This window comes from Lysinibacillus sp. OF-1 (assembly GCF_028356935.1).
Lineage (GTDB): Bacteria > Bacillota > Bacilli > Bacillales_A > Planococcaceae > Lysinibacillus > Lysinibacillus fusiformis_D.
Genome location: NZ_CP102798.1, coordinates 3056387 through 3113832, shown reverse-complemented (window position 1 = coordinate 3113832; position 57446 = coordinate 3056387). Strand labels below are relative to the sequence as shown.

The following is a 57446-nucleotide window of genomic DNA, read 5'->3' as shown; positions in this document are numbered from 1 at the left end:
ACAGATGAAGGAGATCCATATTGTTTGGATTTATCAAGAGGGGATACGGCAATTTTTTCTGCTCTTCATGGGACAGGCTGTTGGGATTTCACAATGGCCTATGACAATCTAATCATGTTTCTTGAGAGTGTGCTAATTCCGCCTGGTTTAGAGGAGATGTTGCCTGAAGACAACTCTACTACTTACTATGAACTGACTATAACAGGAGATGGGGAAAATAAGCTAAAGACATTATTGTTACTTAAGAAAATATTCTCTTGTGATTATTCGCGAGCAAGAGAGATGTTAGAACAGCCTCCACTATTAATTTATAGAGGAGTTGAAGCGGGTGCTTTAAGGTTAGAAGACGAGCTCCAGCATATTCGTGCAAACTATCAAAAAAAGAAAATTAGCTTAGCTGAATTTATCGAATGAACCATTACATGATTTTTGTAAATAATAGGGATAACGAATTACTTAAAATGGACCGAAGGGAACTTCATTCTTTTGCATGACGCCATATCATATATTTGCTTGTATAGTGGGGAGTAGCAAAGGGGTGCTTGAAGATGAAAATTACGAAGGTTCAACTATTTGTTCACGATTTACAAAAGATGCAGAAATTTTATAGCGACCAGCTAGGCTTTGCCTTATTAGAAAGTACAGGTGACTATTTTACAATAGCAGTTGGTGAAAGTAAGATGACTTTTGAAAAAGTGCCCACTACGATTCAAAAGCAATATCATATTGCATTAAATATTCCAAGAAATTTATTTTATCAGGCAAAAATTTGGGCCAAAGAACGTGTTGGCTTGCTTACTTCAGAGGGGCAGGATGAAGTGTATTTTGATTTTTTAAAAGCTTACTCTTGTTATTTTTACGATCCTGAAGGCAATATACTAGAATTTATTGCGAGGCAGGAAGTAAATCCAGAACAGGATACAGCCTATTTTTCTATGGAGCAAGTGCTACAGATTGGTGAAATCAATGTAACGACCGACGACATTCTAGCAGCCGCTAGAAAATTAAATGAATATGCTATTAAACCTATTAATGATCAGAAAATCCAACCAGATGCTCTTCATTTTTTAGGTAACTACGAAGATGGAGCCAATATTCTATTAGGACCAAGTGAACGACTTTGGTATTTCTCTGATAAGAAAGCAGTAATCAGTCCAATCTGTATCGAAATAAACGATATGTTACAATTATTTGTAGATGAAAAAGGTCAATTGACCATCAGTCAAAAAAGATAAGATGGGCATACCTAAGTGGAGCGAGTATCAGAACGATTATACAGAGCTAGAATTAATCAGAAAAAGGAGCAAGAATCGTTGAAAGCAAAATGCCTTAAACTATATGAATTTGGAAATCCACATGAGGTGTTAAGGATTGAAAATAAAACGATTACACCTCCACAAGGTCAAGAAATTCTCGTGCGTATGCTAGCAAGACCCATCAACCCTTCTGATTTAATACCGATTTGGGGAAAATATGCCCACCGAATCACTTTACCAACTGTTCCGGGTTATGAGGGCGTTGGAATCGTTGAAGATGTTGGGCCACTTATCTCTCCAAAGCGCATTGGTCAGCGAGTCTTGCCACTACGAGGAGAGGGCACGTGGCAGGAAATGGTGAAGACTCAGGCGGACTTTGCTGTAGCTGTTCCTTCTACGATGGATCATTTTACTGCAGCACAAATGTATATTAATCCGATAACAGCCTTCGTCACCTGTACAGAAGTTCTCAAATTACAATCAAATGATGTACTAGTAGTGAATGCATGTGGCTCTGCTATTGGACATATCTATGCTCAATTTGCCAAATTACTAGGTTTTCAGCTTATTGCTGTCACACGAAGTCATCAGCATACGGAAGAATTACAGCTGCTTGGGGCCCGCTATGTCATAGATACTTCTAAGATGCCACTTCATGAAACGATAATGGCTTTAACAAATGGCAGAGGTGCTGATGCAGCGATTGATTCGATTGGTGGGGAGGCGGGCAATCAACTTGCATACTGTGTGAAGCCTGGTGGGAAATTTTTAGCCATCGGTCTTTTATCGGGAATACAGGTAAATTGGACAAACATTGTAAGGGAAGCAAAGGTACAAGCGATGATGTTTCATTTGCGCCACTGGCAACGCCAAACACCAATCGAAAAATGGCAGCAAACTATGCAACAGCTCGTCAATATGGTACATACGGATTCGTTAAAAATGATGCAGGTACAGGACCATTTCCCACTAGTGAACATACACCAGGCAATAGCTGCCGTTGAAGCTACTAATAAAGGAAAGATTTTTTTAACGAATTTTGATTAAGAACCCTACTACCTTCAGTGTTAAGGAACTTATTGTAAGCTCTTATTGATGGTAGTAGTTTTTTTCTTTCTATTGAGGGTGAATGCGCTCCAACAATGAGAAAGTCGTTAATCTGCTCATAAAGAGGATGACCCCGCTCCAACAAGTAAATAATCTACCTAAAGAAGTCTCCCTCGCTTAAAAGAATAGAACCTTTACATAAATAGGGCAATTCTTTATCCTTTCTTTCCATAAAAAACTAAATTAGTAATTTAAGGTAATAGGAAATTGCGGTATGATGGAAGTAACTGTTTTTATGGAAAGGGAATTTAAGATACAAGCCATTGTGCAAAGGAGTTTAGATAATGGAACATGTCAACAAATTAAAAATGGCGGTAAAGCGAATGAGTGAGGCTGATGCGAAGTCTATGCTCTTTTTGACTTTAATGAATGAACAGTCGAAGGACGATATGGTACAGTTTTTATTGCAGCAAAATGAGGAGCAGGATGTTTCAACGATCGAAACGGTTCATATTGTGTTTGGTCATTCACCTGGAGGGAGTTTGAAGGCTGCATTTCGCAATAGTAACTACGTGAAAACGGAAGAAATCATCGTTATGCCTGGTAATTTTTCTGTTGGTCCTTTGAAAGATTTACATCTATGTGAAGGGATTGAAGCTCGTTTTCAATGGCTACAAGAGCGCTATTTTATAGAAGACGATGGATTGGCCATTTTTGAGCGCGAGGTGAAGGAAGCCGTAGAGAAAATAAAATCTATTCCGCCACATCAAGATATAATCATATGGACTTGTCAAAATGCCCATGAACAAATAGGGCTTCGACTTGTCTTAGCGATGCTAGAAAAGAAACCAAATGATATCTATGTATTAGATACTTTTCAGTTATTCCATGAGTTGCATATATTCCCCCAGTTAGCAGAGGACAATTATCCAAGATCCTCTGGAGAGGTCAGTGTAGAGAATGTACTTCATATTTATGAGCAATACCAGGGACGCCCATTAAAAAAATCAGTACAGCAGGCTTTATCTAAAGAAGGATTAAAGATGTTAATGGATGACTACTGTATACATACCTGGGAATACAATGAACTTTGGAGTCATCACAATGAAAATGTAGATGATGACTGGATCATTGCCTGTGCTAAACGATTACATGAAGACCAAGAAGAAGCTCCATATCTAATGGCGGCTAGACTCATTGGGGAAGTGCTAGGGCATATGGAACAGTATAGAGAAGCGGAATGGATTGAATATCGCCTGCGTCAATTAATTCAGCAAGGGGTCTTTTCTTATCGAGGTGAGTTAAAAGGGATGTTGCATTATCAAGTAAAATTAGCAGATGCTTATTTGCTTGACTGAGGCACTGACTGTCATGTTCTGAGGTATTTTATGGTATAATGTTTTCTAATATAGATGGCTTGAAGGAGTGAGATCATTGTTAAAAACAGAAGTATTTGAACAATTAAAAACGGCAATGAGAGAGAAAGATACTTTAGCAAAGGGTGTATTATCTCTTTTGAAATCAGCTTTAGATTCTGCTGAAAAAGAAAAGGGAGCAGCATTAATCGCTGAAGAAGAGATAGCCATTATTCATCGAGAGGTCAAACAAACGAATCAAGCGTTAGAAGGCGCACAGACGGCTGGACGAGTAGATTTGATTGAAAAAGAGGAAGCCAAATTGACACTTTTGAAATCTTTCTTACCGAAGCAATTATCCGAAGAAGCGATTGCTGAGAAATTAGTAGCGGCAGGTGTTGGTAAAGGAATGAACATGGGAGAAGCCATGAAAATTGCGAAGCCATTGCTTACAGGCCAAGCGGAAGGTGCAGTTATCTCAAAAGTTGTGAAAAATATTATTGCCTAATCTTCTACCATTTTGGTAGGAGATTTTTTATGCAGAGAAAAATCCGCTATGCCGAAAAGGAGCATAGCGGATTCTTAATTTTATAACTTAAATTTTTGAGTGATATTGCGAAGCTGTTGAGCCATTTCTGCTAAGTTATTCGAAGAAGCTGTGATTTCCTCGATACTTGCAGATTGCTCCTCAGAAGCAGCAGCAACGTTTTGAATATTGCCTGAGGCTTGCACAGCTACTACGCCCACTTGTTCAACAGAGATCGCGATGCTGCTCACGCCTTCATTGATATTGGACATTATGTTATTGACATGGTCCATTTCCTGCGTAAGTGATGTGACGTGGCTATAGATGTCAGCAAATGCTTCTCCTGATGCATTAAATGTTGTGGAGCTTTCCGCAAGATTACTGCTGCTAATAGCCATCGATTTTACGGCTTGAGCCGATTCTTCCTTAATGGTTTCGATACGTGTTCGAATACTGTTTGTAGCATCTAAAGATTGATCGGCCAGCTTACGTACTTCCTCAGCTACTACTGCAAAGCCTTTGCCATGCTCACCTGCACGCGCTGCTTCAATGGAAGCATTTAACGCAAGTAAGTTGGTTTGATCCGTTATTTGGGTAATCAATGCTACAATATCCCCGATTTCATTCGTGTATGTGCTTAAACGTTCAACGACAGTTGCTGATTCTTGAATGGCTTGGGATGTTACGGCCATTTTTTCTGTAGCATCTTGAATCGTTGTATTGCCTTTTTCTGAGATCGCAGATGCCTGGAATGCCTTTTCTGTCACACCAGTTACGCTTGTGACAACCTCTGTCATTTTGCTAGAGATGGTTGTAATATGGCTTTCCACTTCTTCAATCGAAGAGGTTTGTTTTTCTGAGCCCACTGCAACCTCTTGCATAGAAGATGTAATTTGCTGTATGGAAGCACTTGTTTGCTCGGAGCTTGCAGTTAATTCCTCTGACATGGCCGCCACTTGTTCAGCATTTTGAGCTATTTGCTGAATTAATGTACGTAAATCTTCCGTCATATTTTCAATGCCTGATGATAGCTGGGCAATTTCATTGGAACCTTTTATTTGGAGAGGCTCGACGGCTAAATCTCCCTGTGCAACCTGACCGACATAGCGAGTCATTTTTTTAATTGGTTTCGTAATACCTACACTAATAAAGTAAGCAACGATAATACCAAAAATCACAAAAACAACGGTTAGAATAATACAAATCCAAAGTGTTTCTGTTTGTAGCTTAGAAATGAAGGAAGCATCCATATCTAAACCAAAAATAATATCAGTATCTTTAAATGGGATGAAAATAGATTTATGGATACCATATTCATCTTTGTATATATCACTTGTTTGAATGGTTTGTGTGTCGACGGCTTTTCGCATTTCATCACTAAATTCATAGTCTTGCTGATGATTGTCAGTATTACTTAATGCCACGATATGCTCCTTACCATTGGCTTTTGAAAGCACATAGGCGTTTTCTATATCAAACTTTTTAACCGTAGCGTTTAATTGATCTAATAGTTTTTTATAATTGTCAGAGCTACCGTTATCCGCCGCTTTTACATCATTTTTCTCAAGATCTTCAAAAATCGTATTCGATGTGATCTCTAAAGTAGTTTCGAATTGTTTAATGACAAAATTGTCGATAATACGGTAAGAAACCGCGAATAAAACAACACTAAATAGCAATGAAATAATGGCTATTGGAATGGTGAAACTGGCTATATATTTATAGAGTAAAGAACTTTTAAATTTAGTGACGATACGCAATGTGAGACGCCTCCAATACTGTTAGCTTTTGCTGTAAGAAATGAATCATGTTTGGGATATGATCTGTCTCTGTGTATGGTGAAATAGAGAAGAATTTTGCCGCTGCAACGGGAACATGCTGTGTTGTATCACTCGTGCTAACCGTACAAACCCGTGTTGTATCACCGAAGAATACATCATCACGACCTTCACCTATAATTTCAAAGAATGATGCATTGATGCCATTAATGTGTTCGATTTGATCCTGTGTATAATGACCAGCTTGTTCAGCCTGCCAATTGAAGCCATCAGGATACAAGCGAAAGGCTGTAACTGGACCAATATTTGTGTCATTAACGACCTGTAGCATTGGTGTTTTCACAGCTAATTGTGTGCGGAACGCTAAATTCACACGTACATAGTTGGCTAATAGTTGCTGATAACCTTCCTTACCGAATGCTTGGAGAGCAGCAAAAATAGCAATGGAGCTACCCATACGAGAGCACTCTAATGTATAACCAGTATGGTATGAACCGTAACCACGATTGCCCACATAAGGTGTATCGAAGTCCTCAATATCTAATAGCTGTAAACTGTTACCTTCTTTAATTAAGAATAAGCTAGTTAAATAAGGTGTTTGTCCAAGCTTTTGGAAGTCAAAGCAAAGGCTATCTGCCATAGCTAGATGTTGCATGCGGTCATGGATATGTCGTAAGCCTTGTACGACATCGCCTTCAAATTGTAGAGGGTTTTTTTCGAAATCATAATCATTGAAGAAGGCATAAAAACCACCTAAAGCCGAATCAGCATGAATATGTACTGGCTGTAAATTGTACTTCTTCTCAAGCGTTGTAGTAACCTCTTTAATAGCTTGTATATCATCAATACCAAATTGATCAGTCGCTCCTGTAGTAGCCACTACATAGACAGGGATACCGCCATTTTCGATTACTTCTGTCATACGAATACGTAGGTCTTCCACATCCATTGAGTGGTCTTTGCCAGCTTTTACACGTACTAAATGTTTACTGCCAATGCCCACGGCCTCAACAGATTTTAAAAGGCTATAATGTGCGTTTTCTGAAGCAAAGCAATATAAGTTATTCGGAACACCATCTTCTTTGGCATGTGGAAATTGTTTGGCGATGGCAAGGCGAAGTCCACTGAAAACGGCACCTTGTCCACCCCATGTTGTATAACCAAAGCTCTTCGTATAATCATAGCCAACTAATTTAGACATCATAGCCACTACTTTGACCTCACACTCAGCGGCAGCAGGACCATAAACATCCCATAAATTGTTGCCATTTAGTAGGGCATTTGTAAATTGACCTAATACACCTGGGATGCTTGCCATTGGTAAAACATTGGTTACAAAGTTACGTGTATGATAAGGATGTCCTTGCATTAATTGTGTCATTTCTTTTACAACTTGATCGAGCCCAACCCCTGTAGTTGGCACTTGATGTTCTTGCATCAGCTCTTGATAGAAATTAGCAGAACGCTCTTTCATTGGACCAAGTGTTGTCTTATGTGGATTTTTTAATTCATCTAATGAGGAAACAATTTTCTCTAATAGGGATAAAAAATTCTCTCTTTGTTGGATATTTCCATCTTCGCTCTGGAATAATTGTTGGATATTTTGCATAATCATCATCCTTTTATAGTTCATATTTCCTCTATTTTTAATATAATAAAAATAGGACATTATACTAAAGGTATAATAGCATATTTTAGCAGAGATGGTGATTATATTTTACTGAAAAAATATTTATTAACATTTCTGAAAAATCCAACTTCAATTTATAGATTCTAAATAAGTTGTTTTCCTTTATGCCATGGGGTTTATAAGCTGAACATGCTATTGGATATGGAGATTGAGAGGAAGATTAGAAATTATAAATTAGATAATGTTTAGGTCATAGAAAAAGAGAGGGAATCTAATCCTTTCTAACTAAAAAAATCTGCATGAAAGGTGATGCAGATTCTTGGCAACAGGGGTGATTATTTTTGATATTGTAAAAGTTCTTCTATCGTAACAAATGTATAGCCTTCATCAATAAGCGTTTGAAGAATGCCTTCTATTGCCTGTAATTCATTGTCTGTATGGTCGTACATAGGGTGCATTAAAATAATAGAACCTGGTTGAATATTTTCTTTCACATAATTTATTTTTTCCTCTGCCTTTGTAAAGAACGTATCGGGCTCTAAGTTCCATGTAATGGTCTCACGTTGATGTTTATGTAAATAATGGGGAAAGCCGATTAGTTTTTTACCATAGGGTGGTCTGACGAAAGGTGTTTGTTGATAGCCAATGCTAGCAATGAGTGCATCTGTTTTTTCTATTTCATTTTTAATAAAGGAAGGGCTTTTCAATACCATACGCTTATGCGAATACGTATGGTTGCCAATTTGATGGCCTGCTACTGCAATTTTCTTTGCTTCTTCTGGATGCTTCTCAATATCCTGTCCAATTAGAAAAAACGTTGCTTTTACTTGGTAGTCTTCTAGTAACGCTAAAATAGCGTCTGTCTTGTCAGTTGGTCCATCATCGAATGTCAGGGCAGCCACCTTTTCCTGTGTGTCAACATGAGAAGTAATATTGCCAAACAATTGATAGTTACGAGCGTTCATTAGTTTATAAGCTGAAAATGCGAAAGCACACATTAGTAGAAGAACTATGCCAATAGTAATTAGTTTCCGTTTCATGAACAGACTCCTCTCTTTGTCCAGATCGATATCATGTTTTAAATGTATGTTAACTTGAATCCAATTTCAATGACGCTTTGTCCGTACTGCAATTTTTAGCTACCACTTTCTGTTTGAATCACAAAAAAATAACCATACTACATGGGAGGTGAAGAGATGTATAAATTATTATCACATAATGATTTAGATGGAGTAGGGTGTGGGATTTTAGCAAAGCTTGCTTTTAACGATAAGGTAAGGATACGCTACAATTCTATTACGGCACTTGACCGTGAAATAGAATTCTTTTTGGAGAATGATCAACAGAAAACATTTTTGTTTATTACAGATCTTTCTCCAAACGAAGAAAATGAAAAAAGGATTCAGGACTATTATCAGGCAACTGGGAATGTACAATTGCTGGATCATCATAAAACAGCGCTGCATTTCAATCAGTATGAATGGGGAAAGGTTTTAATTGAAGATGAGCATGGCTATTTAACGTCCGCTACTTCTTTATTGTATCAGTACTTGGTGACCCATGGTTTATTAGAAAAAACAGCCGCCATTTCAGAATTCGTAGAGTTAGTAAGACAATATGATACATGGGAATGGGAAAAGAACGGCAATTTTCAAGCGCAACGATTAAATGCACTGTTTTTTCTAGTATCCATTGAAGAATTTGAAGAGAAAATGCTGGATCGTTTAAAAACAAGTGATCGCTTTGATTTTGATGAATTTGAAAAGAAAATTTTAAGTATGGAAGAAGAAAAAATAGAGCGTTATATTCGGCGGAAGAAACGAGAACTTGTGCAAACCAATTTGGGCGACTTTTATGCTGGCGTTGTTTATGCAGAATCCTATCATTCTGAGCTTGGTAATGAATTAGGTAAGGAAAACATGCATCTTGATTATATTGCGATGATCAATATGGGCAGTAAAAGAATATCCTTTCGAACGGTTCATGACCATATAGATGTGTCAGCTATTGCCGCTGTTTATGGTGGAGGCGGACATCAAAAGGCTGCGGGCTGCTCTTTAACGATGGAAGCCTACAAACAGTTTGTATTGGCAACCTTCCACATAGAGCCTATTCCAGAGGATGCCAAAAGGAATCGTTATAATTTAAAGGCTTCTTCATTTGGAACATTTTATAAAAATCAGCAAGAGGATGTGTTTATTCTTTTTTCAAGCGACGATATTGACTGGGGGATTGAAAAGAATAACACGCCATTAGCGCAAAACTTTGCTAGCTTTCATGAAGCGGAGTGGTTTTTAAAGCGAAATTATGAGGTGTGGTTAGTAAGAGATGATCTCTTTGTGGACTATTTAATGCAAATGGCCAACAAAGTTCGTCATCAGCATAAAGGAATGTAAAAATTCCTTTTATACATAATGGATTCGTCCTGTCTTGCTTTTAAACAAGGTTATATAATGCTTTGTTACAAACTACAATGAATTATAACGATATTTATAAAAATGAGGTGTACGGTTGTCCAATGATATACTGCGAGTAGTGGATTTGGATAAGGAAAATCGAGGACGCAGAAAAAAACGAGGAATAGTTGTTATCTTTTTATTGATGGTCGTTAGTGGATCATTGCTGTATTTGTGGTGGAATCGAGATGTGGATTTCGAAGCCTATAAAACAGAGGTGGGGAAGACAGCAAGCAATAGCTTAGGGCGTTTAACGTTAAATGAAGTGATTATTGATGACAATCAAATTTTACTGAATGCTACCTTTGAGCCTGTGAAAGCATTTACACCAAAACACCAAATATTTTTCTTCCCTCAAATACTCGTCAATGGGAAAGATTATATGGTTCGTAATGGAGGTCAATCCATTGTCCAGTCTAAAAATGTATATACCATATACAATAGTATCAAAATGGATGATTTTCCGTCAGACGAAGATTTAGCATTAGCTATTCGTTATAAAGATTGGAATGTAGAAACACCGATTGATAAACCTTGGGAATTTCAGGTAGAGGCTTCTCAGGAACAATTACAAGAAGATCGAAAAATCTTTGTGATTAATAAAAAAGTCAATCATGTCGATCAACAGGAAATAACGATTGATAAAGTTGTCTCCACACCCATCTCAACAACGATTTATTTTCATGCCGATCAAAGCATTGTCAATGATGCAGTTTATTTTAAAATCCAATCAAAGGCAGGACAATCATGGAACTTTGCTACACCCTATCCATTAAATAAAGAGGGGACAAAGTGGGGAAGTCGCGTAGATGCACTTTATTTAACAGAAAAAAATTATACATTAATTCCTGTCAAGAAGGATGGCAGTAAAGTTGCTGACGGCATCAAAATAAAAAAAGAATAAAGTTGTAGTCATTTGTTATATATGAAAAACTGCACTTCCGATTTGTTAGAAACGGGCTAACAATCGGAGTGCAGTTTGTTTTTTTCTAGAACTAAATGACAAGGAAGCTACCCTTGCAGATATGTATGGAAAACTCGCTAGATGGTTTCATAGCGTTCCTTCTATTGATTCGTTATAATGTAGAAATGGAAAAGACTTAACGAGAAAGAAGGGATTGCTATGGCACGAGGTGTTTACATTCATATTCCTTTCTGTCATCAAATTTGTAATTATTGTGATTTCAATAAATTTTACTTTAAAAACCAACCAGTGGATGAATATATAGAAGCACTTGGTAAAGAGATGGCTCTTGCCACACAAAAATATCCGGACAATTTTCGTAATATCGAAACGATTTTTCTTGGAGGTGGGACACCAACTGCTTTATCACCGGAGCAATTGGACAAACTACTAACGTATATTCATACGTATATTCCGATGGAGAGTGTGACAGAATTTACATCAGAGGCTAATCCGGATGAATTGTCTGCGGCAAAATTGCGAGTGTTGTTTGATGGTGGTGTCAATCGTCTAAGCATGGGTGTGCAATCTTTTGACCAAGGGCTGTTACAGAAGATTGGACGCACTCATAGTAATGACCATGTTTATGAAACAATCGCTTTGGCTAGAAAAATTGGCTTTCAAAACATTAGCATTGATTTAATGTATGGTTTACCTGGGCAAACGATGGCTCAATGGAAGGACTCATTAGACAAAGCTTTTGCCCTTGATTTACCCCATTTCTCTGCCTACTCTCTTATTGTAGAGCCAAAAACGATTTTTTATAATCAATACACAAAAGGCAAGTTGTATTTACCAACGGAAGATCTCGAAGCAGATATGTATGATGTGTTGATGCAGCAAATGGCTTTACATGGACTTCAACAATACGAAATTAGTAATTTTGCAAAACCAGGCTTCCATTCAGAGCATAACAAGATTTATTGGGATAATGATGAATATGCAGGGTTTGGGGCGGGTGCCCATGGTTATTTAAAGGGCATACGTTACTCCAATCATGGTCCATTAAGAAAATATATGGATGCTGTTTTTGTAAATGAGCTACCTATTGTTCATGAACATGAAGTATCTCCAGCGGAAAAAAGAGAAGAACAAATGTTTTTAGGGCTGCGAAAAACAGCGGGGGTTATGCACACTATATATGAAGAAAAATTTAAAACACCAATGGCTGCTCATTATGAGACTGTTATAAAAGATTTAGTTTCAAAAGATCTTTTAGAACAAGATAAGGTGGGTGTTCGTCTAACTAGAAAAGGACGTTTTGTGGGCAATGAAGTTTTTCAACAATTTTTGCTAGAAGATTGAGCGATATCGTTGACATAAAATGTGGGATTTGATAACTTAATAATAGTATTAGCACTCCTCTTAGTCGAGTGCTAACAGAGGTGATAATCATGCTAACAAATCGGCAGTTACAGATATTGCAAGTCATTGTAGACGACTTTATTGTGTCTGCACAGCCGGTAGGTTCTCGCCAAATCTCCAAAAAACAAGGGATTACATTTAGTCCAGCCACTATTCGAAATGAAATGGCGGATTTAGAGGAATTAGGCTTCTTAGAGAAAACACATACTTCCTCTGGTCGAGTGCCTTCAGAAAAGGGTTACAGATTTTATGTAGATCATTTGTTGAGTCCTCAAGGCATTAATTCGAAGGACATTCAACAAATCCAATCAATTTTTAATGATCGACTAGTAGAAGTAGAGCATATTATCCGAAAGTCAGCCAACATTCTATCGGAGCTGACATCGTATACTTCCATACTTTTAGGACCTGATGTTCAAAGGCATCGTGTCAAACGATTTTCAATTGTCCCTCTTTCTAGCGATACAGCAGTAGCAATTATCGTAACGAATAATGGGCATGTTGAAAATCGCATGTTCAACTTACCGCCAGATTTTACCGCTTCTGATTTAGAGAAAATGGTCAATATCTTAAATGATCGCCTGATTGGTGTATCCTTAGAAGATCTCCATAAAAGCCTTGAAGCTGAAGTGCTAGCCGTGTTACAGCAACATATTAGATCAGCGGATGATTTTATTCGCGCGCTCGTAACAGCAACAATGCATAATTCAGAAAGTAAAATTTTCTATGGTGGGAAAACGAATATGTTCAACCAACCAGAATTCCATGATTTAAATAAAGTTCGCATGATTTTGGACTTGATGGAGACGACTAGCCAAGTGCAGTCCCTTTTCCATCCGAACGAATCAGGTATTCATATTCGGATAGGCTCAGAAAATAAACAATTAGAAATGGAAAATTGCAGTGTCATTACCACTACCTATTCCATTGGTGATGACCAACAGGGAGCCATTGCTATCATTGGCCCAACACGTATGGATTATAAGCGTGTCGTGGCTTTATTAGACATAATGCGCTTGGATTTAACACAAGCCTTTATGAAAAATCGTAGTGAATGATAATGAGGAGGATTCAAGTGACGGAAACAACGGAAAACAAAGATTTAGTACAAGAAGATGTACAAGCTGAAACGACAGCAGAGGAAGTAACACAATCAGAAGTTCAAGAAGAAGTAGAATTATCTATTGAAGAACAGTATGAGGCGAAGCTGGCTGAGCTACAAGCAAAGCTAGATGACGAGGAAAATCGTCACCTACGTCTACGTGCTGACTTCGATAATATGCGTCGTCGTCATCAGTTAGACAGTGAGGCTGCTGAGAAGTACCGTGCGCAAAACCTACTATCTGACTTATTGCCAGTTCTTGATAATTTTGAGCGTGCTCTACAAGTAGAGACAACTTCTGAAGAAACTGCATCCATCATTAAAGGGATTGAAATGGTGTACCGCTCTTTAATTGAAGCGACAGAAAAAGAAGGTCTACAAGTCATTAAAGCTGAAGGTGAGCAATTTGATCCAACTATTCACCAAGCTGTTATGCAAGAACAAGATAGTGAAAAAGAGACGGGTGTTGTCTTACGCGAGCTCCAAAAAGGGTATATCTTAAAGGATCGTGTTTTACGCCCAACAATGGTATCTGTGAACGAATAGTCCTTGTACTATTTAGTCAATTAAAATTAGTTAGAAAACGCATCCCTTGCGTTGACATAATAGGAGGAAATTTTAATGAGCAAAATTATTGGTATTGACTTAGGAACAACAAACTCTTGCGTTTCTGTACTTGAAGGTGGAGAACCAAAAGTAATTCCAAATCCAGAAGGTAACCGTACGACACCATCTGTTGTTGCATTTAAAAATGGTGAACGTCAAGTTGGTGAAGTAGCGAAACGTCAATCTGTAACAAACCCTAATACAATTATGTCTATTAAATCAAAAATGGGTACAGCTGATAAAGTAACAGTAGAAGATAAAGATTACACACCACAAGAAGTATCGGCTATGATTCTTCAATACTTAAAAGGTTATGCAGAAGATTACTTAGGGGAAAAAGTAACAAAAGCAGTTATTACAGTTCCTGCTTACTTTAATGATGCACAACGCCAAGCTACAAAAGATGCTGGTAAAATCGCAGGTCTAGAAGTAGAGCGTATCATCAACGAACCAACTGCCGCTGCACTTGCTTATGGTTTAGACAAACAAGACCAAGACCAAAAAGTATTAGTATTTGACCTTGGTGGCGGTACGTTTGATGTATCTATCCTTGAGTTAGGTGACGGTGTCTTTGAAGTATTAGCTACAGCTGGTGATAACAAACTGGGTGGGGATGATTTCGATGACGCGGTTATTGAATATCTAGTAGCTGAATTCAAAAAAGAAAACGGTATTGATTTATCAAAAGATAAAATGGCGATGCAACGTTTAAAAGATGCCGCTGAAAAAGCGAAAAAAGATTTATCTGGTGTAACATCAACACAAATCTCTTTACCATTCATTACAGCTGGTGAAGCAGGTCCTTTACACTTAGAAATTTCTTTAACTCGTGCAAAATTTGACGAAATTACATTACCATTAGTAAATCGTACAGTTGGACCAGTACGTCAAGCATTATCTGATGCAGGTCTTTCAACTTCTGAAATCGACCAAGTTATTTTAGTTGGTGGTTCTACGCGTATTCCAGCAGTACAAGAAGCGGTACGTAAAGAAACTGGTAAAGAGCCTCACCGTGGTGTAAACCCTGACGAAGTAGTAGCTATGGGTGCTGCTGTACAAGGTGGCGTATTAACAGGTGATGTAAAAGACGTAGTATTACTTGACGTAACACCACTTTCACTTGGTATTGAAACAATGGGTGGCGTGTTCACAAAATTAATCGACCGTAACACAACAATTCCTACTTCTAAATCACAAGTATTCTCTACAGCAGCTGATAACCAACCAGCAGTAGATATTCATGTTCTACAAGGTGAGCGTTCAATGGCAGCTGACAATAAAACATTAGGTCGCTTCCAATTAGCAGATATTCCACCAGCACCACGTGGTGTACCTCAAATCGAAGTAACATTCGATATTGATAAAAACGGTATCGTATCTGTCAAAGCGAAAGACCTTGGTACAAACAAAGAGCAAACAATTGTGATTCAATCTGATTCTGGTTTATCAGAGGAAGAAATTGAACGCATGGTAAAAGACGCAGAGTCTAATGCTGAAGCGGATGCTAAACGTAAAGAAGAAGCAGATCTTCGCAACGAAGCAGACCAATTAGTATTCCAAGTGGATAAAACAATTGCTGACTTAGGCGAGCAAATTACAGAAGATGAGAAAAAATCTGTTGAAGACGCTCGTGATGAATTGAAAAAAGCGCTTGAAGCTGGTGAATTAGAAGGCATTAAAGCAGCAAAAGAAAAATTAGAAGGCGTATTACAGCCACTAGTGATGAAAGTTTATGAGCAAGCGGCAGCGGCAGCTCAAGCGGCTCAAGGTGGCGACGCAGGTGCAGACACTGGCGCTGGTAAAAAAGATGACGGTGTTGTAGACGCTGATTTCGAAGAAGTAAAAGATGATAAATAGGAAGTAACACAGTTAAGTGAAAAAGCCAAAGACCGCTTGCGGCTTTGGCTTTTGTCATGATGTTGTGATCGCTTCACGTAAATGACACCATTTATGGAATAGTTGCATACGTTAGCTGCTAGGAAGTGAAAACCTCAATTTTATGGGATGATTAATCGAAAAAATAAGGCAGTTTTAACAACTGCATGTTACAATAGATTTTATGCAAACAGAGCGGAGTGTGAATCATGGAGAAACGCGATTATTACGAGGTGCTTGGTTTAACAAAATCAGCTTCTAAAGATGAAATTAAAAAAGCATACCGTAAATTATCAAAACAATATCACCCTGATCTTAATAAAGAGCCGGGTGCAGATGAAAAATTCAAAGAAATCGCTGAAGCATATGAAGTATTAAGCGACGACCAGAAAAAAGCACGCTACGACCAATTTGGTCATGAAGACCCGAATGCGGGCTTTGGTGGTGGCTTTGGAGGCGGCGGCTTTGGCGGCTTCGAGGATATTTTCAGCTCTTTCTTCGGTGGTAGTGGTCGCCGTCAAGACCCAAATGCGCCACGTAAAGGCGATGATCTACAATATCGCATGAATATTAAATTTGAGGAAGCTATTTTTGGGAAAGAAACAGAAATAGAAATTCCGAAAGATGAAACGTGTGAAACATGTCATGGCTCAGGAGCGAAGCCAGGCACACAGCCAGAAACATGTTCGACATGTAATGGGGCTGGACAAATCAACCAAGCAGTGGATACACCGTTTGGTCGCATGATGAACCGTCGTGCATGTACGACTTGCCATGGTACAGGTAAAATCATTAAAGAAAAATGTTCAACTTGTCGTGGAGAAGGAAAAGTTCAAAAACGCAAGAAAATTAAAGTGACGATTCCAGCAGGTGTGGATGATGGACAACAAATTCGTGTATCGGGTCAAGGTGAACCAGGTATTAACGGTGGTCCTGCAGGGGATTTATATATTATGTTCCGTGTTCAAGGGCATAAAGAATTTGAACGTGATGGGGACGATATTTACTTCGAGTTGAAGTTGACATTCCCTCAAGCCGCACTTGGAGATGAAATTGAAGTGCCTACAGTGCATGGTAAAGTCAAATTACGTATCCCAGCTGGCACACAGTCAGGTGCCCAATTCCGTCTTAAAGATAAAGGCGTTAAAAATGTTCATGGCTATGGTATGGGGAATCAGTATGTAACGGTCAAAGTCATGACACCTGAGAAATTAACAGAAAAGCAAAAGCAATTACTACGAGAATTTGCTGAAATTAGTGGCGATATCCCTGAAGAACAAGGTAGTTCACTATTCGATAAAATTAAGAAAAAATTCCAAGGTGAATAATTAGAGGGAGCTGAAGAGCTACGTGAAGTGGTCTGAATTATCCATTCATACAAAAAATGAAGCGGTAGAAGCAATTTCGAATATTTTGCATGAAGCAGGTGCAAGTGGTGTTGTCATCGAAGATTCTGCAGAATTTGCGAAGCCACGTGAAGATCAATATGGTGAAATTTATGCGCTAAATGAAGATGATTTTCCGAAAGATGGCGTCATTGTCAAAGCTTATTTATCAGAGTCTAGTTTTTTAAATGAAACGGTCGAAGAAATTAAAGCAGCCATCACAAACTTGACGAACTTTAACATTGATATCGGTGAAAATGTTGTCTCCATTGTTGAAGTCAATGAGGAAGATTGGGCAACTGCCTGGAAGCAATACTACCATCCTGTCAAAATTTCTGAACGCTTTACAATCGTACCAACATGGGAGGATTATACACCTGTTTCAACAGATGAACTGATTATTGAATTAGATCCTGGTATGGCTTTTGGTACAGGTACACATCCAACGACGGTGATGTGTTTACAAGGACTTGAAAAGGTCATTAAAGAAGAGGATACAGTTGTCGATATCGGTACAGGATCCGGTGTATTATCTATTGGTGCAGCATTACTTGGTGCTAAAAGTGTGCATGCTCTCGATTTAGACGAGGTAGCTGTACGTTCGGCACAAGAAAATGTGGCGTTGAATAAAGTAGAAGATAAGGTAGAGGTATTCCATGGTAACTTATTAGATACTGTCAAAGAACCAGCAGACGTGGTGGTGGCTAATATTTTGGCCGAAATCATTATGTCCTTCACTGACGACGCATTTACAATTGTGAAACCAGGTGGATTATATGTCACTTCAGGCATTATCGGGGCAAAACGTGATGATGTCAAAGCAGCACTAGAAGCTTCAGGCTTTGTGATTGAAGAAGTATTATTAATGGAAGATTGGGTAGCTATTATTGCTCGTCGACCGCTATAACCTGACTGAAGAAGCGCCAAATCGTAAGCCGTGTGCTTGTGATTTGGCGTTTTCCTGTCTTGCTAGAAAGGACTGTGTAGCATGCAACGTTATTTTATTGAAACAGCCATAGAAAATGCACGTATTAGCGGAGAAGATGCACGCCATATTGAGCGAGTAATGCGGATGAAGCAGGGCGACAAAATCGTTGTTGTTGCACAAAACACCGCTCATATATGTACAATCGAAGGGTTTGAAGGGGATGAGGTCGTGATTGAAGCGACTGGTCAAACAATACCTTCACCAGAGCTACCTATTTATGTAACAGTAGCTTGTGGCTTGCCAAAGGGCGATAAGCTAGAGCTAATTACACAAAAAGCGACGGAGCTTGGGATGTTTGCATTACAGCCATTTGAAGCTGAACGTTCCATTGTGAAATGGGACAAGAAAAAAGGGGCAAAAAAGCAAGAAAGATTACAAAAAATTGCTAAAGAGGCCGCAGAACAAGCCCATCGTACACATATCCCAGAGGTTTTTGAACCAATTACCTTTAAACAGCTCCTACAACAAATAGATCAATTCGATGCCGTTTTTATTGCAGATGAAGAGGATGCAAAGGCTGAAAAGCGCACAAGGTTTGCGGAGAAGCTAAAAAACGTGTATGATAAGAAGTCGAAATCAATGCTTATAATCTTTGGTCCAGAGGGGGGCATTTCTCGTCAAGAGTCAGAAGCGCTGTTACATGCAGGCGCTCAAACTATGTCATTAGGACCAAGAATTTTACGAGCAGAAACAGCGCCATTATACGCACTGTCTGCCATATCCTATGAATTTGAATGAAAGAGGTGTTCAGCCTTGTCAAAAGTGGCTTTTCACACACTTGGCTGTGGAGTAGTATATAAAGATATGATTGCGTAGGAATGCAGTAATATCAAGGTCTGGACAGCTTGGGAAAATCACTTAAAATGTTGGGTTTTAAGTGATTTTTTTCAAGTCCTATTTCATTATTTTAGTGACAATGTAATATTTAGGAGGTATAAAAATGGATTTTAAGATGCTTCAAAATGGAGTGGATTCTTATAAATTTTCACTAGAAAATTACAAAAAATATATAAGCATAGATAATAAATACGACTCTGAAGCGGGTACATACTTAAAAGTAACAGTAATGTTCTTGCAGCATGCTTTAGAGATATTTAATAAAGCAATTTTAGCTGACCACAATGATTTATTAATATTTGATCTTAGTAAGTCGAATGATATTTTAAAAGTTATAAAGGAAAAAGAAAACTTAGGTTTAAAAGGTTCTTTGCATAAGTTTGTTTCGTTAGTTCAAAAATACGGAATTAAAACGATTAACTACGAAGAATCTGTTAATAGAATCGAATTTCTATATGATTTAAAAGATTCTTGTACTGTTGAAACAATGAGGGAAATAAACAAAATACGTAACGCTATTACTCATTTTGCTTATATATCTGATTTGAAATTTTATAAAATAATGTTAATTATTGATAATGCCTATAGAATAATTGATGAGTTCTATCTGAATTATTTGGATATAGAATCCTTTGAATTATTTGATTATGATCTTATTGAACTAAAAGAATTATCATTAGATTTGTTAATAATCACTGAATTACAAATTATTGATCATTTTGAAACTTTGTACGACAATGAATTAGTATATATTCAAGATGTTTTCAGCCTATTGAAAAATGATAAACATTTTCAGGAAGAATGCGCAAAAAGGAATATTAAATTTGAAATAGAATGTCCGAAATATTTTCTTTCGAAATATTTTGATTTTTCGATTTTAAAAGCAGATGACGATGAACTAATTGAAAGTTTAGGAACAATCTTAATTCCAGCACAAGATACAGTTGCGTTCTTTGAGGAAACTACCAATTCGGTAAGAATGTTAATGCGATTTAATGGATTAGAGGTTTTACCTGAACTAATAGATAATAAGATAAATTTAGGAATAGAAAATTTAACTAGCCTAAGACATGGTTATAAATACAAATTGAATCCAAAAGCATACAAGACAACCTTAGAATTAGAATCATTGAAAAGAGTGCTATTGTCATATATTGATAGCATTTTGCAAAGATAGCACAAAAATCACTTAAATATTCTTTTTAAGTGATTTTTGTGCTGTTAAAATGATATTTTGTAGCTGTAGATTGTCCAGTTTTTATAACAATACCACGCTCGATTAATTCACTTAGTAATGTAAAAATCCCATCTCGTGAAATGTTTGTGGCTTTCTGAAGATTGGCACGAGAAGTGGGTCCGTTTTCTTTTAGGTAATCCAATATTGCGCCTTCGTAATTCTTGTATTGCATCCGAGCTGGTGCAACTGTTTTACTCTGTAATAATGATTTATACGCAAATATATGTGTAATACCATTTTTGAATGTAATTGATTGCACACGTTTATCTAATACTACGATTTTATCAATTATAGTGTGCATAAAATCGGATAAGGCTTCTCGCCCAACTACCTCCGATAACTCACGATAGTCTACGTTGCGGGCTTGCTGCATCTCTTTGGTAATTAAAAAATGTTGGGCATTATCAACAAAAACATCACTGGTTTTATCCTCATGTTTTTGTTTCAATGTATTAATTTCAGCATCAATTTCCTCCAAGCGCGCTTGAAGATCACGTTTTTTGAAAATATAATCCTTTTGGCTAATCCCATCTTCTTCCCCAAACAAATATAAATCTTCTAATCGAGTGAGCGCTCTTTCAAACTTCGCTTTTTCCTTTTGTAAACGTTCAACCTCAATATCTGAAATGTTAATTTCATCTTTTGTAGCTAAGGAGTATTCCTGGTCAGACATACTATTAGTGAGTGCAAAATAAGTTTCTTTTAATGATTCATTATCGATACCCACTACATCAATAAAAGCATTACCTCTAAGTAGAGAACGTTCCATGTCACGTAACGAATGTTTAGGTGTTATACGTTCTTGTAGCCTAATTAAATTTGAAACATAATTAAAAATAAATGGTCCGATGATAATATCACTAACGTAGTTGCTACATCGTTTTGCACCGCCAGAGGTAGCGCATGTATAACGAGAAGGACGATACCCATCTTGTCGAGCTACATCTAAGCCGGCTGTTAGTAGTGCGTTACATTTACCGCAGTATAGCATTTTGGAAAAGATGTGTTTATGAATATCGGCACGTTGGACATCTGTCAAACCTCGATAATTATCGGATAGCAGCTGGTTAACACGTTCGAATTGATCCTTTTCAATGATGCCAGGGTGATTATTTTCAACGACAATCCATTCTTCTTTGTTTTTTAGCCTTCTGCTACCACCACTTTCACGCATGTTGTAGCGGTATGTTCCTATGTAGAAGGGATTACGCAAAATATCACGTACAGTCTTTGCAGTCCATTGCCCATTTCGCTTTGTAGCAATATTTTCTTCGTGCAAACGGTATGCAACTTTAATTGTTGAACGTAAAGATTCATACAACTTGTAAATGTATTGAACAATTTTAGATTCATCTGGATCAACCACAGGAAACTTCTTTTCTTCTGACCATACATAGCCAATCGGAACAGTAGCGCCATTCCATAAGCCCTTTTCGGCACGAGATAGCATAATACCGAATACACGTTCAGCAGTTAATTTTCGTTCCAATTCAGCGAACACCAAAATTATTTTTAACATGGCTTCGCCCATAGCAGTAGAAGTATCAAACTGTTCGTTTTTCGAAACAAACGTTACTTTACATTCTTTTAATTCCTCATACATCTCGGAAAAATCTTTAAGATTGCGTGAGATTCTATCAATCTTCCACACAAGTAGATGTGTAAATTCCCCATTACGTATACGCTTCATCATTTCTTGATATTTGGGACGATCAGTATTTTTGGCAGAATAGCCTGCATCCTCGAAAATTTCAATATCTTCAATATTTAATGCATACTTAGCGTAATTTTCTAACTCTTGTCGCTGGAAAGGTAAAGAATCCTTATCAATCTGGTGTAGTGTACTTACACGTACATATAATGCTGCTTTTTTCAATAATATGGCCCCTTTCTATTAAGGAAAGAGCGAGGAAACTAGTAAACTCTTTCATATAGTATATTAATCATGGAGTGAACTAAATTTCAATATAATTTATATAGATTTGTTATTAATAACAAAAAAATTGAAAATCTTTGAAAAAATGGATAAATGACAGTAATTACATTGTGTCAAAATTTCACATAAATCGACAAAAAATAATATATCACTTACGGAGGAAATGTATATAGAGGAAAATATTTCTTCAAATGTCGAAGCTAGTCGTACAAAATAATTATGAATATTAGGTATTTGGATATAAAATATTATTAATACAATAATGTCGAATGTTGTCATTATTGAATATTATTAGATACATAATTTATTCTTGGATAAGAACATATGTTCTTGTATAATGAAATAAGAGGTGGTTAGAGAGAACAGAGTGCGAATAGTAAATATGACTGTTTGGTCGAATGGGTAGGTTAACGAAAAAACTACAGAGGTGATTGTATGCCAGTTAAAGATGAGTTGCGTCAAAGGTTTATAAAAATGACAGAAAATTACCAAGGGAATAAAATTGAGGAACATTCGGACATCATCGAAAAGGTATTACGAATTGATAATGAAAAGGCATTAGGCCTATTAAATAATTTATCAGATAAGTTTGTAAAAAAAGCAACTCACGATTGAGTTGCTTTTTTGTTCTTGTTAATAATTTTAACAATTAAGAATTAGTTCTAATTTGGGATATAAAAAATCTACTATTTTTTATCTTCTATCATTGTTTCTAAGAAATTCACTAAGATTTTTAACTGTCTATCATTCAATTTATTTGCCATAATCATTAACTCTTTAATACTGTCATTCCCCTTTAAAGTCGCTTCAGCAATAAGTTCAGCAAATTCCTCGTCAATAGCTTGTTCTGCAAACATATCACCTTTTTCAGTACGTAACCACTCTTCATTGACATAAAAAATACGACAGATATCGTCTATCAATCTATCTGTTATTCCCTTTGATCCGTTTTCTAAAGCGGAAATATGTGTTTGAGACAAATTCATTTTTTCAGCCATTTCTGCTTGAGTAAATCCCAAGTGTTTTCTAAGTAGTTTTAGACGCTCATTCAAGTTAGACCCACCCCCTTTTTTTATAATAGTACCTTATGAAATATTTCTTAGCAATATTTTTAATAGAAAAAGAGTTGACTTTTAATTCTAAGAAATATATATTTATTTCAAAGAGTTACAACAACCCAATGCTTACTAAATATTTTAAGAAGATACAAAAACTATCTATACCAGAGGTGATTGTATGAGTTGGTTATTAGTTAGGTAAAGAGGCGATTTTATTAAATCTGAGTGAAAGGAGTGAAATAAATGAAAAAGAACAGTAAAAAAGAAGAGGTTATGAAAGAAGTTCTAGAGCTATTTCTGAAATTGAATGAAGATCAATTGAATCTTACTAGAGGGGTAATGACAGGGATGATGTTAGAACAATCACTAAAAGAAGATAAAAAAGAAAAAGTGTCCTAAGAATGAATGAGTTGAGATGCTTGAGTTGGAAAAATAGGAATGACTTGTTTTGTAAGGATAAAAAACAAGAGACATTTGCGAGTACAATGCTCGCTCATGTCAAGCAACTTGTAAAAAGGGCTTGACCCTCATGTTGATAATTTACAAGTTGCTTGATGTGAAACATCATACATAAAAAACTAATGCGCTGTGATACCGAGCCAATGACGGTATAAATATTCGGACTCATAGCTGAAGGGACGGTAGCAACGTCAAATCCTTTTCGGGAGGTAAAAAATGAAAGCTGTAGAGAAAACTCAACTAGAAAAAATCAAAAAAGCATTAGAAAAATACGGAATTTTCAATGAGGAACAGTTGAATGAAGCAATTAAAAATATGAAACCTTTAAATATTGGATGTATGGTTTCCCCTGTTCCATCTAAAAAAGTATTGGAGGAACAAGAATGTTAGGACAATTACAAAATGCTTATAGACAGGCATTGAGAAACCTGGTGTTTGTGGATTTTGTAAATAAAAAAGTTATAGGTGGATTTGATGTACTGGAACTGGAATTAGCAAAAGAAAATGCATGCTGCAAGGATTTAATAACAGCGATTAATCACCATTTTCGCAGAGGTGACTTTGATTTAGCGAAGGAGCGGATCGATGCTCTGAGAAAAAGAGCTGATTATATCAATCGATTAGAAAATCAGGTTAAAGCATATCGAAGAAATAAATTGTTTGAGATTGCTAGTCAACTAGAAAAACGAGGGAAAGAGTCTAAAGTGGTGAAGTATGATGCAAGTCCTAGTTAAAGGCATAAAAAAGCTGCTTAATCGCTCCAACGATTAAACAGCAAACGAAATTTGACTTAATGAAAGTATAACAAGAAGCAGAGTTAGTGTCTAGTAACTGCCATCCGAAAATTGGAAGGGGGTGTCTACTAATGAAACAAGGTCACAATTTAACAAGAAAACAAAAAATGCATATTGCTAGTTTAAGGTTGAATCCTGATAACTGGCTAATTTGTAAGAAACAAGTTGAAAGTTGGTTGATTGTTCATCGATTCACAGGGCGAACACGCGTTATACCAGCACCATGAATAAAAGCCTTTGCAGAGTGTCGCTAAGGCTTAAAAACAGAAATAAAAAAAGCCGTACTGGACTCCTGGAAAAAGTAAGCGCGGCTCTTTTTTGACTATTGCTATATAACCTATTTTCAGAATAGCACGTATTGTAGCACTAGTCAATTAGCGGACTTGTAATGGGTATTAAGTTTACGACCAACCATAAATATCCAACAGGTAGTTAGTAGATTAGATAAGTGGTTAGGAGGATTACACCATGATGCAACAATATAGTGCGGAAGATTATGAAGATCTATTTGCGATAGATAGTAGCGCTTATGAAGATAGCATTGAGGAGCGTATTGAGAGATTACGTGATAAGCAAGTTAGTAAGTATCGCGTAAAAACAATAAGAAGTGGAGATATGTTGGAGGTAGAAGCATACCCAATTTGGGCTATTCCAGTAGGAAAGCGCGGTAAAAAGGAAGGTAGTAGCAGCAAGTCTCAACAAAATCTGAATGACAAAAATACTAAAAAACGATTAATCAGAAAGGCGCACGTTAACTTCACTGATAAGGATATGTGGGCAACTTGGACATATTCGGATGGGAAATTGCCTGCTGATCATGAACAAGCGAAAAAAGATATGCAAAATTTTATTAGACGTCTAAAACGTTGGCTAAAGAAGCAGAAGAAATATGAAAATTTTGAGTTGAAATATATCTATGTAACAGAGTTTGATAATGCAGGAAAAAAAGTGCGTGTTCATCATCATATGATTACAAACTTTCCTAGTAGGGATGTAGCAGAAGATTTATGGAATAACGGGGGCATAGTTCAAACACGTAGATTACAGCCTAATGATTTTGGGCTAGAAGGATTAGTGCGTTACATCACAAAGGACAAGAGCAAGAATCCTACAAAACGTTATACAGTTAGCAGAAATCTGAAAGAGCCCAAGGTGTCGATTGCTGATAGCAAAATGACTCGTAAGCGTGCTGAACGTATTGCTACTGAAGAAATCTGTGCACAGGAACTATTCGAAAAAATGTATAAAGGCTACAAATTCAATGACATACAGGTTAACTATAGCGAGTTTGTGAGTGGGGCGTACCTATATGTGCGAATGAAGCGGATTGATAGCCCTATCAAAAGAAAAATTAATCGTGGAGGCGATAAGGATGGAGAAGAAGGACCATCACATTGAAATGATTCAGGAAGGGCAAATGAACATTTTTGAAGCGGATTACCAGGAGAAGGAACAGGAGGCATTAAAGATGGTTGAACAAGCGATGGCGAAATTAGGCGCAGAACTTAGAGTGGAAAGGGTTAATCCATATATTGCGGCAGTAGGTAATTTTCTGATGGATTTTTTAAAGGACAATCCATCGTCAGCTGAAAAGTTTATGGCTGAAGGTAAAACGATCATTGGCAGCATGAAGGAAGTGCGTAAGGAAGCTGAAAAGGCACAAGTGAATAATTGCGGAGTGTTAACTAGTGATCAAGGTTTTGAGATTGTACTTAAATATTTTGACATCACTACAGGCGACAAACCAATTAAACAAATAGACGTTCCGAAAGCTACTAATTCAGTTAATTTATCAGGTGGAGCAGCCCCACGTTTTGAAGCTTCGCTAGATGAATTTCTGTAAGGAGGTGAATTATTTATGAAGGAAGAAGCAAAGCGTTTATTAGCTCATTTCCCTACCTCTGTTAGCGAGGAACTTAAAGAGTACGTTATTGAAGATGTGTTAAAAAGCAGTCGATATTTATTTGTAAAAACGGTAGCGGGGTTACAACAATGCTATTGCACACACTGTAAACAATCTTTCTATAGCAATTCTGAAGATAAAGATAACAAATTTAAACACAATGAATTACGAAAATGTGAGAAATGCAATTCGAGATGTATGGTTAAACAAGCTGGTAGAGGGCGTTCTAAACTTTATGATGCTGCTTATGTGGAATGGTATGAGAAATCCGCCATGGACTCAAGTGTTTTGATCGCGAGACGAATTTATGTCGCTAGGAATTATTCTGGTGATTATACCAAGGTTGAAACTAAGTTTTTTGATAAGATTTATTATATTTTTGGGCCAGAAGAAACAACAATGTTTACTCTACGTTCTTTCGCTGGAAAGGTTAATGTATACAAGCAGAAAACAACATTTTCACCTTCGACAAACATGAAAAAATACGAAAGTATAAAAAATATCCAAGAAGCTGTAAAAAATACAACGTTACATTACAGTCAATGGGAAAAATACACAAATTATGATTTATTGAAGTTTTTCGGTCTAGCTAGTAAGTATCCATCCGTTGAATTATTAACGAAATTTGGTCTCAAATCCGTTGTTGAAAGTAAATTAACTGGGAGAAACACCTATAGGACAGTCAATTGGCGAGCGAAGTCACTTGAAGGTTTGTTTAAACTGAATAAATCTGATATACGGGCTATTAGAGATAGCAGTCATTCTTGGGAAACAAGCTGGCTTTACATCTTGCAACAATTAAGGGGTGAAAAGTCAAGGGTGAAAGTAGAAGAAGTGGGGGATATTTGTTCGCAACTAGGGTTGAATAGTAGGGTTGATGACATCAAGAAATTGAGAGAACACGCTTCACTTCAAAAAATACTTACTTATGCGTTGAAACAGGCAAAGCGGAGCAAAAGTTACTTTGCGGGTTATGTGTTTGTAGAATGGTTAGATTATTTAGATGCATGTCAACAACTCGATATGAAACTCAATGAGAGGCTATTTTTTCCTAAAAACCTACATGAAGCTCACCAACAAACAACGGGCCAAATTAAAGCTATAGAAGATGCTGCTTTAAATGAAAAAATAACTAAAAGGGTCGAGGAATTGAGTAAATATGAATTTGAATATTCAGGCCTTATTATACGTCCATTCTTTAATAGCAAAGAAATAGTAGAAGAAGGGAAAGTACTTGAACACTGTGTCGCTAGAAATTACATGAAAAGTTATGCGGAAGGGAAAACGGATTTATTTGCTATTCGAAAAAAATGTACTCCCTACATTCCGTTCTATACGGCTGAATTAGATGTAAAAAAGAAAGGTGTTAGACAGGTTAGGGGTTTCGATAATGATCCACCAACCGATGAGGTTAATAAATTAATGGAAGTGTTCGAAGAAGTCATGTTCAAAAAAACGAAAGTGAGGGAAGTGGTATGACGCAATTAATCACGGAACGATCTACTGATGTTATTGCAGCTGAGATAAATGCCATTAAATTTCAAACACAAACAATGATGCTGCAGGCATCTTCTGAAATAGGAAAAAGACTTATTGAGGCTAAAGAGCAACTACCTCATGGTGAGTGGGGCAATTGGTTAAAAGAAAATGTAGAGTACAGCCAATCAACGGCGAATAACTTAATGCAAATCCATGTAGAGTATAGTTCAAATTCCCAAGCGTTTGGGAATTTGAGTTATTCAAAAGCGGTTGCCTTATTAGGAATCGATGCGGAAGATCGAGAGGTATTTTTGCAAGAAAACGATGTTGATGAAATGTCTACACGAGAGCTTCAAAAGGTGATTAAGGAGAAACAGAAACTTGAAAAAGAAATGGCCAAGCGTGAAGCGGATGCCATAAAAGAAAAGAGTCTGTTAGAAAAGGATATTCAGGACCTTAAACAACAGTTAGAAAATGCTCAAGAACAATCTGTTGAGAATGAGGTTTCGGAAAAAGAGATTAATAGGTTAACGCAAGAGCTGGCCGTTGCTGAGTCCAGGGCGAAAAAGTTAGAAGAGAGCTTGAAAGCCAAACCAATCGAAGCGGCAACTGTTGAAGTTGTGCCAGAAGATATTCAAAAAGAGTTGGACCATCTTCGGAGCAAAATGAATGAGTCAACGGATCCTGCGGAGATAAAATTCAAAATCCGTTTTGAGTCATTGGTAAACGAATTTGATTTAACATTGCGCTCGCTTGACGGAATTGGGGATAGCGAAACTAAGGCCAAGTATACAAATGCTGTTCATAAATTGATGGACAAAATGCGCGCTACCTTAGAGGGAGGGGTGTCATGATGGCAGGACTGTACTGGAGTGCTACACAAGGAGGATATATTAAGTGTCCTGTTGAGGGTTGCAACCATATAGGTATCGTTATTACAGCAGCCCATTGTCGAATTGAACATGGTATGACTCGAGAGGAAGTAAAAGAGAAATATGGCCAACCTAAAAATATTTCAAAGTCTAAAAAACAAAAAGAGGCTAGTGAAATGCGTTCTAGTGGGGTGGGGCATTGGTGATGGACGTTGTAAAAGTAAAAATATATCTTTGCAAAGAAAATGAGGTGCTTTTTTCAGAGAAAGATACTTGGCATGAAAATGAGTGTAATTGTAAAACAGTTCATTACGCTACAGCAGAGGTGGGAAAGGAATTGAAATGGTCTAATGGGGCTGAATGGGGTAAAATCCATCATCCCCATTTAGGAGAAGTAATGACTTACTGGAATCCTGAAAGACCTTGCTATGACACATGGACTGCTCCTGTAATCAATGAAGATGGCGAAATCATTTGTTACAGATTTGACCAAGACGAAGGATGTTGGGCTTTTGATGATGGCTGCGAGAATTTAGGTTTGTATAACGGAATTGATACCTGTAAATTCGGCTAACGTTAGAGATTCAGAAGCGGAAAAAGGGTCACTGAGCTGGTAGTGACCCTGAAAAGAGAGAGGCAGTGGCGGTCAACTAACGCCACGGCAAGTGTGTGCGAAACACTCGATTTTAATTTATGCAAAATAAGATTACCTATACATTATTTTGAGGAAGGCGTCAGGAAGGAGGGTGATAGCGTGAAAGAATCTGATTTATTTGAACCATTAAAGGAGTTCTTGTATCAAAAAATGGGTTGCCAGCAAGTATATGCTGAGGTCAGTGATATTGATGTGGTAGGCAAACATGGAAACGTTTATGTAGGTGTAGAAATGAAAACATCGCTGAATTTCAAAGTGATTGAGCAAGCAATAAGTCGCAAGGGCCTAGTTGATTATGTATTTATTCTTGTACCAGAGCCGAAAAATCAACATCGCGAATTTATCTTAGATTGGATCAAGGGATTAGGCATTGGTTTAATGTATTATACTGCAAATCGAAAAACCTTAGCAGAAATAAATGGTGTAAGAATAGTTCATTGGGGAAAGAGGCAACGACCATCCAAACATTATCATATTGCAGATCGTATCAATGATGAAATTCATTTGATGAATATAGGTGGTTCTAAGGGTGGAGAAACAATAACGGAATATAAGCTCACAATCGAGAAAATAAAAGAATGCTTATATTTTCATCGTACAGGGCTGACTATTGATGAGCTTCTGGATAACGTGCAAACTCATTACGCTAATCCTAAACCGTCCACAATGGCTACGTTGAGAGCCAAATGGAATGAAGATTGGCTAGAAATTTTCAAAGAGGATAAAAAACTAAAATATCGCATGAAAGAATCTTATCGTGAAAGTTACTGGGAGGAGCATAAAGAACGACGTGCAGAAATCAGAGCTAGGAATCGTTCTTGAAAGATATTGTTCAGAGAGGTAGATGAAGATAGATGGATTTACTTTATGTTTATATTTGTGATGCTTGCGATAGTATTCATCACAGTAAAGAAGAAATCTTGTATTGCGATAAAGAATCGTGTGATGGGTTGTCTGTAAAATTAAGGTTTAAAGCATCGGTTGTGGTAGGTCAATGTTTGGAATGGGAAAATGCAGATGAATGGGGAACCTTGGAACTTCCCGAAAACGCAACTATTCAAACAATGTATATGGGTTGTAAAAGTAGTCATGATGTATACTCTAAGCCTTGGGTGGATGCTGAAGGTGAGATATATGCAGATCGTCTCTGTTTAGACTCAAATCAATTTTATGAAGGCGAACATGTTGGTACATTTGAAAGTTTTCATAGTTTAACAATTTAATGTGCGAATTAATCGCACAATATTGTGCAGAAGGGAGAATGAAAATGAACAACAATTATCCGCGGATTAACGAGGAAGTAGTAGCCATTTTGGAAGCAGCGAAAGAAGAAGTAACATTTGAAGGTACAGTTCTTGAAGGGAAGGAGCGAAAATATACAGTAATCAAAATAGTTGATTTAGTTAAGTACAACAGCGAGTTTGCTTTAAATGAGGTAGCGCCATTTCTGGACGCATTGTTGGGCAATATCGAAGCGGGACGTGAGAAAGATGGGAAAAAGCCGTTTAATTCTTATGTCGTGATCAATACTGACGAACCTTGGATTGATGAGATAGTAGAAGTAATGAAACGAAACGGCGCCTGGGACTAGTTAGTATGGAGATCAAAACTATTACATTACCAACGTTGGACGAAATGGATGTAATGACCTTGACTGAGTTAAAAGAATGGGCCATAAAATTGCAGCCTTTTTATATTACGCGATCTGAAATTAGTGAAATTTATGGATATGAAGAATATAAAAAAACGATAAGGTATTTATGGTTTGATAGGATGTCTGAAAACATTGAGAACGGAATAAATCGTTGGGAAAGAGTTGCAGATTATCCTAAAGTTAATGAAAAATAAGAGCAAATGGAGTTGAATATATGGGGGTAATAATAGGCGGTAAACGCTTGTGTGGGAAAACAACGGATTTAATAAAAAGATCGAATAAAGAATGGTTGTATATCGTTGTTGCTAACAATCAACATGCCGATAATATCGTTCGGTTGGCCAGAGAGATGGAAATTGATATTCCATATCCCATAACTTTTGATGAGCTGCCTTTAAGCCCAAGGAGTAAAATAAAAGGTGTGCTTATCGATGAGATAGAAATAGTGTTAGAACAATTGGTGCACAGACCGATAATTGCAGCTTCAACCTCCTATGAAATGATTGAAATGGACTCATTAATAGAGAATAAAGGGGGAGTAATGCATGAATGAAAAAACGGAAGATGGTGTCTATATTGTACAAGAAGGAGAAATAACAAAACTTGAACCAAGGACACATGGTCAAGACGTTATTTACTGGAAAAATGAACAGGTGTTAGATGTAGAAAGAACACAGCGTATACGGATTAAAAGAAGTAAATAATGGTCCTTACGGAAGAACCGACGGACAGCAGGCGCAATGTAGGAGCATTGTGTTTGCTGTTCTTTTATTTTTAAAGAAAGGTGGCCACTACTATGATAGAGATTTTGCAAAACATTGATGGAGAAGCGACACAAAAGGAGATTGAAAACATATTTAGACAATATCGAACTTACATGTTGACGACACCTGATGATTTTATGCCTTCAATCACAGCAAAATATACGTTAGAAATGCCGACTTTTTCGAATGTTAAGCAGTCCAGTGTGGAAGGGGCAGCCATCGAATGTGTAGATAAAGAAAAAGAGTATGAGAGATTCTTTGCTTGGTTTAATAGAGGCCTGAGTAGATTAACATCTATAGAACGACGTATAGTCACGTTGGCCTTTTTAGAGACAGAACCAATGTACAACTATGAAATCTATACAGAACTTCGCATGTCTAAAAGCAAATATTACCGTTTGAGGAATCGTGCTTTATATAAGCTGGCAATAGGGTTAGGTATTGAAGTGTATCAAGTGGCTGAGGTGGTACAATGAATTTTGTCCAACCCATACGTGATATTGATAAAGTGATAGAAGTACAATCGTTTTTAAGTAATAGAAATAGCCGTGATGAATTATTGTTTTGTTTTGGTATTTATACAGGGTTACGTATTAGTGATATATTGCCCGTTAAGAAGATTGATGTGTTTAATAAAGATGTCTTCTATGTAACTGAAATAAAGACAAAGAGATCAAGAAAGAAAAGCCGTAAATACACAACTAAAAGACGGGTTCCTATAGTTCCCCATTTAAAGAAAATGATCGCTTTATATTGCAATGACTTGGATATGGATGATTATTTGTTTAAATCAAGGCAGGGGCGTAACCAACCGATAACCCGTGTTAGGGCATATGATATTTTAAGAGAAGCAGCTGTAGCGTGTGGATTAAAAGAAATAGGGACACATACGTTGAGAAAAACGTTTGGGTATCATATCTATCAAGAAACAAAAGATGTGGCTTTGCTACAAGACATATATGGTCACAGTGCCCCATACATAACTTTAAAGTATATAGGGGTCAACCAAGATGCAATTGATCGAGCATACGGCAAATTAGACTTTAGAGGATAAAAGCAATCTGTAAATTGGATTGCTTTTTTATTTTGGGCTTTTTCGGAAACTGTAAGTTGCGGATAACATTTCAATGATTTAGTGAGATAAAGACATAGCTTCAAATATGTACTGTAAATGTCAAATGGGAAAGGAGAAGAGAAGTGTTGGTATATATAGGTTTTTGAACATCAAATGACGTTAACAGAATATATGTTATGTTAAGGTGGTGGATGTGTGAATAAAGCTGTGGATAGGCTGGAAAAGTATAACGGAAAATAATAGTGGAACAAAAATGGAACAATTATGGGACACTATTGGAACACTTTCCAGTTTTATCTGTGCTAGTATGTTAGTGTGTGATAAATGGATATGGTCAAGTGAAAGGGGCGATGCAATGAATAGATATGATGAAAGATGCCCTGAGTGTGGGAGCGAAGAAGTGAGTCAAAAAGTTTTTGTTAAGACACCTGGAGGATGTGTATGTGCTGATTGTGGCACAACCTATGTTAAAGATATAGGACTCTCTAATTTAATTAAATCAGATGATTTAAAGTCACGGTGATACAAGCTGTGACTTTTATTATGCCTTAAAGGAGATGCTAATTATGCCTGATAAACCAAGAATAACTGGAGTACCATCTAGTAATGTTGCTAAGTTAGATACACGTAATGAATATGAAAAGAGCATTGAAAAAATGAAAGAGGTATTACCGTATGCAATTGAAGAGTGGGATGCGAAGGCAACCTTTCTTAAACATAAATACGATGGATTAATTAAGAAAGGATTCACTGAGCAGCAGGCATTAGCAATCATTAAAGATAGACCTATATTTGAGTGATGGGTAAGCAATTCAAGTACTTGCTGTATGGCTTTTTTATATATTTAGGTTCTCCTGGCCATATATAAGAAGCCTGCGGGTCTCGCGAGCCCCAAAAACGGTCTAGATATATGCTGAAAATAAGTGTTCCTTCCGTCCGCGAGATGGTCAATGTTAATTAGAAGAAAATGGGGTGAGGAAATGTCAGAAACAGCAAAGACGAAACTAGATGATAAAACAGTTGTGAATACAAAAATTATCTCTAAAATGTTCAATATGACAGAACGGAATGTTAGATATTTAGTTGATGATGGTGTCATCGCTCGTATTGCTCATGGACGATATGACCTCATTGACACTGTAAGTCGATATGTAACATTCTTGAAGATGTCTTACGATGGAATCGACGAGAGTAAAGTAATGGAATCTCTAGAATATGAAAAGTGGCTTCACGAAAAAGCTAAACGAGAGAAAGCTGAAATTGAGCTTGCTCATATCAAGAAGGAAATGCACAAGGCTGATGAGGTTGAAAAGGTGCTTAATCATATGGTGATGTCTTTCCGGTCAAAAATGCTATCGTTACCTTCTAAAGTAGCACCATTGTTAGCAAGTAAGGATGATCCGAAAGCTATTGAGGCTCTGTTAGAAAGGGATATTAACCAAGCGTTAATTGAGTTAGCTGAATATGATCCTTCTATGTTCTTTACTGAAGACGATGACGAGGAAGTTGAAGTTGTAGGTGATGATGATGGTCCGAAAACAGACCATGAAATTGTTTAAGAAAGTTGCGAGACTTGTCGCACCACCACCTAAATTAACTGTTTCGCAGTGGGCAGATAAACATAGGGTGTTATCTAAAGAATCTTCTGCAGAACATGGGAAATGGGATACAGACCGTGCACCTTATCAACGTGAAATAATGGATGCGGTCAATGATCCAGAGACTGAGGAAATTGTTGTGATGTCATCTGCCCAAGTTGGTAAATCAGAAGTTATTAATAACATCGTTGGCTATCATATCGACTATGATCCTTCACCAATGCTGCTAATGCAGCCTACGCTTGAAATGGCAGAAGCCTATTCTAAGGATCGTATTGCGGCAATGATACGAGATACACCTTCTTTATCAAAAAAAGTTAATAGTCCAAAAGCGAAGGATGGAAACAACACTTTACTTCAAAAGAAGTTTGCTGGTGGACATCTTACTTTAGTGGGGGCGAATTCACCTGCAAGTTTAGCATCACGGCCAGTACGTATTGTTTTAGCTGATGAAGTGGACAGATTCCCACCATCTGCAGGAACTGAAGGAGATCCATTATCCCTAGCTCAGAAACGAACTAAGACTTTTTGGAACAGTAAATGGATTTCGGTTTCTACACCGACAGTTAAAGGTGCATCACGTATTGAAGCGGAGTATGAAGAAAGTACGAAAGAAGAATGGTGTGTTTCTTGTCCGAGTTGTGGAAAGTTTCAACCCTATGTTTGGTCTCAAATACGTTTTGAAACAGTAACGATGGAATGTATGGGTTGTAAAGAACAACATACTGAAGTCGAATGGAAAGCACGTCCTGGTAAATGGATTGCACGAAATGTAGAGGCAAAGAAACGTGGATTTCATTTAAATGCACTAGCATCCCCTTGGGAAAAATGGGCAAAGATTATCGATGAGTTTAAAGAGGCCAAACGAAAAGGTACAGAGACCTTAAAAACATGGGTCAATACAACGCTTGGTGAGTCATGGGAGGAAAAAACGAATGACCAAGATCATGATAAACTCATTTCCCGACGTATCCGTTATGAATGTGAAGTACCAAAGGACGCATTAGTATTGACAGCTGGAGTCGATGTTCAAGATGATCGATTAGAAGTTGAGGTGGTTGGATGGGGTATTGATGAAATTTCATATGGTATTTACTATAAAATCTTTTATGGTGATCCTGGTCAAGAGGCTGTATGGAATCAAGTCGACTCTTTCTTAATGAAGGACTTTATACGTAATGATGGTGTGAATTTAAGTATATCAGCTGCATGTGTTGACTCTGGTGGGCACTACACAAATGAGGTCTATGATTTTTGTAAAGCTAGAGAACATCGGAGGATATTTGCCATCAAAGGGAGAGGTGGGCCAGGTATTGCTTTTATCAATAAACCTTCAAAAGTAGGAAGGCAATCAATCCATTTATTCTCGATTGGTGTAAATGAAGGTAAGGATATAATTTATTCTCGATTAAAAAATGAATTTGAAAATAAGCCTGGTTATTGTTTCTTCCCTGTAGAAAAGGAGAAGGGATATGACGAGGCTTATTTTATTGGATTGACATCAGAGCGAAAAGTAACTCGTTTTTTTAAAGGTGCCATGAAAATAGAATGGGTTAAAAAATCTTCAGGTATTCGGAATGAACCCCTTGATTTGAGGAATTATGCATTAGCAGCCCTTCGGATATTAAACCCAGACATGAAGTTTCTTGCTGAAAACAATTTGACAGGAAACGTATTTAATCAAGTTACCAAAAGAAAGAAAAAACGTAGACGTGGCGTTTTATCGAAAGGAGTGTAGTTAATGGCTTTTACAGTTCAGGAATGTCGAGAGCGTCTGCAAATGTGGTTAGCGGCTGAATCTGCTATTGCCAGTGGACAAAGCTATGCAATTGATGACAGACGTTTAGAACGTGCTAATTTAGCCCAGGTAAGAGAGCAAATAAGGTTTTGGCAAAAAGAACTAGCCAAGGCGGAAGCGGCTTCACAAGGGCGCAATAGACGGAGAACCATTCGAATCATGCCACGAGATTTATAGAGAGGGGGATAGTCGAAAATGAATATGATAGACCGTGCAATAGCCGTTGTATCACCAGTTCGAGCTGTGAAACGTCAAGTAGCACGTAAACAACTAGATATATTGAACACTGGCTATTCCAATAGTGGTGCTAGTAAACAAAAGAAATCAATGCGGGGATGGCGGTCAAAAGGCGGCTCTACGAAAGAAGATATTGACGAGAACTTAGAAATGCTACGAGAGCGATCACGCGACTTGTATATGAATACCCCACTAGCTACAGGTGCGTTGAAAACCATTCGTACAAATGTTGTTGGGTACGGTTTAGTGTTAAATAGCCAAATAGACCATGAATTTTTAGGTATAACTGAACAACAAGCAGATGAATGGGAAACGCATGTTGAAAGAGAATTCTCTTTGTGGGCAAAGTCGTTGATGTGTGACTCAATGCAAATGCACAATTTTTATGAGCTTCAGCAAATTGCGTTTTTGTCATTTCTGGCAAGTGGAGAAACATTTGTGACGTTACCACACAGGTACCATAAGGAGCATTGGTATGGGTTACGGGTACAGTTAATTGAAAGTGATCGCATATCAAGTCCAACAAATGCATCAAAGAACATTATTAATGGTGTTGAACTAGGGACTTTTGGTGAAGTTGCAGCCTATCATATTTGCAATATACATCCTTTATCAATGGACTCTGGCAAAAAAGAATGGAAACGTGTTGAAAAGTTCGGGAAATTAAGCGGACGTCAAAATATCTTGCACCTTATGGAATCTGAACGACCAGAACAAAGGCGTGGAGTCCCAATATTAGCACCAGTAATTGAAAGCTTAAAACAATTAGATCGTTATAGTGAAGCAGAATTAACAGCTGCTCTGATTTCATCACTAATGACGGTATTTATTGAAACTACTGAAGATGAAGATGGTTCTGGTCAAGTTATTGGTGAAGGAATACCTGAAGAAGAACAGGTTGATCAAGAGGATGATATGACAGTGGAACTTGCAGCAGGCTCTGTAATAGCGTTAAATCCAGGTGAAAAGGCAAATATGTCAAATCCAGCACGGAATAATGCCTCTTTTGATCCATTTGTAACAGCAATCATACGTCAAATGGGTGCAGCACTAGAAATTCCATATGAGGTTCTTGTTAAGCATTTTACTTCGAGTTATTCAGCTTCAAGGGCAGCATTGCTCGAGGCGTGGAAGATGTTTAAAATGCGTCGAGAATTCATTGCAAGTCGCTTTTGCCAACCCATCTATGAAGAATGGTTGACAGAGGCCATTTTAATAGGTCGCATTCATGCACCTGGTTTTTTGGAAAATCCATTAATAAGGCAAGCTTATAGTACTGCTGAATGGAATGGACCATCACAAGGACAGTTAGATCCACTCAAAGAAGTAAATGCAGCGATTAAACGTGTGGAAGCGGGCTTTAGTACGAGAGCGCGAGAGACGGTAGAAATGACAAGTGGTAACTTCTGGCGTAATCATTACCAACGAGTACGTGAGGAAAATGCTAGACGAGATGCTGGACTTGATTTGGCGTATTTAGAGGCCTTGAAAGTTCTTCAGGAGAAGGAGGTGAAAGAAAACGATGAAGATTGAGATTAAGGGACCAATTATCAATGATGCAGACCAGTGGATTTATGACTATTTCGCAATTCCTGCAACGAGTCCAGGTAAAGTAAATACGGCTATTGATCGTGCCTTACGAAACCAAGATGGGGAGTTACTTGTAGTTGTCAATTCAGGTGGTGGATCTGTTTTTTCTGCAGCTGAAATCTATACGGCTTTAAAATCCTTTAACGGAAAAGTTAAAGTTCAAATTGTAGGTATGGCAGCAAGTGCAGCTAGTGTCATTTCCATGGCAGGACAACACGTAGAAATGTCTCCAGTAGCTCAGTTGATGATTCACAACGCTTTAACTGGTGCATGGGGAGATTACAACGAAATGGATGCTACGAGTGACTTTTTACAAAAAGTCAATCAAACAATTACCAATGCATATCGTTCCAAGACTTCTAAAACAGCAGAAGAGTTATTACAAATGATGAATCGTACAACTTGGATGACTGCTAGTGAAGCAAAGGAAAATGGCTTTATTGATGCCATCATGTTTGAAAACGAACTAGATGCCGTAGCTAGTATTGAACACCCTTCACTAGTGGAAGGTGCTATTCCTAAAAGTGTGTTAGATCAACTTCGCCAACAACTAAAGGTGGACCCCATGAATTCGACAATGAATTCAATTACTCAAAACGAGAGAGGAAGTCAAAAGATGGACTTAGAGACATTAAAAAATGAGCATCCAGAGCTTGTTAATCAAATTGAAAAAGCAGCTGTAAATAATGAACGTCAACGCATTCAAGACATTGAAAATATATCACAGCCTGGTACTGAAGCTATTGTAAACAAAGCGAAATTTGAAACAGGTGCTTCAGCTGCAGACACAGCAATGGAAATTTTGAAAGCACAAAAAGAACAAACACAACAACAGCTACAAAATCGTATTGCGGATGCAAAGCCATTAAATCAAATTGAAGCTTCAGAAGCACCTACACCAAATCCAGATGCTGAAGTAGATAATTTGCTTGATGACATTTTATAAAGGGGGAATCAAAAAATGTATGCACTAGAACATGAGAACCTATTAGCAGGCTTTCAAGATAAAGTAGTAACAGAGCCTATCAAAGTTGCAGCTGAACAAGAGTTATCAGTAGGACAAGTATTTGCGCTGGATGCCGAAGGGGAAGCCGTTGCGATGACTAAAGAAAGCGTACCAACAGAAGTATACGGAATTATGGCCGATGCTGTAGCGACTGCTGCAGGTGAAACAAAAGCAGCTGTGTGTTACAAACGTGGCGAATTTAACTCACGAAAGATCATCTTACCAACAGATTCAAATGTTATTGAATATAAAAAAGCATTAAGTAATATTGGGATTACATTACGCGATACAATTGCAGCAATTCCACAAACGAAAGGTGAGGAATAATCCATGGCAGTAGATTTATTTGAACCACGCACAATGTTAAAGTTTGTTAATCGCATGCCGAAAGCTACCACGTTTTTACGTGATAAGTTTTTCGAACATAAAGAATTTTCGACTACTGCAAAGGTCGATGTAGATATTAAAATTGGGGGCTTGAAAGTCGCACCATATGTAAGTGAAAAAATTGGTGGTAAGGTTGTTGAAAATAGTGGGTATCGTACAGAAACATTTTCTCCTCCTCTTGTTGCACCTCTTAAAGTGACAACAGCAGCTGACATACAAAAGCGTTCTATGGGAGAAAACCTTTATTCTTCACAAACGCCAGATCAACGAGCTGCTAGAAAGTTACTGGATGATCTAGAGGACTTAGACCAAATGGTTACACGCCGTGAAGAATTAATGTGTGCACAAGCAATTTTCAATGGAGAAATTGATGTAAAAGGTGATGGTATCGAAAAATTAATTTCATTTGGCCATACCAATCGCGAAACGTTGTCAGGTGCAAATTTATGGTCTGCAGGAACTTCGACTAAATTGGACGATTTAAAACGTTGGCGCAAAACTGTACAAGAAACAGGATTTGTGAATACAGACCATGTGATTATGGCAAGTGATGTAGCAGATGTGCTATTGAAAGATGAGGAAATCTTAAAGCTTTTAAATATCCGTAATGTTACTATTGGCCAAATTGCCATTAATGAGTTGCCTTCAGGTGCCACATACATTGGCTATCTTTCGGAAGTGGGATATTTATATTCTTATAACGCTCATTATTTCAATGAAGAGACGAAAAAAGCAGAGCCTTTAGTGCCAGCTGGTTCACTAGCTTTACTTTCATCTGAAGCTGATTTCTCTATGGCATATGCGGCCATTACAATTATTAAAGATAAAGATAATTTTACAACATACGAAACAGAACGTGTGCCTGATACGTGGGTTGAGAAGAATCCTGATCGTAAAATGTTACAACTAAGCTCAAAACCACTACCAATTCCAAAAGAAATTAATAGTTGGTTTGTTGCGAAAGTCCTTTAAGGAGGGATAGTACATGATTAGAGCAAAGCAAGCTATTCGACACAACAATGTCACGTATAAAAAGGGTGACATTATAGAAGGGTTAACAGAATCCGAAGAAAACCGTTTAGTCCGTTTGAAGTCTGCTGAATATGTCATTTCACCTGAAGAGGAATTAAAAAAGCAACAAGTGGCCAATGATGTCAAAGTGATTCCGCCAGATGTATTTGAAGAATTCCGTTCTGCACTTGATGATGAATATAATGCTGAAGGATTGAAACGCGAAGCGAAAGAAGTAGGTGTTGATTTAACGGGTTTAACACGTAAAGATGATATTATCGAAGCTGTCATTAGACAAGGGAAAGCTGATTTGTTATTAGAGGATGATCACGATGAATAAGACGTTTAAAGACTTCATTTTGGAGGATTTGGACGTTTTTTTTAATGTCGATGAAATGGCCGATGAACATGAATTAGATGGCCAAAATTTAGATTTAATAGTTGTAGACAGCAGTTTAGAAGATTTAAGAGGCTTTGGACGTGATCAATTAGATGCTTCGCAAGAAATATTTAAGGTTTATAAAACTGTTTACGTTAAAAGTAGTGATTTTTATATCCCTAAAGTTGATAGTGAATTAATTTTAGATGGCCAAGGCTATTATGTTGAAGAAGCAAAAGATCAGAATGGAGTTATTAAAATTGTTCTGTCAGCCCACGAAAGTTAGGGGGTAGATTTAATGATCCAAATAAGACTTGAAAACGTTGAAAGAATTGAACGGTTATTTGAAAACACGCCACGAGAAGCTAAAATCGTACTCTGGCGTGCTATCAATCGTTCAGCAACGGCAGTAAGAACTCGTAGTAGTGTAGCAATCCGTAAGTATTATATTGTTAAAGCTGAGGATGTTAAGAAACGAATTAAAATTCGGAAAGCAACTGCTAACAGTCTTTCGGCTCAAATACGAGCAAGTGGTCCGGTAACACCCATTATGAAATTCGATGTAAGACCTTCTTCTCCAAAAAATGACCAGGTAACAGCGCGTGTTTTAAGGCAAGGTTCGAGAAAGAAAATTGACAATGGGTTTGTTACAAGAACTGGAAATGGACATGTAAACGTATTTACTCGTGTAGGAAGAAGTCGCCTTCCTATACAGGGTAGATATGGACCTTCCATAGCGCAAATGATGGGGAAAGATGTACTTATTGAAGATATTATTGATCGCGGCCAAACAGTCCTTAACAATCGAATAGAGCATGGTTTAGATCGACTGTTAAGAGGAGGAGCATGATGTTAAATACTACTCTAATTGATGATCTTGTAGATTTTCTGAATGAGGCATTAAAAGAAATGCGATTACCTACAAAAGATGAAAATATAGAAAAAGCCCCAACTGTGTATGATGGTTATTTACCACCTAAAAAGAACTCTTCTCGAAGAGGAGATGAAACAGAGCAGGAGGACTATCCTTTTGTTATAGTTCGTTATTTAGGGGAAGAGGACCAACAACATAAAGAAAATGTGACAACACTAAAGTTAGTAATTGGAACATATAGCAGAGATGAGCAACATGGTTGGCGTGACACATTAAATGTCATGAACAGAATTAAAATATCATTGGGAAAAAAGCGAGTAGTTGGAGCTGCATCCATAACAGGCACAATAAGCATGGCATTATTTGAGGAACAAATGAAACCGATGTGGCATGGTGTCATGGAAGTGCAGTTTAACTTACCACAGGTAGCTTGGGAATGGAGTGTGTTAGATGACGATTAAAGTATCTGAAAAAGCATCACCAGAGAAGGTAGGGGATGCTATTAAAAAGACAAAAGAACAGCAAAAACAATTAATTTACGTTGGCCCACAGGTTAAAGGGGTACAACGTTTTTCTGTTTTTAAAGGCGGCTACCCTAAAAATTTAGAGGAACATATAGAAAAATGCACTGCATTTAAACAATTGTTTGTGCCTATTCAAGAATTGAACATGGTTCAAATGCGTTTAAATGATTCTAGTACAGTAGAATCAATGTTTTATAACAAGGTAATCGAATATTTTAAGGGAGTGAAGTAATATGCCGCATGGTTCACGCGTGTACGAAATGCCAACAAGCCCTGGTACACCTTCTGTAGTATCAAGTATTGTACCAGTTGTGTTTGGTACAGCACCTATTAATTTAACTGAGGGCATTGACAATGTGAATAGACCTATCAAATGCACCTCTTTGACAGATTTTAAAAAGAATTTTGGCTACTCGAAAGACTGGGAAAACTATGATTTATGTGAAGTAGCAGACGCAGCATTCGTGGAATTTGGCGTAGGCCCATTTGTCTTTGTGAACGTATTAGACCCTGCGGTGCATAAAAAGAGTGTTACACAAGAAGTTGTAACGATTGAAAATCAAAAAGCAACATTGAAAAGTGAAGGGATTCTGAAAAAATCACTAAAGTTGATTGTAGATAGTGTTACTTTAAAAGAGGATGAAGATTACATTGCTACTTTTAATGAAGATGGACTTTTAATGATTGCATTTTTAACAACTCAAACAGCTGTAATTGCTGAATATGATGTGGTAGATCCTTCACTTGTTACAAAAGAACATCTAATTGGTGGTTATGACATTGCAACAGGTAAAGCGTCTGGTTTGGAATGTGTTAATAAAGTATTTCCGCGTTTGCGATCAGTCCCAAGTCTATTACTTGCACCTAAGTTTTCATCAGATCCAGAAGTAGCTGCAGTTATGAGAGCAAAAGCAACTTCGATTAATACGTACTTTAAAGCAGTAGCCCTAACAGATGTTGATACAACGCAAACTGCAGTGTTCACAGATGTGTTCGAATGGAAAAATGATAATAGCTACACAGGTAAAAACGAAGCAGTTTGTTGGCCACTTGGTATGAGGAAGGACAAGGTGTATCACTTATCAACTTTATTAGCTTGTAACGTCTTAAAAGTTTGCTTGATAAACAACAACTATCCCTATGAATCTGCCTCAAATAAACCTATTCCGATTGATAAGATTGTTATCAAAAAAGGAAACAATTATGAAGAGGTTGAGTTAGAACCGAATCAGGCAGAGATTTTAAATGATCAAGGGATTGTAACAGCATTAAATTTCGTGAATGGATTTGTAACCTGGGGAAATTACACAGCAGCTTATCCAGATGTAACTGACGTGAAAGACAAATTCCACGCAACACGTATAATGCATAATTTCATTGGTAACTCGATTGTGCTAAAAACTTGGGAGAAAGTAGATGGCCCAATCCGCAGACGTTTGATTGATGAGATTGTAGACGAAATGAACATGTGGATGAATGGGTTACAAGGTGACGGAGCAATTATTGGTGGAAGAGTAGAAGCCCGCGCAGAAGATAATCCAAATGAACAATTACTAAATGGTAAAGTGGTTTTCCGTTATTATGTTGCTGAACCAACTCCAGCCCAAGTAATCGAAAACATTTTACAAGTGGATACGTCATACTATGACACCATTTTTAACTAAGGAAAGGGGGAAATATTAATGGCTAGAATACCTGAAAAAGTTAATGATTTTAGAGTATACGTAAATGGCAGTCCTGAACTAAAGGGAGTATCAGATTTACAATTACCATCATTAAATCCTAAAACTGAAACTGTAAGTGGCGGTGGGCTTATGGGGGAATATGATGCTCCAAACTTCAGTCACTTAGAATCAATGAAAGCTACTATTAACTGGCGAGTAATTAATGATGAGCTAATAGAATTTTTAAAACCAGAAGTAATAAAAGTTGATTTCCGAGTAGCAAACCAAGAATTAGAAGGGGCAAAAGGGAAACATGAATTTGGTGTTAACCGTATCGTTATACGTGGGATTCCAATGAATAATGACTTAGGAAAGATTGCGAAAGGTTCACCTTACGAAGGATCATCAGAAATTGAAGTTTTATATATTAAGATGGAATATAACGGCAAAACTTTAATTGAAATTGATAAATTGAATTATATTTACCGTGTCGGTGATGTTGATTATATGGAGAAATTACGTGCTGCATTAGGAATGTAAAAATGATATTGATAGGGGAGATTACTAATGAAAATCGAAAAACAAAATGCTGAAGAACAAGTACTTGTTCAAAAACAGGAAAATGAAAGTGTAGAAGAAAAGGCAGTTATTCCAGTAAGCGAAGTGAAAGCAAAATATGAAAATCCAGAAATCATTACAATACCAATTAAGCGTCCTGTCGAAATCGATGGGGCGCTTTTAAATGAAGTGAAGTTGGATTTCACTAGTATGACAGGAAGTCAAATTCTCAAAATTGATGCAGAGTTAAGGTCACAAGGTACAAGTTTTGACGATTTATGGAATCAAACAGTGCTTTTGAAACTGATGTCTAGAGCATCAGGAATCATTGAGGATGATCTACAGAAATTACATGGAGCTGATTATTTAGAGGTGTCCTTCCGAACAAGAAATTTTTTCATTCAGTGGTAGGTGGCGATGTCGCTAAGGAGTATAGAAAACTATTTATACAATTAGGTAGAAGTGTTCCTGGTAGCATGGAATTTTGGGTGAAACAAAGTGTAGGTGAGTTGAATGCCTGGTTAGAGGCATTTGGCGAATTGGAAGGAGCTGATAGTTAGTGTCGAGAACATTTGAAACTACAGTTCAAATAAACGGTGCTATTGGAAGCTCTTTAACTTCATCTTTTAGAGGTGCTACAACCAGATTAAACGATTTAAGTAGTAGAGCGAGAGCTGTACAACAAGAAATGAATCGTTTAGGTCGTGATTTTAGGCAAGGGACTATTCACCAATCACAGTATGCTGAGAGCACGGCTAGGCTGTCTCGTGAATTAAGGCAACTCGAAAATAGCCAAAGGCGTATTACGGCTTTAAAGAGTACATTTAACAATGGCATGAATACAGCAAAAATGGTTGCAGGAGGCGCAGCTGTTGGTTCAGCTTTCGCCGCCACAGCTGTTGCTGCATCATCATTAAACACAGCGTCTGATTTCGAAGCTCAAATGGCTAAAGTAGGTGCAAAAACAGAAGCTACGCGAGCGGAAATGAAAGCTTTAAATGATGAAGCTTTGAAATTGGGAGCTAGCTCAAGCTTATCTGCATCACAGGTAGCAGTCGCTATGGATGAACTTGGTGCCAAGGGTTTTGACGCAAATAAAATCATTGCTGCTATGCCAGGGCTGATAGCTGCTACAGAAGCGAGTGGGGAAGATTTAACACTTGTATCAGATGTAGTTACATCAGCTATTAATGCGTATGGCATGGAAGCATCCGAGGCTAGTCGCGTTGCGGATGTTATGGCCATGAGTGCTAATAAAACGGCTGCTGGCGTTGGTGATTTAGGTTACTCTTTTAAATATGCTGCACCAGTAGCAAATACTTTAGGGATTAAGCTTGAAGAATTAGCAGCTGCCACAGGTATGTTAGTTGATAAGGGACTCGCGGGTGAACAAGCGGGGACAGCACTGCGAATGTCTTTAGTTCGTCTTTCTAGTCCTCCTAAGGAAGCAGAAAAAGCGTTAAAGGCGCTAAATATTTCAGCAGTCGATTCCAATAAGAAATTTAAAAGTTTAACTCAATTATCAAAGGATTGGGAAAAGGCTACAGCAAAGCTTTCGGATACTCAAAAGGTCCAATATGCTTCCACTATCTTTGGTACAGAAGCGGCGACGGCCATGATCAGTTTATTTGCATCTGGTCCAGCAAAGCTTAATGACATGACAAAAGCACTTGAAAATAGTGGTGGTGCTGCAGCAAAAACAGCTGAGATCATGAAAGACAACTATGCAGGTGCCAAGGAGCAAATGTTTGGTGCGCTTGAATCTGCTCAAATTGCATTTGCTACTCCATCTTTAGATGTATTAAAGGAAACGTTCGATGGTATTGCCTCATTGATTGAAAATAATATGGGAGGAATCGAAAAGGCTGGTAAAGCAACTGCAAAAGTTCTAAGCGATATTACCGCACCATTTCATGCGAAACCAATTAAACCAAAAATAGAACCAAACATGGACCCTGCAGATGCCCAAAAAGCTATAAATCAATATAACAAAGAACTTCAAAAGTATGAGTTGTTTAGTAATATGGATGTGGGCGAAAAAGTAGAGTACATGTTAAATACAGCCATTGAGAAAGTAGAATCTTGGTTATCTGGTTCAGGTGGCGAGGCAATGGGGCGGATTTTTACGCAATTGGGAACAATTGCAGGAAAGGCGTGGATTGCAGGGCTAACTGGAGCGGCAAATGGGGCGGTTTCGAGTGCTCTTGATGGTAATTTTAGCGGAGCACTAGGGCTAGGTGCAGCAGCTTGGATGATGGGTGGAGGAACACTTGTTAAAGGGGCAATTGGTGCGGGTAGATGGGGTAAAGATTTGTATAAATCTAGACGTTCAGCAAATCGTTCACCGTCTACAGATACAAACGCACGATCTACAGCGACGGCAAGTCCGGCACCATCCAATTCAGGAAGTAATGGTGGTAGTATTGGGCCGAGTCAAACAGGCACGATTACGCCATATGGTGGTGGTACAACACCAACAACACCAACAACAGCGACAGCAAGTCAAACACCATCTCCTAACGGTAGTGTGGGGCCAAGTAGAACGGGTACGATTACACCGTATGGCAGTGGAACAGCACCGACAACAGCAACAGCGAGTCCAGCGCCCTCTCGCGGTGGTAATGTAGGTCCGAGTAGATCAGGAACTGTCACACCATATAGATCAACTTCGACACCACCAACACCACCTACGCCTGTTGCGGCTACTCCTAGGACAGGTGGTACGTGGAGTAAGATAAGTAAGGCGGGCGGTAGAGCTATGTTGCCGCTGAGCCTTGCTATGGATGCGTATAGCATTTATAAATCCAATGACAAAGTAAAGGCGACAGGGGAAACGGCTGGAGGTCTAGCGGGCGGTCTAGGTGGCGCTAAATTAGGTGCTGCTATTGGAACGGCCATTGCACCAGGTGTTGGTACAGCTATAGGTGGTTTGTTAGGTGGAGCTGTTGGATATGTAGGCGGTAGATGGTTTGGAGGCAAAGCAGTAGATACAGTGAGAGGTAGTAGTGAACCTAAAACTACAGCTGTAAGTAAATCTGAACCGACACCAAGTAAGGCACCAAGTACAAGTGCTGATGCTACAAAAGGTCTTGATACCACGGCTTTAAATACATCTGCTACTAAATTAGCGACTACGTTTGATACTACAAGTACAGCTGTCACAGCCATATCAATCAATGCGAAACTAGTCGATCAAAACATGTCACAGCTAGCAACAGGGATTGGACAAGCTAGTACAACGGTGGGAAGCTCTTTCACATCTTTACAAACTAGTGCGAGTATTACAGCTGCTAACATGGGCAATTTGACAATGCACACTGGTCAAGTTAGTACCTCATTTGTTACATCGTTTTATTCGTTGAAAACAGCTACTGATCAATCAACTACTAACATGTCCACGCTAGCATCCGTTATCGCGAACGCCACTGGATTGTTTGGTAGTATGCAAGGTATTCAAACGGCTACTCAAAATGTGATTGCTGAATTAAATAATCTAGCTTCACGTATTAAGAACGCGCCAGTACCTGGTGGCACATCTAGGAGGACGCAATATGAATAGTTACGAAACTACCCAAGGCGAAACGTGGGATTTAATAGCATACAAATTGTGGGGAAGCGAATATTTGCTTCCTCTTTTGTTTGATGCAAATCCTCAATTCAAAGACACATTGATTTTTAATGGTGGGGTTGTGTTGAACGTTCCTGATGTTCTGCTTGAAGATGTGACAGAACGGCCAGAGTGGTTAGGGGAGGATGATGAACTATGAATGTAAAGCTTGCTAAAAGTACACGGCTCAATATTCTTTACAACCATCAAAATATCAATGAAACGTTAAGTAAACACCTAATTTCTTGGACATATACGGATAATTTATCAGGAGAGATTGATGATTTGAATATTGAACTAGAGGATACAGAAGCCTTGTGGCTAGGAGAATGGTTTCCGTCAAAAGGATCTCTTATTCAAGCTGAAATTGAGAAACTGAATTGGGAAGGGGATTCGTTTAAACAGAAAATCGGAAAGTTTGAAGTAGATACGATTAGCGGAAATGAATCAACCATAACCATCATGGCTTTGGCCACGTCCGAGAAGTCGAGTTTACGTGGAGAGCATAAGAGTAAAGCTTGGGAAAAAGCAAAACTAAAAAGTGTATTTAATGAGGTTGCAAATAGAAATGGTATGAAGCTTGTATGGCAATCATCAGAAAACCCTACAAAAGATCGTTTTGAACAGGATAACGAAACTGATTTGGCTTTTATTTACCGCCTGTGTAAAGATGAAGGACTTTGTTTAAAAATCGCTAATAACAGTATTGTCGTTTTGAATGAACAGGATTATGAGAAACAAGAAGCTAAGTACTATATTAGGCGTAAAAGTAAAGAAACTGACATAATTAAAGTGATTGAGCGCAGCTTTACAAATACATTAACGGACACATATAAAGCTTGCAAAGTGACCCATACAGTAAAGAAGAAAACCACTTCGGCTACATTTACACCTAAAAACCCACCTAAAACTGGACGCGTATTAAATGTGAAGCAAGAGGTGAAATCGCAAGCAGAGGCTTTGCGAATAGCTAAGAAAAAGCTTCGAGAAAAAAATAGGGAGGCTACCACTGTTACATTGAAAGTATATTCGTTAGTCCCCTTGCATGCAGGTATGACATTCAACTTAGTGGAGTTTGGGAAATTAAATGGTAAATACATTGCTTCAAAGGTGACTCAAAATGATTTGTATACTACTTTACATTTACGTAGATGCCTGGAGGGATATTGATGTTAGAAGAATGCCAAGTTGTGAATGTTGATCCTGTGGCCAGAACTATCCGTGTGAAACGTTTAGAAAGTAATGATATGGTGTCAGGAGAAATACAGGTGTTTAAAGATACAACATTACCAGAAATAAATGCATTTGTTGTCTGTTCTTTCTCTAATGGCAAAGACAAAAGTTATATGTTAGGTGAATTAGAATAGAGGTGATTTTATGGCCATAATCGCAACCTTTGGGGATTTAGTGTTTGAAGTGTCGCAAAATAAAATCAACACATTCGACAATCTAAATAGGATTACGGAAGCTAGATATACTAAGCATGCCATTAAACATCAAAAACCAATTTTAGAGTTTGATGGACCAGAAGTTGATCCGATTACGTTTGATATGATACTTCGAGCGGATTTAGGTGTAAATCCTGTTAAAGAGCTGGAAAAATGGCGTGACTATTTAAAAAAAGGGAAAAGAGCTGTACTGATTATAGGGAATCGCCCTTTTTCGAACAATGCATTTGTGATAACCAAAATTAACGAAAACTATAAAAATATCGATAACCGTGGGAATGTGCTTAGTATCGAAGCAACGGTAGATATGATGGAATATCCAATCACAATAAAAACAACCAAAAAAACGACTCAAAGTACAGCTAAATCTTCAAATGCTAATAAAAGTGGCAACACATCAAAGAAAAAGACAGGCACCATTACAATAGCGGTGAAGTCAGTTAATATCCGAAATGGACCAGGTACAAATTATAAAATCCTTGGCTGTGCATTTAAAAATAATACATTGACTGTGTATGAGAAAAAAGGCGATTGGTATCACCTTGGAAGCGGAAAATATATAACGGCTAGTAATAAATATTCTACGTTTAAAGGGGTGAGTTAATTGTATGAAATAGAAGCAATGAAAGAAATAGATTATGGAGCGACAGGTGTGCAGGAGATACTGCAGAATGTCGCTTTTATTATGTCTACTGTTGCAATGGACTGTCCTTTAGATCGTATTTTTGGTATAGAATCAGTGGTCGATAAGCCTATTACAATTATTAAAGCCATTTATAGCGCAAGGGTTGTTGAAGCAATTAGTCGTTATGAACCAAGGGCAAACGTAGAAGCAATTGAGGTCAGTGGCGTAGCGGAACAAGGATTAGTCAAAGCGAAAGTGCAGGTGTCTATCAATGGCGAATCGATTTAATTTACCTGATATAACGTTTTTTGATAAGTCACCTGACCAAATTGTCAGTGAAATGCTGCAGCATATAAACGATAAAACAGGACAAGAATTTCAACGTGCTGATCCAAGACGGAAGCTCGTTGAATCATTGGCCGTTTTTGTATCATTTGAACGAAATCGAGCTGAACATGCGTTGAAACAAAATCTGTTGGCGTATGCATCGGACGATATGTTGGATTTAAAAGGTGATGAGTTAGATACACCAAGATTAGAAGATAAAGCAGCTACCACAGTAATAGGATTTAATTTAGAGGCTACTAGAGGTGTGGCCCTGCCAATACCACAAGGGACAAGGGTAAAAATTGCAGAGGTGTATTTTCAGACTAACAAGATTGCTGTTGTGCCCATTGATACTAATTACATTGAATTGCCAGTAACTTGCACAGAAGTAGGTGAAATCGGCAACGATTATTTACCTGGTGAGACAGTTACACTGGTTGATCCTTTACCCTATGTTAAGTCAGTTGTTAACACGGTTATTTCAAGTGGTGGTGCAGAAATAGAAGAAGATGATCCGTATGCGGAGCGTATCCGATTGGCTCCTGAGAAATTTTCAGTGGCTGGTCCTGAGTTGGCTTATAAATATTACGCATTGACATCTAGTCAAGACATAGCAGATGTGGAGGTAGATAGTCCTTCACCAGGCGTGACGCGAATTGTTGCTTTGCTTAAAAATGGGGAGATTCCTACACAACAACACTTAGATAAAATCTTGGCCATTTGTTCTGCAGAGAACATAAGACCTCTCACTGACAATGTAATAGCGACTATTCCTAAAGTACAAAATTTTGATTTGGAAGTACAGTATTGGCTACCAAACAGCAAAGCAACGGTAGCAGATGAGCTCATGCAGAAAATCGACACTGAATATCAAACATATTTGATTTGGCAACGGTCCAAGCTTGGGCGTGATGTCAATCCGAGTGAAGTGGTGAAAAGGTTAAAAAGTACAGAATCAGAAAAATTAGCAGAGCGTGTGGAGATAATTGGGGTGAACTATACAGAAATTGAAAAGACAAAAATTGCAGTTGCGAATGAACCAAAGTTAACGTTTATGGGGTTCATTGATGACTGATCTAACAAAACTATTACCCTATTCTTTACAAAACGATCCCTTCACAGTTGCTTTAACTGAAGCTTTTGAAATTCAAATTACACAGTTGTATGACGAGTTCAGAGCTATTTCAAATCTATATTTATTAACTAATGCACCGAGCTTGCTAGTCGACTTTTTAGCCTATGAGAAACATGTTGATTTTTACGAAGGGCTTACACTGGAAGAAAAGAAAAACGTTGTAAGAAATGCTTTGCATGTGCATCGAAAAAAAGGCACGAAATTCGCTTTGTTACGTGTATTTGAACTACTGAATTTGCAAGGACGTATAGAAGAGTGGTTTGAATATGAAGGTGACCCTTATTATTTCAAAGCGCGTATAGACGTATCAGATAAGGGTGTGGATGATACCACAATTAGACTTTTAGAACGTTTAATAAAAACGTACAAAAACAATCGTTCCTGGCTTGAAGTGTTGGATATTATTCTAACTTCAAAGCAAAATAAGGTCCACGTAGGGACAGCTACTTTAACAGGCGAGGAAATTGTTGTTTATCCACACGCTGTTACAAATCTATCAACAAATGCGAAGGTTAGGGTTGCGGCTGCTAATACAGCAAATGTAGAACGACTAACACTTTATCCGAAAGGAGGAAATTAAAGTGAGCGAAAATTTTTATACTATACTCACAAATGCGGGTTTAGCAGCGATTGCCAACGCTGTAATTAATCAAACACAAGTAAATTTCGCAAAGTTAGGAGTAGGAGATGGGAATGGTGCCTATTATACGCCCACACAAGAGGCTACAGCCCTTCGTAATCAAGTGTGGATTGGCAATATATCTTCTGTTACCGGTGATACAACTAACCCGAATTGGGTAAATGTCGAAACAGTAATACCAGGAAACGTGGGTGGTTTTGAAATACGTGAGCTCGGTATTTTTGATGACAATAATGTTTTGTTGGCCATTGGTAAATTACCATTAACGTACAAGCCTAACTTTGCTGAAGGGAGCTCCAAAGATCTCTATATCAAAGCTATTTTTGAAGTCACGAATGCAAGTGCAGTTACTCTAAAAGTTGATCCGTCAGTTATTTATGCTAGTAAAAAGTATGTAGATGACAAAGTATCTGTGGTTGTTTCTGGTCTAGAAAATGTGCAACAACAACTTAAAAATCATGAAGTCGATTATGTGAAGCATCCTTTTCATACAACACCGACGTTTGCGTCGAATGTATACAGTGTCACGCTTGGTAATGTAATAGCTGACTACGTAGACGGTATGGGTCTGGTACTTAAGTGTCCGACAGCTAGTACTAGTAATGTTGTAATTAAGGTTGGTAGTCTGCCGCAAAAAGTGGTACTAAATTCTAATGGTGCCCTAGTTAAGAATTTTAAAAAAGATGCTATTTATACTTTGCGATACAATGCCACAGTTACAAATCCCGCAGTATTCACAGGTACAGGGGCTTTTATCTTACAGGGTGAAAGTGAGGTGGAAATAGGGCAACAAATCATTAAACCTTCAACGACTAAACAGACTATTCTTAAAGGGTTACATGATGGCACTGGGTATGTCGAAGGGGATTCTAATTTAATTGCTAGTAATATCATAGCAGGTAAAACGATATTCGGTATTACAGGTAATGTACAACCTAAACAGTTTAGGACTTTTAGTATTTATGGACAAGATGCTGCTGTAAAACTTGAATGGGATTTTCCGTTTACCACAATTGTTATTAATAATAGTGCACAATCTTATAATGTTTATTTATCAGAATTACCAAGCGGGCAATATTTTGGTGGTGGGAACTATATGCCCGGTTTCCCTATGTCTCTTAGCCCAACGTCAATAGAATCATATTTCTATAAAAATGGTGGTTGGTATACTGTAAAAGTTTATGGATAAGAGGAGGTTTTTATATTGAAAACATTAATTATATATGATACAGATGGTGTCATAATTTCATTAAGTAGTTCAACACAAGAATTACGACAACCTAAAGGTATACCATTCATGGTTATTGATACACCTCAAAATAAACAGGTGGTAGGGGTAGACGTTTCAGATGTACCTCATAAACCTATTTTAATAGATATACCTAAAAGTGCAGAACGGGAACAGATAGATGCTTTGACACAAGCTGTTGCAGAATTATCTCTATTAGTTGGGGGTGGTGCATAATGTTTAATGCCCTTAGTGGATTGGTTATTGTATGGGTTGGGTTAGTTAAAAAGGGTACTTACGAATTAGAACAAGTTCCGAATATCAGCAATCTAAAAGAGGTTGTATCGAATCAGATAAACGCAGCATAAGCTAGCGTTATTTTTTATGCCCAAATTCCCAAGCGTTTGGGATTTTGAATGAAAAAAAGAGGCTCGCACAAAAGCGGCCTCTAGTGAAAAGGGAGATTTCATATGGACATTACACAAATTATTCAACACCCTATTTTGGTTTTAGTACCAAAACCGATTTACTACATGTTTGCTGCTTACTTTTTATTCAAGATGCTCGACTTCACAACGGGGCTACTCAAGACTTGGAAAGGAGTAGTGAACTATAAATCAGCAATAATGCGTGATGGTATTATTCGCTGGATAGGAGAGCTGGTTGCGATTGTCTTTGTATTTGCTTTAGATATGATGTTTGGGCTTGAGTTTTATTTAACAGGCTTCACGCTTGCGTTATTTTTATATAAAGAAGGCGGAAGTATTGCGGAAAATCTGCAAACATTAGGTGTGGATATGCCAGGTATAGTCGATGACACAATCGAAAAATTTAATAAAAAAGAAGGTGGTCGCAAATGACGTATTCTGTAGAGAAACGGCTAATGACGGGATTGCCAAACTTACGATTAGATGCTGTTAAGTATGTCATTGCCCATGAGTCAGGTAATGGTAATAATACAGGTCCAAATGCTTTAGAAAATGAAATTGCCTATATGAACCGTAATAAAGCAAATGCATTTACGTCTCATTGGGTAGGTGGTGGGGGACGTATCGTACAAATTGCGCCTGTTAATCGCGTGCAATATGGTTGTGGTCCTAAGGGTAATCCACTAAGTTATGCGCAAGTAGAATTAGCACGTACCAACGATAAAGAACAATTTAAAAAAGATTATGCAGCTTATATTTGGCTATTAAGAGAGCTTGCAAAAGAGGCTGGAATACCTGTTGTCCTTGATGGGGCAGGAAACGGTATTAAGTCACACCGTTGGATTTCGGACAATCTAAAAGGTACAAACCATAGAGATCCATATTCGTACTTAGAAAGTATGGGGATTTCGGAGGCACAATTCAAAAAGGATATTATCAACGGCTTGGACAAACCACAACAAATAGTAAAGGATGATGACACAATGAAATTTACAAATGAAACAACTAAAGCTGCTGTACGTGACTATCTCAAACAAGCAGTAGATAAAAAGCTTATTGATAAGTCGCATCTAGATAAATTTGACGCCGGTACTTTAACTGGAGGAGATTTTGAAGGATTGAAAATTATCATTGCACAACGAAGTAAATAATTATCAACGCCCAGGTACTCATTAATTTGAGCCTGGGCTTTGTTGCTTTTATACAGTTACGCCAAATTCCGATTCAAGCACTTCAATAAATCCAGGATCTTCTTCTCTGGCACGTTCAATATATAATTCAATGTATTCTTGATTGTCGGAAAACTTTTCATCGTTTACTGACTCACGCAACTCATCATCCATGTATCCAGCTAATACATCAAGTTCCAATTCTTTGCTATCTAAAATTACTGTGTTCATTTTAACAACCTCCATATAATAATCATTTAATTTTTCAGCTAATGAAAATCTTATGTTGTCTAAGTTAGCTTCACCATTCCATAACCTACGTACCGTATTTTCTGGTAATCCAGCCTCTTTAGCGATTCTATATACTGATATATCGCTAGACATAAGTTTTAATATATTTTCTCTCATTGTCATTTTTCTGTATCCTCCAAAGAATCAATATATGGTTTGTGATAATGTTCCTCAGCTTTTTTTCGTGCGATTTTAGCTTCTTCAAGGGTATCAAATCTCCCTAAATATATAGTCTTTCCTTTAATAGAAATCATCGCTTTATATTTTTCTGTCCCATTTTTTAAAGGAACAAGGGATACGCCTTTTACACCAGTTTTATTATCAATTCTGGCTTTACGAGTTAGCGTAGGAATAATAACGCCATCGACAGTCAAATCTGTTTGAAGTTTTTGTTGTACCTGTATTCCAGCATCAACCCTAGCACAACCACAAGAAGTTGTAGTTCCTAGTAACAATTTGTCAGTAGAGACATTGGTTAATTCTCCACAATCACATTTGCATTCCCAAACTATTTTTCTGTTTATGCGTTTATCAGTAGATTGCACTACCGTTAGTTTTCCAAAACGTTTTGATACCAAATCTTTACTATTTGAAATAGATGCTTTCTCTTTTCGAACACAACCACAAGAAGTAGTATGGTTATTACGCAAGTTTGGTTGTGTGACAACAACAACTCGTTCATTACCGCAATCGCACTTACATTGCCATCTACGTGTATAACCTTTGCGTTCTACTTCTTTAATTACTGTTAAACGACCATATTTTTGACCTGTTAAATCAAGTGTCATTATGCAACCAACTCCATAACTTCGCTTTCGTTCAATTCAACTAATCGACCATTGCGTACAGTTGCATAGTAACGAGTGTTTACATTGTTTACGTCGTAAACTTTGCCTTCTTCAAGTGTGTAAACTTTGTTTGTTTCTAATTCAACACCTCGGAATTGGTTAATGAAGTTACGTTCGAATTTAAATTTCGCGTGTGTACCAACGATTTCAGCTACCCAAGATTTGTATTTACGAGAACCGGATACTAACTCGACTGTTACTGAAACTGGTGCTTTGATTTGAGCCCAAGCTAATTTTAATGCTTCTGCAAAATAAGATTTTATTGACCCACCAAATTGAGTAGCACCTTTACGAGCGATTTCCCAAGCCTTTGTCATAACGTTTTTCATAACTGCCATCTCCTTTGCAACCGTTATCGGTGTTATTCGTTAAGTTAAATATACCACCGTTATCGGTGATAGTCAATCGTTTTAAACATTTATTTTTTATGAATACAAAAAAGCAGACAGCCATAATGACTATCTGCTTAAATGCAACATGAATAAATCAATAAATTAACTTTTCATGTCCCCCTATCTCTTGGACCCATCGCCAAGAGACTTTGCAATTTCAGTATATAGGATTATTTTGTAAAATACAATATAAAAATGGAACTTTCAATTTATAGATTATGAAATAATCGGTCTAAGTTTTTTATTTCCACAATTTACACTTGATAAAACACAAACGTTTGTTCTATCATGAATACAAACAAGTGTTCTAGCGTAGATTAACAAATAGGAACATTTCGCGTATTAGGAGGAAACTGCGATGAGAGAACAACTGATTAAAGTTATGCAACGCAAACAATTAGTGAACATGATGTACGTATCTAAAAATGGATCTGTAACAAAAAGACATATCAAGATTATTAAAATAGTTGGTGATTCATTTCAGGCGTATTGCTTTAATCGACAGGCAAAACGCACATTTATGATCGACAGCGTATTGGCAGTTGTTCCAATCTTTCCAAAAGAGCGTGAGGTCATATGATTAGTTTCGAGCAACGTAGACTATTACACAAATACGTTGTTTATGA

General features: G+C 37.6%; 73 protein-coding genes (2 of these 73 running past the window's edge). 65 read left to right on the top strand and 8 right to left on the bottom strand.

What is annotated here, in order from left to right:
• The 5 genes from NV349_RS15215 to NV349_RS15195 form a co-directional block, all read left to right on the top strand.
• Positions 1-414: the 3' portion of an SMI1/KNR4 family protein gene (locus NV349_RS15215; protein WP_249646114.1), read on the top strand. Its footprint begins 339 nt before the window's first position; 414 of the gene's 753 nt are visible here — the last part of the coding sequence; its start codon lies off the left edge, out of view; the stop codon is at positions 412-414.
• Between the two features lie 134 nt (positions 415-548).
• A complete protein-coding gene (locus NV349_RS15210) occupies positions 549-1235 on the top strand; it encodes a VOC family protein (RefSeq protein WP_036121737.1) in 687 nt (228 codons plus the stop codon).
• Positions 1236-1313: 78 nt separating this feature from the next.
• Positions 1314-2303 (top strand): zinc-dependent alcohol dehydrogenase family protein, encoded by a 990-nt coding sequence (locus NV349_RS15205; protein WP_271910455.1) that lies wholly within the window; start codon positions 1314-1316, stop codon positions 2301-2303.
• A 344-nt stretch (positions 2304-2647) separates the two neighbouring features.
• A complete protein-coding gene (locus NV349_RS15200; protein ID WP_271910454.1) occupies positions 2648-3661 on the top strand; it encodes a DUF1835 domain-containing protein in 1014 nt (337 codons plus the stop codon).
• A 76-nt stretch (positions 3662-3737) separates the two neighbouring features.
• Entirely contained in the window at positions 3738-4166 is a 429-nt protein-coding gene (locus NV349_RS15195) for a GatB/YqeY domain-containing protein (protein WP_089933508.1), read from the top strand.
• Between the two features lie 80 nt (positions 4167-4246).
• Here the strand turns inward: NV349_RS15195 and NV349_RS15190 are convergent, their stop codons facing one another.
• The 3 genes from NV349_RS15190 to NV349_RS15180 form a co-directional block, all read right to left on the bottom strand.
• The gene (locus NV349_RS15190; RefSeq protein WP_036121723.1) at positions 4247-5944 is read right to left on the bottom strand and encodes a methyl-accepting chemotaxis protein; all 1698 of its coding nucleotides are present in this window, start codon (positions 5942-5944) and stop codon (positions 4247-4249) included.
• Positions 5928-7571 carry a pyridoxal phosphate-dependent decarboxylase family protein gene (locus tag NV349_RS15185; protein ID WP_089933511.1) on the bottom strand — a complete coding sequence of 548 codons (1644 nt, stop codon included), beginning with the start codon at positions 7569-7571 and terminating at the stop codon, positions 5928-5930. Before NV349_RS15185 ends, NV349_RS15190 begins: the two co-directional genes overlap by 17 nt.
• 356 nt (positions 7572-7927) lie before the next feature.
• Positions 7928-8632 carry a polysaccharide deacetylase family protein gene (locus NV349_RS15180; RefSeq protein ID WP_036121717.1) on the bottom strand — a complete coding sequence of 235 codons (705 nt, stop codon included), beginning with the start codon at positions 8630-8632 and terminating at the stop codon, positions 7928-7930.
• Positions 8633-8788: 156 nt separating this feature from the next.
• On the opposite strand from NV349_RS15180, the gene NV349_RS15175 reads away from it, so the two are divergent.
• The 10 genes from NV349_RS15175 to NV349_RS15130 all read left to right on the top strand — a co-directional run bounded on the left by NV349_RS15175 (position 8789) and on the right by NV349_RS15130 (position 20347).
• A complete protein-coding gene (locus NV349_RS15175) occupies positions 8789-9988 on the top strand; it encodes a DHH family phosphoesterase (protein ID WP_271910450.1) in 1200 nt (399 codons plus the stop codon).
• Positions 9989-10103: 115 nt separating this feature from the next.
• Positions 10104-10952 (top strand): DUF4179 domain-containing protein, encoded by an 849-nt coding sequence (locus NV349_RS15170; protein WP_271910448.1) that lies wholly within the window; start codon positions 10104-10106, stop codon positions 10950-10952.
• A 219-nt stretch (positions 10953-11171) separates the two neighbouring features.
• Positions 11172-12317, top strand: a complete 1146-nt coding sequence (hemW, locus tag NV349_RS15165) for a radical SAM family heme chaperone HemW (RefSeq protein WP_058844751.1) — start codon at positions 11172-11174, stop codon at positions 12315-12317.
• Positions 12318-12406: 89 nt separating this feature from the next.
• Positions 12407-13435 (top strand): heat-inducible transcriptional repressor HrcA, encoded by a 1029-nt coding sequence (gene hrcA / locus NV349_RS15160; protein WP_058844752.1) that lies wholly within the window; start codon positions 12407-12409, stop codon positions 13433-13435.
• A gap of 17 nt (positions 13436-13452) precedes the next feature.
• Entirely contained in the window at positions 13453-14025 is a 573-nt protein-coding gene (gene grpE, locus NV349_RS15155; protein WP_058844753.1) for a nucleotide exchange factor GrpE, read from the top strand.
• Positions 14026-14100: 75 nt separating this feature from the next.
• Positions 14101-15942: a molecular chaperone DnaK gene (gene dnaK / locus NV349_RS15150; protein ID WP_036121693.1), complete on the top strand. Its 1842-nt coding sequence runs from the start codon at positions 14101-14103 to the stop codon at positions 15940-15942.
• A 227-nt stretch (positions 15943-16169) separates the two neighbouring features.
• Complete coding sequence (gene dnaJ, locus NV349_RS15145) at positions 16170-17288, top strand: molecular chaperone DnaJ (protein WP_036121690.1); 1119 nt, start codon at positions 16170-16172, stop codon at positions 17286-17288.
• Between the two features lie 22 nt (positions 17289-17310).
• Positions 17311-18252, top strand: coding sequence for a 50S ribosomal protein L11 methyltransferase (gene prmA / locus NV349_RS15140; protein ID WP_036121686.1), 942 nt, complete (start codon positions 17311-17313; stop codon positions 18250-18252).
• An 81-nt stretch (positions 18253-18333) separates the two neighbouring features.
• Complete coding sequence (locus tag NV349_RS15135; protein ID WP_271910445.1) at positions 18334-19071, top strand: 16S rRNA (uracil(1498)-N(3))-methyltransferase; 738 nt, start codon at positions 18334-18336, stop codon at positions 19069-19071.
• Positions 19072-19273: 202 nt separating this feature from the next.
• Complete coding sequence (locus tag NV349_RS15130; protein ID WP_271910444.1) at positions 19274-20347, top strand: hypothetical protein; 1074 nt, start codon at positions 19274-19276, stop codon at positions 20345-20347.
• 25 nt (positions 20348-20372) lie between these two features.
• Here NV349_RS15130 and NV349_RS15125 read toward each other — a convergent pair whose 3' ends face one another.
• Positions 20373-22283 (bottom strand): recombinase family protein, encoded by a 1911-nt coding sequence (locus NV349_RS15125; RefSeq protein ID WP_271910442.1) that lies wholly within the window; start codon positions 22281-22283, stop codon positions 20373-20375.
• Positions 22284-22778: 495 nt separating this feature from the next.
• On the opposite strand from NV349_RS15125, the gene NV349_RS15120 reads away from it, so the two are divergent.
• Positions 22779-22958 carry a hypothetical protein gene (locus NV349_RS15120; protein ID WP_271910441.1) on the top strand — a complete coding sequence of 60 codons (180 nt, stop codon included), beginning with the start codon at positions 22779-22781 and terminating at the stop codon, positions 22956-22958.
• 71 nt (positions 22959-23029) lie between these two features.
• On the opposite strand, the gene NV349_RS15115 is transcribed toward NV349_RS15120, so the two are convergent.
• A complete protein-coding gene (locus NV349_RS15115; RefSeq protein ID WP_271910440.1) occupies positions 23030-23395 on the bottom strand; it encodes a helix-turn-helix domain-containing protein in 366 nt (121 codons plus the stop codon).
• 249 nt (positions 23396-23644) lie between these two features.
• Between NV349_RS15115 and NV349_RS15110 the strand changes: the two genes are divergently transcribed.
• The 47 genes from NV349_RS15110 (at position 23645) to NV349_RS14880 (ending at position 55271) form a co-directional block, all read left to right on the top strand.
• The gene (locus NV349_RS15110; RefSeq protein WP_271910438.1) at positions 23645-23800 is read left to right on the top strand and encodes a hypothetical protein; all 156 of its coding nucleotides are present in this window, start codon (positions 23645-23647) and stop codon (positions 23798-23800) included.
• Positions 23801-24076: 276 nt separating this feature from the next.
• Positions 24077-24250, top strand: a complete 174-nt coding sequence (locus tag NV349_RS15105; protein WP_271910436.1) for a hypothetical protein — start codon at positions 24077-24079, stop codon at positions 24248-24250.
• The gene (locus tag NV349_RS15100) at positions 24244-24594 is read left to right on the top strand and encodes a hypothetical protein (protein WP_271910434.1); all 351 of its coding nucleotides are present in this window, start codon (positions 24244-24246) and stop codon (positions 24592-24594) included. The genes NV349_RS15105 and NV349_RS15100 overlap by 7 nt, the downstream gene beginning before the upstream one ends.
• Positions 24595-24725: 131 nt before the next feature.
• Positions 24726-24881: a DUF6906 family protein gene (locus NV349_RS15095; RefSeq protein ID WP_271910432.1), complete on the top strand. Its 156-nt coding sequence runs from the start codon at positions 24726-24728 to the stop codon at positions 24879-24881.
• A gap of 241 nt (positions 24882-25122) precedes the next feature.
• The gene (locus NV349_RS15090; protein WP_271910430.1) at positions 25123-26052 is read left to right on the top strand and encodes a rolling circle replication-associated protein; all 930 of its coding nucleotides are present in this window, start codon (positions 25123-25125) and stop codon (positions 26050-26052) included.
• Positions 26027-26497, top strand: coding sequence for a hypothetical protein (locus tag NV349_RS15085; RefSeq protein WP_271910429.1), 471 nt, complete (start codon positions 26027-26029; stop codon positions 26495-26497). The genes NV349_RS15090 and NV349_RS15085 overlap by 26 nt, the downstream gene beginning before the upstream one ends.
• Positions 26498-26512: 15 nt before the next feature.
• A complete protein-coding gene (locus NV349_RS15080; protein WP_271910428.1) occupies positions 26513-28036 on the top strand; it encodes a PcfJ domain-containing protein in 1524 nt (507 codons plus the stop codon).
• Positions 28033-28890: a DUF3102 domain-containing protein gene (locus tag NV349_RS15075; RefSeq protein ID WP_271910426.1), complete on the top strand. Its 858-nt coding sequence runs from the start codon at positions 28033-28035 to the stop codon at positions 28888-28890. Before NV349_RS15080 ends, NV349_RS15075 begins: the two co-directional genes overlap by 4 nt.
• The gene (locus NV349_RS15070) at positions 28887-29114 is read left to right on the top strand and encodes a hypothetical protein (protein ID WP_271910425.1); all 228 of its coding nucleotides are present in this window, start codon (positions 28887-28889) and stop codon (positions 29112-29114) included. Before NV349_RS15075 ends, NV349_RS15070 begins: the two co-directional genes overlap by 4 nt.
• Positions 29111-29482, top strand: coding sequence for a hypothetical protein (locus tag NV349_RS15065; protein WP_271910424.1), 372 nt, complete (start codon positions 29111-29113; stop codon positions 29480-29482). The genes NV349_RS15070 and NV349_RS15065 overlap by 4 nt, the downstream gene beginning before the upstream one ends.
• Before the next feature lie 180 nt (positions 29483-29662).
• Entirely contained in the window at positions 29663-30385 is a 723-nt protein-coding gene (locus tag NV349_RS15060) for a hypothetical protein (RefSeq protein WP_271910423.1), read from the top strand.
• Positions 30386-30417: 32 nt separating this feature from the next.
• Positions 30418-30786: a hypothetical protein gene (locus tag NV349_RS15055; RefSeq protein WP_271910422.1), complete on the top strand. Its 369-nt coding sequence runs from the start codon at positions 30418-30420 to the stop codon at positions 30784-30786.
• A 44-nt stretch (positions 30787-30830) separates the two neighbouring features.
• Complete coding sequence (locus tag NV349_RS15050; protein WP_271910421.1) at positions 30831-31154, top strand: hypothetical protein; 324 nt, start codon at positions 30831-30833, stop codon at positions 31152-31154.
• Between the two features lie 5 nt (positions 31155-31159).
• A complete protein-coding gene (locus NV349_RS15045) occupies positions 31160-31411 on the top strand; it encodes a hypothetical protein (protein WP_271910420.1) in 252 nt (83 codons plus the stop codon).
• Between the two features lie 20 nt (positions 31412-31431).
• Positions 31432-31770: a hypothetical protein gene (locus NV349_RS15040; protein ID WP_271910418.1), complete on the top strand. Its 339-nt coding sequence runs from the start codon at positions 31432-31434 to the stop codon at positions 31768-31770.
• Positions 31763-31921 carry a hypothetical protein gene (locus tag NV349_RS15035; protein WP_271910416.1) on the top strand — a complete coding sequence of 53 codons (159 nt, stop codon included), beginning with the start codon at positions 31763-31765 and terminating at the stop codon, positions 31919-31921. The genes NV349_RS15040 and NV349_RS15035 overlap by 8 nt, the downstream gene beginning before the upstream one ends.
• A gap of 92 nt (positions 31922-32013) precedes the next feature.
• The gene (locus tag NV349_RS15030; RefSeq protein ID WP_271910414.1) at positions 32014-32457 is read left to right on the top strand and encodes an ArpU family phage packaging/lysis transcriptional regulator; all 444 of its coding nucleotides are present in this window, start codon (positions 32014-32016) and stop codon (positions 32455-32457) included.
• Positions 32454-33035 carry a tyrosine-type recombinase/integrase gene (locus tag NV349_RS15025; RefSeq protein WP_271910413.1) on the top strand — a complete coding sequence of 194 codons (582 nt, stop codon included), beginning with the start codon at positions 32454-32456 and terminating at the stop codon, positions 33033-33035. The genes NV349_RS15030 and NV349_RS15025 overlap by 4 nt, the downstream gene beginning before the upstream one ends.
• Positions 33036-33309: 274 nt before the next feature.
• Positions 33310-33579: a hypothetical protein gene (locus NV349_RS15020; RefSeq protein ID WP_271910412.1), complete on the top strand. Its 270-nt coding sequence runs from the start codon at positions 33310-33312 to the stop codon at positions 33577-33579.
• Positions 33580-33622: 43 nt separating this feature from the next.
• On the top strand, positions 33623-33856 hold the full coding sequence (locus tag NV349_RS15015; protein ID WP_271910411.1) for a hypothetical protein: 234 nt from the start codon (positions 33623-33625) through the stop codon (positions 33854-33856).
• A gap of 180 nt (positions 33857-34036) precedes the next feature.
• A complete protein-coding gene (locus NV349_RS15010) occupies positions 34037-34615 on the top strand; it encodes a hypothetical protein (RefSeq protein ID WP_271910409.1) in 579 nt (192 codons plus the stop codon).
• Positions 34578-36392: a phage terminase large subunit family protein gene (locus tag NV349_RS15005; RefSeq protein ID WP_271910407.1), complete on the top strand. Its 1815-nt coding sequence runs from the start codon at positions 34578-34580 to the stop codon at positions 36390-36392. Before NV349_RS15010 ends, NV349_RS15005 begins: the two co-directional genes overlap by 38 nt.
• A 3-nt stretch (positions 36393-36395) precedes the next feature.
• A complete protein-coding gene (locus NV349_RS15000) occupies positions 36396-36629 on the top strand; it encodes a DUF6148 family protein (RefSeq protein WP_271910406.1) in 234 nt (77 codons plus the stop codon).
• 18 nt (positions 36630-36647) lie between these two features.
• Positions 36648-38222, top strand: a complete 1575-nt coding sequence (locus NV349_RS14995) for a phage portal protein (protein WP_271910405.1) — start codon at positions 36648-36650, stop codon at positions 38220-38222.
• Complete coding sequence (locus NV349_RS14990) at positions 38212-39225, top strand: head maturation protease, ClpP-related (protein ID WP_271910403.1); 1014 nt, start codon at positions 38212-38214, stop codon at positions 39223-39225. Before NV349_RS14995 ends, NV349_RS14990 begins: the two co-directional genes overlap by 11 nt.
• A gap of 15 nt (positions 39226-39240) precedes the next feature.
• On the top strand, positions 39241-39612 hold the full coding sequence (locus NV349_RS14985; RefSeq protein ID WP_271910402.1) for a head decoration protein: 372 nt from the start codon (positions 39241-39243) through the stop codon (positions 39610-39612).
• Between the two features lie 3 nt (positions 39613-39615).
• Positions 39616-40644, top strand: a complete 1029-nt coding sequence (locus NV349_RS14980) for a major capsid protein (protein ID WP_271910400.1) — start codon at positions 39616-39618, stop codon at positions 40642-40644.
• A 13-nt stretch (positions 40645-40657) separates the two neighbouring features.
• Complete coding sequence (locus NV349_RS14975; RefSeq protein ID WP_271910398.1) at positions 40658-41023, top strand: DUF7210 family protein; 366 nt, start codon at positions 40658-40660, stop codon at positions 41021-41023.
• Positions 41016-41348: a hypothetical protein gene (locus tag NV349_RS14970; RefSeq protein ID WP_271910396.1), complete on the top strand. Its 333-nt coding sequence runs from the start codon at positions 41016-41018 to the stop codon at positions 41346-41348. The genes NV349_RS14975 and NV349_RS14970 overlap by 8 nt, the downstream gene beginning before the upstream one ends.
• 12 nt (positions 41349-41360) lie before the next feature.
• A complete protein-coding gene (locus tag NV349_RS14965) occupies positions 41361-41912 on the top strand; it encodes a phage tail protein (protein WP_271910394.1) in 552 nt (183 codons plus the stop codon).
• On the top strand, positions 41909-42397 hold the full coding sequence (locus tag NV349_RS14960) for a TroA family protein (protein ID WP_271910392.1): 489 nt from the start codon (positions 41909-41911) through the stop codon (positions 42395-42397). Before NV349_RS14965 ends, NV349_RS14960 begins: the two co-directional genes overlap by 4 nt.
• Entirely contained in the window at positions 42387-42692 is a 306-nt protein-coding gene (locus NV349_RS14955) for a hypothetical protein (protein ID WP_271910391.1), read from the top strand. The genes NV349_RS14960 and NV349_RS14955 overlap by 11 nt, the downstream gene beginning before the upstream one ends.
• A gap of 1 nt (position 42693) precedes the next feature.
• On the top strand, positions 42694-44124 hold the full coding sequence (locus tag NV349_RS14950; protein WP_271910389.1) for a phage tail sheath family protein: 1431 nt from the start codon (positions 42694-42696) through the stop codon (positions 44122-44124).
• An 18-nt stretch (positions 44125-44142) separates the two neighbouring features.
• Positions 44143-44664, top strand: coding sequence for a phage major tail tube protein (locus NV349_RS14945; RefSeq protein ID WP_239354916.1), 522 nt, complete (start codon positions 44143-44145; stop codon positions 44662-44664).
• 27 nt (positions 44665-44691) lie between these two features.
• Complete coding sequence (locus NV349_RS14940; RefSeq protein WP_271910386.1) at positions 44692-45093, top strand: hypothetical protein; 402 nt, start codon at positions 44692-44694, stop codon at positions 45091-45093.
• A 148-nt stretch (positions 45094-45241) separates the two neighbouring features.
• Positions 45242-48241 carry a phage tail tape measure protein gene (locus NV349_RS14935; protein ID WP_271910385.1) on the top strand — a complete coding sequence of 1000 codons (3000 nt, stop codon included), beginning with the start codon at positions 45242-45244 and terminating at the stop codon, positions 48239-48241.
• Positions 48234-48449, top strand: a complete 216-nt coding sequence (locus NV349_RS14930; protein ID WP_271910383.1) for a tail protein X — start codon at positions 48234-48236, stop codon at positions 48447-48449. Before NV349_RS14935 ends, NV349_RS14930 begins: the two co-directional genes overlap by 8 nt.
• Positions 48446-49459, top strand: coding sequence for a phage late control D family protein (locus NV349_RS14925; protein ID WP_271910382.1), 1014 nt, complete (start codon positions 48446-48448; stop codon positions 49457-49459). Before NV349_RS14930 ends, NV349_RS14925 begins: the two co-directional genes overlap by 4 nt.
• Positions 49459-49656, top strand: coding sequence for a hypothetical protein (locus NV349_RS14920; protein ID WP_271910381.1), 198 nt, complete (start codon positions 49459-49461; stop codon positions 49654-49656). The genes NV349_RS14925 and NV349_RS14920 overlap by 1 nt, the downstream gene beginning before the upstream one ends.
• Before the next feature lie 10 nt (positions 49657-49666).
• Entirely contained in the window at positions 49667-50341 is a 675-nt protein-coding gene (locus NV349_RS14915; protein ID WP_271910380.1) for a phage tail protein, read from the top strand.
• The gene (locus NV349_RS14910) at positions 50342-50650 is read left to right on the top strand and encodes a hypothetical protein (RefSeq protein WP_271910379.1); all 309 of its coding nucleotides are present in this window, start codon (positions 50342-50344) and stop codon (positions 50648-50650) included. It begins immediately after the preceding gene.
• Complete coding sequence (locus NV349_RS14905; protein WP_271910378.1) at positions 50634-51764, top strand: baseplate J/gp47 family protein; 1131 nt, start codon at positions 50634-50636, stop codon at positions 51762-51764. The genes NV349_RS14910 and NV349_RS14905 overlap by 17 nt, the downstream gene beginning before the upstream one ends.
• Complete coding sequence (locus NV349_RS14900) at positions 51757-52404, top strand: phage tail protein I (RefSeq protein WP_271910377.1); 648 nt, start codon at positions 51757-51759, stop codon at positions 52402-52404. The genes NV349_RS14905 and NV349_RS14900 overlap by 8 nt, the downstream gene beginning before the upstream one ends.
• A 1-nt stretch (position 52405) precedes the next feature.
• Positions 52406-53653, top strand: a complete 1248-nt coding sequence (locus NV349_RS14895) for a phage tail protein (RefSeq protein ID WP_271910376.1) — start codon at positions 52406-52408, stop codon at positions 53651-53653.
• A gap of 15 nt (positions 53654-53668) precedes the next feature.
• A complete protein-coding gene (locus NV349_RS14890) occupies positions 53669-53929 on the top strand; it encodes a hypothetical protein (protein WP_271910374.1) in 261 nt (86 codons plus the stop codon).
• Between the two features lie 233 nt (positions 53930-54162).
• Positions 54163-54552 (top strand): phage holin family protein, encoded by a 390-nt coding sequence (locus NV349_RS14885; RefSeq protein ID WP_271910372.1) that lies wholly within the window; start codon positions 54163-54165, stop codon positions 54550-54552.
• Entirely contained in the window at positions 54549-55271 is a 723-nt protein-coding gene (locus NV349_RS14880) for a peptidoglycan recognition protein family protein (RefSeq protein WP_271910371.1), read from the top strand. The genes NV349_RS14885 and NV349_RS14880 overlap by 4 nt, the downstream gene beginning before the upstream one ends.
• Positions 55272-55319: 48 nt before the next feature.
• On the opposite strand, the gene NV349_RS14875 is transcribed toward NV349_RS14880, so the two are convergent.
• From NV349_RS14875 to NV349_RS14865, 3 genes are read right to left on the bottom strand one after another with little or no spacing between them, the layout of a single operon-like run.
• A complete protein-coding gene (locus NV349_RS14875) occupies positions 55320-55703 on the bottom strand; it encodes a helix-turn-helix domain-containing protein (RefSeq protein ID WP_271910370.1) in 384 nt (127 codons plus the stop codon).
• Positions 55700-56368: a hypothetical protein gene (locus NV349_RS14870; RefSeq protein ID WP_271910369.1), complete on the bottom strand. Its 669-nt coding sequence runs from the start codon at positions 56366-56368 to the stop codon at positions 55700-55702. The genes NV349_RS14875 and NV349_RS14870 overlap by 4 nt, the downstream gene beginning before the upstream one ends.
• Positions 56368-56757, bottom strand: coding sequence for a hypothetical protein (locus NV349_RS14865; RefSeq protein ID WP_271910367.1), 390 nt, complete (start codon positions 56755-56757; stop codon positions 56368-56370). The genes NV349_RS14870 and NV349_RS14865 overlap by 1 nt, the downstream gene beginning before the upstream one ends.
• A 421-nt stretch (positions 56758-57178) precedes the next feature.
• On the opposite strand from NV349_RS14865, the gene NV349_RS14860 reads away from it, so the two are divergent.
• Together NV349_RS14860 and NV349_RS14855 are read left to right on the top strand one after the other, a co-directional pair.
• Positions 57179-57400, top strand: coding sequence for a transcriptional regulator (locus tag NV349_RS14860; protein WP_271910365.1), 222 nt, complete (start codon positions 57179-57181; stop codon positions 57398-57400).
• Positions 57397-57446, top strand: partial view of a YhjD family protein gene (locus NV349_RS14855; RefSeq protein WP_271910364.1) — the beginning only. The gene runs 307 nt beyond the window's last position; the window shows 50 of its 357 coding nt (coding positions 1-50); its start codon is at positions 57397-57399; the stop codon falls past the right edge of the window. Before NV349_RS14860 ends, NV349_RS14855 begins: the two co-directional genes overlap by 4 nt.

Bases quoted from the DNA above. Each gene is read 5' to 3' on its own strand.
- NV349_RS14915 (WP_271910380.1), top strand. From the start codon at position 49,667: ATGGCCATAATCGCAACCTTTGGGGATTTAGTGTTTGAAGTGTCGCAA.
- NV349_RS15110 (WP_271910438.1), top strand. From the start codon at position 23,645: ATGAAAAAGAACAGTAAAAAAGAAGAGGTTATGAAAGAAGTTCTAGAG.
- NV349_RS14885 (WP_271910372.1), top strand. From the start codon at position 54,163: ATGGACATTACACAAATTATTCAACACCCTATTTTGGTTTTAGTACCA.
- NV349_RS15040 (WP_271910418.1), top strand. From the start codon at position 31,432: ATGGGGGTAATAATAGGCGGTAAACGCTTGTGTGGGAAAACAACGGAT.
- NV349_RS14985 (WP_271910402.1), top strand. From the start codon at position 39,241: ATGTATGCACTAGAACATGAGAACCTATTAGCAGGCTTTCAAGATAAA.
- NV349_RS15105 (WP_271910436.1), top strand. From the start codon at position 24,077: ATGAAAGCTGTAGAGAAAACTCAACTAGAAAAAATCAAAAAAGCATTA.
- NV349_RS15055 (WP_271910422.1), top strand. From the start codon at position 30,418: ATGGATTTACTTTATGTTTATATTTGTGATGCTTGCGATAGTATTCAT.
- dnaK (WP_036121693.1), top strand. From the start codon at position 14,101: ATGAGCAAAATTATTGGTATTGACTTAGGAACAACAAACTCTTGCGTT.
- NV349_RS14865 (WP_271910367.1), bottom strand. From the start codon at position 56,757: ATGAAAAACGTTATGACAAAGGCTTGGGAAATCGCTCGTAAAGGTGCT.
- NV349_RS14995 (WP_271910405.1), top strand. From the start codon at position 36,648: ATGAATATGATAGACCGTGCAATAGCCGTTGTATCACCAGTTCGAGCT.
- NV349_RS14880 (WP_271910371.1), top strand. From the start codon at position 54,549: ATGACGTATTCTGTAGAGAAACGGCTAATGACGGGATTGCCAAACTTA.
- NV349_RS15070 (WP_271910425.1), top strand. From the start codon at position 28,887: ATGATGGCAGGACTGTACTGGAGTGCTACACAAGGAGGATATATTAAG.
- NV349_RS14900 (WP_271910377.1), top strand. From the start codon at position 51,757: ATGACTGATCTAACAAAACTATTACCCTATTCTTTACAAAACGATCCC.
- NV349_RS15130 (WP_271910444.1), top strand. From the start codon at position 19,274: ATGGATTTTAAGATGCTTCAAAATGGAGTGGATTCTTATAAATTTTCA.
- NV349_RS14960 (WP_271910392.1), top strand. From the start codon at position 41,909: ATGATGTTAAATACTACTCTAATTGATGATCTTGTAGATTTTCTGAAT.
- NV349_RS14955 (WP_271910391.1), top strand. From the start codon at position 42,387: ATGACGATTAAAGTATCTGAAAAAGCATCACCAGAGAAGGTAGGGGAT.
- NV349_RS14940 (WP_271910386.1), top strand. From the start codon at position 44,692: ATGAAAATCGAAAAACAAAATGCTGAAGAACAAGTACTTGTTCAAAAA.
- hrcA (WP_058844752.1), top strand. From the start codon at position 12,407: ATGCTAACAAATCGGCAGTTACAGATATTGCAAGTCATTGTAGACGAC.
- NV349_RS14870 (WP_271910369.1), bottom strand. From the start codon at position 56,368: ATGACACTTGATTTAACAGGTCAAAAATATGGTCGTTTAACAGTAATT.
- NV349_RS14945 (WP_239354916.1), top strand. From the start codon at position 44,143: ATGGCTAGAATACCTGAAAAAGTTAATGATTTTAGAGTATACGTAAAT.
- NV349_RS15015 (WP_271910411.1), top strand. From the start codon at position 33,623: ATGCCTGATAAACCAAGAATAACTGGAGTACCATCTAGTAATGTTGCT.
- NV349_RS14990 (WP_271910403.1), top strand. From the start codon at position 38,212: ATGAAGATTGAGATTAAGGGACCAATTATCAATGATGCAGACCAGTGG.
- NV349_RS15120 (WP_271910441.1), top strand. From the start codon at position 22,779: ATGCCAGTTAAAGATGAGTTGCGTCAAAGGTTTATAAAAATGACAGAA.
- NV349_RS15090 (WP_271910430.1), top strand. From the start codon at position 25,123: ATGATGCAACAATATAGTGCGGAAGATTATGAAGATCTATTTGCGATA.
- NV349_RS15100 (WP_271910434.1), top strand. From the start codon at position 24,244: ATGTTAGGACAATTACAAAATGCTTATAGACAGGCATTGAGAAACCTG.
- NV349_RS15075 (WP_271910426.1), top strand. From the start codon at position 28,033: ATGACGCAATTAATCACGGAACGATCTACTGATGTTATTGCAGCTGAG.
- NV349_RS15175 (WP_271910450.1), top strand. From the start codon at position 8,789: ATGTATAAATTATTATCACATAATGATTTAGATGGAGTAGGGTGTGGG.
- NV349_RS15000 (WP_271910406.1), top strand. From the start codon at position 36,396: ATGGCTTTTACAGTTCAGGAATGTCGAGAGCGTCTGCAAATGTGGTTA.
- NV349_RS15085 (WP_271910429.1), top strand. From the start codon at position 26,027: ATGGAGAAGAAGGACCATCACATTGAAATGATTCAGGAAGGGCAAATG.
- NV349_RS14950 (WP_271910389.1), top strand. From the start codon at position 42,694: ATGCCGCATGGTTCACGCGTGTACGAAATGCCAACAAGCCCTGGTACA.
- NV349_RS14860 (WP_271910365.1), top strand. From the start codon at position 57,179: ATGAGAGAACAACTGATTAAAGTTATGCAACGCAAACAATTAGTGAAC.
- NV349_RS14975 (WP_271910398.1), top strand. From the start codon at position 40,658: ATGATTAGAGCAAAGCAAGCTATTCGACACAACAATGTCACGTATAAA.
- NV349_RS15210 (WP_036121737.1), top strand. From the start codon at position 549: ATGAAAATTACGAAGGTTCAACTATTTGTTCACGATTTACAAAAGATG.
- NV349_RS15035 (WP_271910416.1), top strand. From the start codon at position 31,763: ATGAATGAAAAAACGGAAGATGGTGTCTATATTGTACAAGAAGGAGAA.
- NV349_RS14905 (WP_271910378.1), top strand. From the start codon at position 50,634: ATGGCGAATCGATTTAATTTACCTGATATAACGTTTTTTGATAAGTCA.
- NV349_RS15005 (WP_271910407.1), top strand. From the start codon at position 34,578: ATGATGATGGTCCGAAAACAGACCATGAAATTGTTTAAGAAAGTTGCG.
- NV349_RS15045 (WP_271910420.1), top strand. From the start codon at position 31,160: ATGGAGATCAAAACTATTACATTACCAACGTTGGACGAAATGGATGTA.
- NV349_RS14920 (WP_271910381.1), top strand. From the start codon at position 49,459: ATGTTAGAAGAATGCCAAGTTGTGAATGTTGATCCTGTGGCCAGAACT.
- NV349_RS15080 (WP_271910428.1), top strand. From the start codon at position 26,513: ATGAAGGAAGAAGCAAAGCGTTTATTAGCTCATTTCCCTACCTCTGTT.
- NV349_RS15030 (WP_271910414.1), top strand. From the start codon at position 32,014: ATGATAGAGATTTTGCAAAACATTGATGGAGAAGCGACACAAAAGGAG.
- hemW (WP_058844751.1), top strand. From the start codon at position 11,172: ATGGCACGAGGTGTTTACATTCATATTCCTTTCTGTCATCAAATTTGT.
- NV349_RS15010 (WP_271910409.1), top strand. From the start codon at position 34,037: ATGTCAGAAACAGCAAAGACGAAACTAGATGATAAAACAGTTGTGAAT.
- NV349_RS14925 (WP_271910382.1), top strand. From the start codon at position 48,446: ATGAATGTAAAGCTTGCTAAAAGTACACGGCTCAATATTCTTTACAAC.
- NV349_RS14980 (WP_271910400.1), top strand. From the start codon at position 39,616: ATGGCAGTAGATTTATTTGAACCACGCACAATGTTAAAGTTTGTTAAT.
- NV349_RS15050 (WP_271910421.1), top strand. From the start codon at position 30,831: ATGAACAACAATTATCCGCGGATTAACGAGGAAGTAGTAGCCATTTTG.
- NV349_RS15020 (WP_271910412.1), top strand. From the start codon at position 33,310: ATGGAACAATTATGGGACACTATTGGAACACTTTCCAGTTTTATCTGT.
- NV349_RS14875 (WP_271910370.1), bottom strand. From the start codon at position 55,703: ATGACAATGAGAGAAAATATATTAAAACTTATGTCTAGCGATATATCA.
- NV349_RS14930 (WP_271910383.1), top strand. From the start codon at position 48,234: ATGAATAGTTACGAAACTACCCAAGGCGAAACGTGGGATTTAATAGCA.
- NV349_RS15185 (WP_089933511.1), bottom strand. From the start codon at position 7,571: ATGCAAAATATCCAACAATTATTCCAGAGCGAAGATGGAAATATCCAA.
- NV349_RS14970 (WP_271910396.1), top strand. From the start codon at position 41,016: ATGAATAAGACGTTTAAAGACTTCATTTTGGAGGATTTGGACGTTTTT.
- dnaJ (WP_036121690.1), top strand. From the start codon at position 16,170: ATGGAGAAACGCGATTATTACGAGGTGCTTGGTTTAACAAAATCAGCT.
- NV349_RS15200 (WP_271910454.1), top strand. From the start codon at position 2,648: ATGGAACATGTCAACAAATTAAAAATGGCGGTAAAGCGAATGAGTGAG.
- NV349_RS15180 (WP_036121717.1), bottom strand. From the start codon at position 8,632: ATGAAACGGAAACTAATTACTATTGGCATAGTTCTTCTACTAATGTGT.
- NV349_RS15025 (WP_271910413.1), top strand. From the start codon at position 32,454: ATGAATTTTGTCCAACCCATACGTGATATTGATAAAGTGATAGAAGTA.
- NV349_RS15135 (WP_271910445.1), top strand. From the start codon at position 18,334: ATGCAACGTTATTTTATTGAAACAGCCATAGAAAATGCACGTATTAGC.
- NV349_RS14965 (WP_271910394.1), top strand. From the start codon at position 41,361: ATGATCCAAATAAGACTTGAAAACGTTGAAAGAATTGAACGGTTATTT.
- NV349_RS15095 (WP_271910432.1), top strand. From the start codon at position 24,726: ATGAAACAAGGTCACAATTTAACAAGAAAACAAAAAATGCATATTGCT.